Here is a 57,069-nt window from a genome sequence, read left to right on the forward strand (position 1 = left end):
TAGGTCACCTCGCCGCCGGTCGGCTCGATCAGCCCGGCGATGATGCGCAGCAGCGTCGACTTGCCCGAGCCGGAACGGCCGAGCAGGCCGACGATCTCGCCTTCGCGCAGCGACAGGTTTGCATCGTCGAGCACGAGCAGCTCGCCCTGCGTCTTGTTGAAGCCGCGACAGACGTGATCGACGCGCAGGATTTCCTCACCGAGGCGCGGCGGCTGGTTCGTCTGGACGGGGGCGTTTACAGCATTCGGATTGTGCATCGCGTTTCGCTCTCAATCGGTCTCAGTCGAGCCGCAGCTTCGCTTCGGCGAAGGCATACAGCGGACGCCACAGCAGGCGGTTGAACAGGGTAACGAACAGGGACATCACGGCGATGCCCAGGATGATCTTCGGAAAGTCGCCGGCGGCGGTGGTCTGCGCGATATAGGCACCGAGGCCGTGCGCCTCGATCCTGGTATTGCCCCACTGCACGGCTTCCGACACGATGCTCGCGTTCCACGCGCCGCCCGATGCGGTGATCGCGCCGGTCACGTAGTACGGGAAGATGCCGGGCAGGATCGCCTGCCGCCACCACTGCCAGCCGCGGATGCGGAAGTTCGTCGCCGCTTCGCGATAGTCGTTCGGGTAGGACGTCGCACCGGCGATCACGTTGAACAGGATATACCACTGCGTGCCGAGCACGATCAGCGGCGACAGCCAGATATCGGCGTTCAGGTGGAAGCGCGCGATCACGATCACGAACACCGGGAACAGCAGGTTCGCCGGGAACGCGGCGAGGAACTGCGCGAGCGGCTGCAGCTTCTCGGCGAGCCGCGGACGCAGCCCGATCCACACGCCGATCGGCACCCAGATGACCGATGCGATCGCGATCAGCACGACCACGCGCAGCAGCGTGATGAGCCCGAGCATGACCACATGGCCGACCTCGGCCATCGTTACGCCGGTCGACACGAAGCTGATGACGCGCCACACGATATAGGCCGTGCCGAGCAGCACGAGCGCGGCCCATGCGATGTCGACCGTGCGCGACGCCTTCTTCTCGACTTTCGGCAGCGTGAAGCGCATCGCGCCCGACAGCGGCAGGCGCAGCGGAATCCGCGCGGCCTTCGCGAAGAACCAGCCGGCCGGCACGAGCAGTTGATGAATCAGGCGCGTGCGGCGGACGAGGTCGAGCAGCCAGGATTGCGGCGCGTCGCCCGACGCGGTGTTCTCCATCCGGAACTTGTCGGCCCACGCGATCAGCGGGCGGAACAGGAACTGGTCGTACGCGAGGATCACGACGGTCATCGTGAGGATCACCCAGCCGATCGCGCCGAAGTTCTTGTCGGAGATCGCCTGCGCGAGATACGCGCCGATGCCCGGCAGCGTGATGGTCTGGTTGCCGACGGTGATTGCCTCCGACGCGACGACGAAGAACCAGCCGCCCGACATCGACATCATCATGTTCCAGATCAGGCCGGGCATCGAGAACGGCACTTCGAGCTTCCAGAAGCGCTGCCAGGACGTCAGGTGGAAGCCTCGCGACACTTCGTCGAGGTCGCGCGGCACCGTGCGCAGCGACTGGTAGAAGCTGAACGTCATGTTCCACGCTTGGCTCGTGAAGATCGCGAAGATCGCCGCGAGCTCGGCGCCGAGCACGCGGCTCGGGAACAGCGCGAGGAAGAACGTGACGGTGAACGAGATGAAGCCGAGCACCGGCACCGACTGCAGGATGTCGAGGATCGGGATCAGCACCATGCCGGCACGACGGCTCTTGGCCGCGAGCGTGCCGTAGACGAGCGTGAACGCGAGCGACGCGACCATCGCGGCGAGCATCCGCAGCGTGGTGCGCAGCGCGTATTCGGGCAGGTTCGACGGGTCGAGCGAGATCTTCTGCGTCTGCAGGGTGCCGATCGGCGCCATCGTTTCGTGGAAACCGACGACCGCCATCGCGATCAGGCAGATGATCAGCGGAAACGCGATGAAATCCCACCGGTTCGGCAGAACACGCCATGCGGACGCGTTGGCGGTCCGGTTCGGATTGAAGAATCCGACGTTCATCAGGCGCCCTCCCCGGTAAGGCCGAACGAAGCCGGCAGTCGATGTTGATTCATGGCAAAGCGCACGGGTGCGGTAATTCGATTGACTGACGATCGCGCGCGAGCGCGGTGCGCCGTGCGTGCACGCGCTGCCGCGCGCCGGACGTGCCGGCCCGCGACGGCACGACACTACACCAACCTGTATTTCAGGTACAACCGTCCGGGAACGGCGCAGGCGGTGCACGGATCGTGCCTGGCGCGCGGGCGAATGACGGGTGCGCGGTACAAGCAGCCCGGCCGCACTCCTTCGGCCGGCACGCAGGCCCGAATTATGCCGTGATCCGGCCCGGCCGGGAACCCGCCCGCCGCACGCACGCGCAAACCATGTCGGGCGTCATCAGCCCGATACGACTAAGCGGGTATGATCGGGGCTGGCCCCTGGGGTCGGTTGCGGCCGTACCGATGGCAACGCTTGCGCGTTCCCGGTGTCCGCAGGCCCTGGGGATCGATCGACGAGCGGGAGGAAAGGGAATGGCAGGAAACTTGGTGATCGTCTGCCGCGATCAGGATGCCGACGCGTTCTACGAATTGATGCAGGAATACGGGTCGTTCCAGACGCGGCTGTCGTCGACGGCATGGTACCTCAACATGAACGTCGTGCCTGAATCGCTGCAGGAAGAAATCCTGGAGCGCCTCGGCCGGTATACGACCGTCTACATCTTCGAGGCCACCAGCGTGACCTACAACACCATCGACAGCAACGCGGCCGAGACGCTCGGCACGCTGTTCGGCGAATGATGCCACGCGGCGCCAGCCCGGCCGGGCCGGCGCCGCAGCCGCTCATGCGGCCTGTGCATGGGATTCGTCCTTCGGCACGGCCTCGAACGGGAACGTCATCGCGACACGCAGGCCGCCTTCGGGGCGGTTGCCGATGTCGCACGCCCCGCCCAGCCTGAGTACGAGCCGCTCGACGATCGCGAGCCCGAGCCCGCTGTGGCCGTTCCCGCCGCGTGCGGGATCGAGCCGCACGAACGGCCGTGTCGCCGCCGCGAGATCGCGCGGGGCGATCCCGCCGCCGCTGTCGCTGACCGACAGCACATAGCCGGCCGGCGTGCGTGCCGTCTCGACGAGCACGGGCGGCGCACCGTACGCATGCGCGTTGTCCAGCAGGTTCGACAGGATCCGGTCGAGCGTCGCCGTCGGCAGGCGGAAGCCCGGATCGGCGTCGAGCCGGGTCTGAACCGTCGGCGCGTTCGGCGCGACCGCGCGATAGCTGCGTGCGATCCGCTCGCACGCCTGATCGACCGGCACCGGCTCGCTGCGATCGGACCCGCCGTGGGCAAACACCAGAAACTGGTCGACGATGTGCGACATCGAATCGACGTCGCGCACGACACCGTCGCGCAGCCGGACGTCGTCCATCATTTCCGCCCGCAGCCGCATCCGCGCAAGCGGCGTGCGCAGGTCGTGCGCCACGCCCGCCAGCATCACCGCACGGTCGCTCTCGGCCTGCGACACCTGTTCCACCATCTGGTTGAAGCCGTGCGTGAGCTGGCGCAGCTCGCGCGGGCCGCGCTCGCGCAACGGCGGCACCGGCTGGCCGCGGCCGAAGCGCGCGACCGCGCGCGCAAGCGAACGCAACGGCTGCTGCAGCTGCCAGGCCGCGAACAGCGCGGCAATCACGCCGGCCGAGAAGATCGTGCCGAGCCACAGCAGCATCCGGTCGAGCGAGCGCGGCGGCCGCAGCGGCTGCACCGGCACCACGATCCAGTTGCGGTCGGTCGGCTCCTTCACCCACAGCACCGGCGGATGGCCGGGCGCGCCGAGCTCGACGCGCGTGCCGGGCGGCATCCGCTCGCTCACGTCGTCGCGGAACCGCCTGAGCGCCGCCGGCAGGTTCGACGGATCGCCGTTCGGCACGTCGGCGCTGTCCGGCGCCACGAGCCGCACACGCGACGGCAACGGCTGGTCGGGCGTGCGCTCGACGTGCTGGCGCACCGCGTCGACCAGGAACGCGGCCTCTTCGACCGCGTAGCGCGTCTGCATCTGGCTGCGCTCGAGCCGCATCGCGAAAAACCACGCGAAGTGCGACAGGAGCAGGACACCCACGACGAGCAGCGCCAGCCGCCCGAACAGTGAATCAATGGGTTTGCGCATGGGCCTCGCCGTCGGGCACGAACACGTAGCCGCGCCCGCGCACCGTCTGGATGAAGCGCGGCGTCGACGGATCCGTTTCGAGAATGCGGCGCAGGCGCCACACCTGGACGTCGATGCCGCGGTCGGTGCCGTCGTACTCGGGCCCGTGCAGCAGCTCGAGCAGCCGCTCGCGCGTGAGCGTGCGCAGCGCATGGTTCACGAAGATCTTCAGCAGCGCGAATTCGCTGCTCGACAGCGTGGCCGGCTTGCCGTCGACCGACAGCGTACGCGCCTGGAAGTCGAGCACGAAGCGGCCGAATCCGAACGGCTCGCGCTGCTCGGGCGCCGCCGCCGACGGCGTCGCTCGGCGGCGGCGCAGCACGGCCTGCACGCGCGCGAGCAGCTCGCGCGGGTTGAACGGCTTGCCGAGGTAATCGTCCGCGCCGAGCTCGAGCCCGACGATGCGGTCGACGTCGTCCGCCCGCGCGGTCAGCATGATCACGGGGATGTCGTCGCCGGCCGCGCGCAACTGGCGCAGCGCGGTCAGGCCGTCGACGCCCGGCATCATCAGGTCCAGCACGATCAGGTCGGGCCGCTCGCGCTCGAGGCGTTTCTCGAGCGTCGCCGCGTCGTGCAGCACGGACACTTCCATCCCCTGGCGCACGAGATAGTCGCGCAGCAGGTCTCGGAGTTCTTGGTCGTCGTCGACGATGAGGATCTGGGTAGTCATGGCTCGAAGTTTACCGCGCGAGGGCGGAGTCGAAGAACGAAACAAAGGGACAAAAGGGTTACTGCGGGTTACCGCGCAAGGGAACTGTAATGCGCGGTAACCCGGCCACCGCGCCACGTAACATCGGCCGGGGCCTGCCTCGCTAACCTGCGTCTTACCGGATGCGGTACACGGCTTTCCCGGCACCGCATCGCCGGACCCTTTGGATACAAGGAGTTTCTGAAATGTATAAGAAGACTTCCCGCGTGGCCATCGCGGCCGCCACCGTGCTCGCTCTCGCATTCGGCACCGCGCACGCCGCGCAACCCGGCGACATGCCGCCTCCGGGCGGCCCCGGCGCCCACCAGATGCACGGCGGGCACGACGGCGGCCCGTTCGGCGTGATCATGAAACTGCATGACCAGCTGAAGCTCAACGCATCGCAGGAACAGCAGTGGCAGGCCGCCGTCAACACGATGAAGCAGAACCATGACGCGATGCGCAAGAGCCACGAGCAGATGCGCGAGCAGTTCAAGGCGCAGCAGAACCAGCCGATCCTCGATCTCAGCGCGATGCACGCCGCGCGCCAGCAGGCCGAGCAGCAGAACGCGCAACTGCGCGAGCAGACGTCCGCCGCGTGGCTCGCGTTCTACAACGGCCTGAACGACCAGCAGAAGACCACGGTCAGCACGGCGCTCAAGCAGCAGTTCGCGAAGATGGAACAGCGCCACGAGAAGATGAAGGAGCGCTGGCAGCAGCATCGCGCGGCCAAGGCCGCGTCGGCACCGGCGCAGTAAGCCGGCGGGGCCGCTCCGCGGAGCGGCATCCTCGAAGGGGACGCGGGCACCGCCCTGCGTCCCCTTTTGCGTTTCAGGCGACGTCGAACAGCAGCACCTCGGCCGCCCGGCCGCGTGCGAACGCCACCGCGTCCACGCCGCCGATCCGCGCGCCGTCACCCGCGGCCAGCGCGCGGCCGTTCACCGCGACGTCACCGCGCACCACGTGCACATAGGCGCGGCGCCCGGCCGGCAGGTCGAACGCCGCCGCCTCGTCGCCGTCGATCAGTCCCGCAAAGATGCGTGCGTCCGCGCCCAACGGCAGCGCGCCGCCGCCGCCGTCCGGCGCCGCGACGAGCCGCAGCCGCCCGCGCTTCTCGCCGTCGGCAAAGCGCGTCTGCGCGTAGCCGGGCCGGCCGCCCGCCCCGGCCGGCGCGAGCCAGATCCGCAGCAGGCGCAGCGGCTGGTCGCACGACGCGTTGGCTTCGCTGAGCATGACGCCGGTGCCGGCGCTCAAGCGCTGCACGCCGCCCGCACGCACGATTGCCCCGTTGCCGAGGCTGTCGCGGTGCGCGAGCGCGCCGTCGAGCACGTAGGTGACGATTTCCGCATCCCGGTACGGCCGCATCCCGTAGCCGCGGGTCGGCGCGATGCATTCCTCGTTCAGTTCGCGCAACGCGCCGAAGACCGGCGGCCCGCTCCGGGCGGACGCGCAAGGAAAGCTGTGAAGGAATTCGTGCCAGCCATGGCTGCGCTGGTCGCGATCGGCGGCGCGGCGGATCTGGAACATGGGACGGACACTCCGTGAGAGGCGCTGTTCTGGTATGCCGTCACTGTATGAGTGTGCCAATCGCGCCACAATCCACCGCTCGCGCACTGCATCGTTGCATCTGCGGATGCAATTGACCCAATGCCCGCTGCGAATGCGACGATTATCGCAACAGCCGGATCAATGCCTCGAAGAATCGATCGGTCGGCCCGGATTGCCGGTTTCCGGGTATCGCGTTCGGGTAAAATACCGCCCTTTTGGCGTTCGCCGTTCCGGCGGCCGCCATCGCCAGAGCGCCGATCGGCGAATTTTGGCCGTCTAGAATACGCCGCGGCGCCCGGTCCGACCGGCCGCGAGCGCCCCCGGAAAGTCAGCAACAGAAGGATCGAAATGAAGAAGGCCGCCCTGTGCGCCGCCCTCGCCCTCGTGGCGGGCAGCGCCTTCGCGAAGGAGTGGAAGACCGTGCGGATCGGCGTCGACGCCAGCTACCCGCCGTTCGAGTCGACCGCGCCGAGCGGCGAGATCGTCGGGTTCGACGTCGATCTCACCAAGGAAATCTGCAAGCGGATCAACGTGAAATGCGTGTGGGTGGCGCAGGATCTCGACGGGATCATCCCGGCGCTGAAGGCGAAGAAGTACGACGTCATCGTGTCGTCGCTGACCGTCACGGACAAGCGCCGCGAACAGATCGACTTCTCCGACAAGGTATACGACGCGCCGGCGCGGATGATCGCGAAGGCCGGTTCGCCGCTGCTGCCGACGATCGCCTCGCTGAAGGGCAAGCGCGTGGGCGTCGAGCAGGGCTCGACGCAGGAAACCTACGCGAAGGCGTACTGGGAGCCGCAGGGCGTGACGATCATTCCTTACCAGAACCAGGACCAGGTCTATGCCGATCTCGGCTCGGGCCGCCTCGACGCGACGCTGCAGGACGAGCTGCAAGCCGACTACGGCTTCCTGCGCACGCCGCGCGGCAAGGGCTTCGCGTTCGCCGGGCCGGAAGTGAAGGATCCGAAAACGATCGGCGACGGCACCGCGATCGGCCTGCGCAAGGAAGATACGGACCTGAAGCTCAAGATCAACAAGGCGCTGGCCGACATGCACAAGGACGGCACGTACGACCGGCTGTCGCACAAGTATTTCGCGTTCAGCGTCTATTCGGCTTCGGCCCGCTGAGCGTCGAAAAGAAGAGGCAACGGATGCGGGGGCGGCCCCGTGTCCGGGCAGTACAGGCAGTCGACCACGCGCCGCCCGCCCCCTCGCCCGCCGCTCGCGCGACGGGCTGGCCCGGCACCGATGCCGGGGCGGACGGTCATGATACGCACGGGGCGTTCCGCGCAGCTTGGCGGGCGCGTCTTTCGCGGCGCACCGCGTGCGCCCTACGGGACCCCACTAGGGACCACACCAGGGACCACATATGTTTCTACAAGGTTACGGCCCGCTGATCCTCGCTGGCACCTGGCAAACCGTCAAACTGGCGGTGCTTTCGCTTGCGCTGTCGTTCCTGCTGGGGCTGCTCGGCGCGGGCGCGAAGCTGTCGCGCAACCGCTTCACGAACGGCGTCGGCACTGTCTACACCACGCTGATCCGCGGCGTGCCCGACCTCGTGCTGATGCTGCTGCTGTTCTACAGCCTGCAGATCTGGCTGAACATGGCGACCGACGCGCTCGGCTGGGACCAGATCGACATCGACCCGTTCCTCGCCGGCGTGCTCGTGCTCGGTTTCATCTACGGCGCGTACTTCACCGAGACCTTCCGCGGTGCGTTCCTGTCGGTGCCGCGCGGCCAGCTCGAGGCCGGCAGCGCGTACGGGATGACCAGTTGGCAGGTGTTCACGCGGATCATGTTCCCGCAGATGATGCGCTTCGCGCTGCCGGGCATCGGCAACAACTGGCAGGTGCTCGTGAAGTCGACCGCGCTCGTGTCGATCATCGGCCTGGCCGATGTCGTGAAGGCGTCGCAGGACGCCGGCAAGGGCACGCTGCGGTTCTTCTTCTTCACGCTGATCGCGGGTGCCGTCTACCTCGCGATCACGACGATCTCGAACTTCGTGCTGATGTGGCTCGAAAAGCGCTACTCGACCGGCGTCCGCAAGGCTGACCTATGATCGACCTCATCCAAGAATACTGGCGCAACTACCTCTACACCGACGGCTACCGCATCACCGGCGTCGCGATCACGCTGTGGCTGCTGGTCGTGTCGATCGGCCTCGGCTTCTGCCTGTCGGTGCCGCTCGCGGTCGCGCGCGTGTCGAAGAAGAAGTGGCTGGCGGGCGCCGTGTGGCTCTACACGTACGTGTTCCGCGGCACGCCGCTCTACGTGCAGCTGCTGCTCTGCTACACGGGCCTCTACAGCCTGCAGGCCGTGCGCGGCACGCCGATGCTCGACGCGTTCTTCCGCGACGGGATGCACTGCACGCTGCTCGCGTTCACGCTGAACACCTGCGCGTATACCACCGAGATCTTCGCGGGCGCGATCAAGGCGACGTCGTACGGCGAGATCGAAGCCGCGCGTGCCTACGGGATGTCCACGTTCACGATGTATCGCCGCGTGATCCTGCCGTCGGCACTGCGCCGCGCGCTGCCGCTGTACAGCAACGAAGTGATCCTGATGCTGCACGCGACCACCGTCGCCTTCACCGCGACCGTGCCGGACATCCTGAAGATCGCCCGCGACGTGAACTCGGCGACCTACATGTCGTTCCATGCGTTCGGCATCGCCGCCCTGCTCTACCTCGTGATCTCGTTCACGCTCGTGTGGCTGTTCCGCCAGGCCGAGCGTCGCTGGCTCGCGTATCTGCGCCCGCAAGGCAAGTAAGTTTTCGCAGGACTATTGATGAATTCCCAGACTCAGAAGCTTTTCGTCGACGATCTGCACAAGCGATACGGCGACAACGAAGTGCTCAAGGGCGTGTCGCTGAAGGCGAACTCGGGCGACGTGATCAGCGTGATCGGCTCGTCCGGCTCCGGCAAGAGCACGATGCTCCGCTGCATCAACTTCCTCGAGCAGCCGAATGCGGGCCGCATCTTCGTCGACGGCGAGGAAGTGCGCACCGCGCTCGACAAGACGGGCGCGCTGCGCGCGGCCGATACGAAGCAACTGCAGCGCGTGCGCACCAAGCTGTCGATGGTGTTCCAGCACTTCAATCTCTGGTCGCACATGAACGTGATCGAGAACGTGATGGAAGCGCCCGTGAACGTGCTCGGCATCCCGAAGAAGGAAGCCGAGGAACGTGCGCGCGCTTATCTCGAGAAAGTCGGCCTCGCGCCGCGCGTCGAGAAGCAGTATCCGTCGCACCTGTCGGGCGGCCAGCAGCAGCGTGTCGCGATTGCGCGCGCGCTGGCGATGCATCCGGACGTGATGCTGTTCGACGAACCGACGTCGGCCCTCGACCCGGAACTGGTGGGTGAAGTGCTGAAGGTGATGCAGAAGCTCGCCGAGGAAGGCCGCACGATGATCGTCGTCACGCACGAGATGGGCTTCGCGCGCAACGTGTCGAACCACGTGATGTTCCTGCACCAGGGCCGCGTCGAGGAAGAAGGCGTGCCGTCCGAGGTGTTTGCCAACCCGAAGAGCGAACGCCTGCGCGGGTTCCTGTCCGGCAGCCTCAAGTAACGCGCACGAAACGTACGACGTTCGAACGGGCGCCTCGCGGTGCCCGTTTTGCGTTTACGTGGCATTTACGTGGCGTTCATGCGGCGCTCACCGGCGCGCTGTCGGCAAACGCGCGCAGTTCGTCGCCCGCGAGCCGGTAACGCACCCATTCGCTCTGCGGCGCCGCGCCGACGCTCTCGTAGAAGCGGATCGCCGGCTCGTTCCAGTCGAGCACGCTCCACTCGAAACGCCCGCAGCCCGACTCGACCGCGATCCGCGCGAGCGCCTTCAGCAGCCGCAGCCCGGCGCCCGCGCCGCGAAAACGCGGCGACACGTACAGGTCTTCGAGATACAGCCCCTGCCGGGCGAGCCACGTCGAATACGAGAAGAAATACACGGCGAAGCCGGCCGGCTCGCCGTCGACCTCGCAGATCAGCGCGCGCGCCGGCGATCCGTCGCCGAACAGGCTGCGCTCGAGCGACGCGGGCGTCGCGACCACTTCGTGCTCCGCCTTCTCGTAGACGGCCAGTTCGGTAATGAAACGCAGGATCTGCGGCACGTCGGCGACGGTGGCGGAACGAATGTCGATTTGCACGGGATGAGCCCTCCTCCGGCCCGGACTTGAATCGGAAAGCGGCGCCGCGCAGCCGCGCTGGCGCCAATCAGATCGTCATGCTACGTTCACGCAGCGCCTGCAGGAAGTGCAGGTTTTTCATCCTGACCTGAACATGATGCATCCCGATCTGCGCCGTCTCGACCTGAACCTGCTGCTCGTGTTCGACGCGCTGTACCGCCACCGGTCCGTCGCCGCGGCCGCGCATGAGCTCGCATTGAGCCCGTCCGCGCTGAGCCACGCGCTCGCGCGGCTGCGCGACGCGATCGGCGATGCCCTGTTCGTGCGCCTCGGCAACGAAATGCAGCCGACCGTGCGCGCCGACGACATCGCCACCTGGGCCGGCGACGCGCTCGACGCGATGTCGAAGGGGCTTGCCCGCGCGCGCCGCTTCGATCCCGCGCAAAGCGACCGCACGTTCGTGTTCGCGGCGACCGACTACACGGCATTCGCGGTGCTGCCGGCGTTTCTCGCGCGCATCCAGCATGTCGCGCCGCGGTTGCGGATCCGCGTCGTGCATTCCGACCGGAAGATTTCCGTCGACGAACTCGCGGCCGGCCGCATCGATTTCGCGCTCGGCTACCACGAGGAATCGGCGGCCGACGCGCCGGGCATTGAGGACTTCGACTGGTTCTCCGACGACTACGTCGTCATCGCGAGCGCCGCGCATCCGGACGTCCGCCGGCGGCTCACGCTCGACCAGTACCTGGCGGCACGCCACGTGGTCGTCACGCCGTGGAACGAGTCGCGCGGCGTCGTCGACCACGTGCTCGACCGGCTCGGCCTCGCACGGCAAGTCGCCGTGCAGTTGCCGACCGTGCTGGCCGCGCCGTTCGTGATTGCGGAATCCGCGCTGCTGATGACCGTGCCGAACCGCGCCGCGCAGGCGCTGCGGCACGCGGCGCCGATCCGCATCTTTCCGGCGCCGTTCGAGATCCCGCGCTACACCGTGAAGGTCTACTCGCACGCGAAGCACGCGCGCACCGATGCGCATCGCTGGATTCGCACGCAGTTGCTCGAAGCGAGGCCGGAGCCTGCCTGACCGGAGCGCGCCGGCGCACCGCGTCGCGCGTTGCCGTGCCAGCGCGACAGGCACGGGCCGGCGACGTCCGGTGCCCGCCCATTCATTACGAAATACTTACCAATTCCTCTTGTATGGCGCTTACGCCCGCGCCCCCTGCAACGTCAATAGTGGCAATCCTTGATCCATGTTTGCGAAAGTCGTGTCTCCCTTGTGGGACAAGGGTTTTCCGTTAATTGCAAACCCTTGGCGCACCTGTTGCCTACCGTGTTGCATGGCAATTTGGCGACAGGTGTTAGTCAAACAACGATTTCCATCGCCACAAAATTGTATTTTTGCTAAATTAGTAACCAAAGTAGCAAAACGAAGTTCGTGAAATGTAGTTTAGCTTCACGACACTACAAGGAGACCCCGCAGGCCGACCCGGCTGCGCGGGACCGCTCAACGGTTTTCCGTCCGCTTGCCCGCGTGCTGCGCTTACCGGCCCTGCACGAGGTCTCCCTGGTTATCCCGCTTTTGCCCGGCGCTCGCGCTCCGGGCATCTCGTGCAGTCTGGGTTGACTTTTTGACAGGGTATGGAGGAGATGATGAAGAAAGCTTTGGTCGCGGCCGCGCTGATGGCTGCTGGGGTGGTGACGGCGCACGCGCAGAGCAGCGTCACGCTGTATGGTCGCCTGGATGCCGGCCTCGAGTACCTGAACGGCCTGCAAAACGGCCACCAGGTGCGCGCGGAAAGCGGCGACTGGGGCACCAGCCTGTGGGGCTTGAAGGGCACCGAAGACATCGGCGGCGGCAACAAGATCCTGTTCCACCTCGAAGGTGCGTTCAACACGATGACGGGCGGCTTCAGCGGCTCGATCTGGGATCGTTATGCGACGGTCGGTATCTCGAACGACCGCTACGGTACGCTGCTGCTGGGTCGTGAACTCGCGATCGCCAACGGCGTGTGGGACTTCGACCCGTTCGGCCAGTCGGCCTGGTCGACGGCCTCGCTGGTGCGCGGCCGCAACTGGAACAAGACCAGCAACAACGTGTCGTACCAGTCGCCGCAGTTCTACGGCCTCGACTTCTACGGCCAGTTCTCGTTCTCCAACTCGACCAGCTTCAACGGCAACACGACGGCCGGCCAACCGGGCCGTGCAGCCGGCGCACAGGTCACCTATACGAATTCGCTGTTCCAGTTGCGCGGCATCTACGACGAAACGCGCGACAGCAACGGCCGCTTCTCGGACGTGTTCAACTACTCGCGTGAATACTTCGCGGGCGTGAACGTGTTCCTCGGCCAGTTCAAGGTTCAGGCCGCTTACCAGGCCTCGCGCGCGGACGGCAGCGGCGGCCCGGCAGTGAACGCCGGCGTGACGGGCACCCAGCAGGTCTGGGGCGGCGTGACGTGGCAGGCAACGCCGGCAGCGGCGCTGATCGCGGCCGTGTATCACGTGAACGCGAACCACGGCGGCGGCAACGCGAACATCTACACCGTCGGCGGCTCGTACAACATCTCGAAGCGCACGCTGTTCGACCTGCAGGTCGCGACGGTGCGCAACAGCAAGAACGCCAACTTCGGCCTGAACGCGAACGGCGCCGGTACGGCCGTGTCGACGGGCAACCCGAATCCGGGCGGCAGCCAGACCGGCGTCTACGCCGGCATCCAGCACCTGTTCTGATCAGGCGCCGTCAAAGAACGATTCGGCAACACTTTCCACGCTGCTGCGAGAGGCGCGTATCGGTGCGGTACCCAACCGGGTATCGCACCGTTTTTTATTGGCGGGGCCTGAAACGGCCCGCTGACGAATACGGCGCTCAGACGGCCGCTTCGTTCTCTTCGCCGGTGCGGATGCGGATCACGCGCTCGACATCCGACACGAAGATCTTGCCGTCGCCGATCTTGCCGGTGCGCGCCGCGCCGATCACCGCGTCGATCACCTGGTCGACCTGCGCTTCCGCGACGACGACCTCGATCTTCATCTTCGGCAGGAAGTCGACGACGTATTCCGCACCGCGATACAGCTCGGTATGCCCCTTCTGACGGCCGAAGCCCTTCACTTCCGTCACGGTCAGGCCCGTGAGACCCACTTCGGCGAGCGCTTCGCGGACTTCGTCCAGCTTGAACGGCTTGATGATGGCAGTGATGCGTTTCATGGTGGTTGTCCCCCAATGCTCGTTTGGATGAAAAATCGCGACCCCGATTGTAAGCCTGCGAGCCGCATGCGGCCCAGCACGGCTCAGTCGAGGCGTTCGGTAAAACGTGACGTGATCGGGTAGCGCCAGTCGCGCCCGAATGCGCGATGCGTGACGCGAATGCCGATCGGCGCCTGGCGGCGCTTGTATTCGTTGATCTTGATGAGCCGCGTCACGCGTTCGACGTCCGCCTGCGCATAACCGGCCGCGACGATCTCGGCGAGCGGCCGATCCTCTTCCATGTACATCCGCATGATCGCGTCGAGTACGTCGTACGGCGGCAGGCTGTCCTGGTCGGTCTGGTTCTCGCGCAGCTCGGCCGACGGCGCACGCGTGAGGATCCGCTCGGGGATCACGTCGCGCAGGGCATAGTCGGCCGTTTCGTTGCGATAGCGGCAGAGCCGGTACACGAGCGTCTTCGCGATGTCCTTGATCACCGCGAAGCCGCCGGCCATGTCGCCGTACAGCGTGCAGTAGCCGACCGCCATCTCGCTCTTGTTGCCGGTCGTCAGCACGATCGAGCCGAACTTGTTCGACAGCGCCATCAGCAGCGTGCCGCGGATGCGCGCCTGGATGTTCTCTTCCGTCGCGTCTTCCGCGCGGCCCGCGAACTCGCCCGCGAGCGATGCGCGGAATGCGTCGAACATCGGCGCGATCGCGATCTCGTCGTAGCGCACGCCGACGCGCCGCGCCATGTCCGCCGCGTCGGTGGTCGAGATGTCGGCCGTGAAGCGCGACGGCATCATCACCGCGCGCACGCGCCCGGGCCCGAGCGCATCGCATGCGACCGCGAGCACCAGCGCCGAATCGACACCGCCCGACAGCCCGATCAGCACGCCCGGAAAGCCGTTTTTGCCGATGTAGTCGCGCACGCCGGTCACGAGCGCGCGGTACACCTGCGCGTCGGTCGACAGCTCGGGCGCGATCGCGCCGGGCAGCGGCCGCGCGCCGTCGAATTCGACGATCGCGTGCCCTTCGTCGAACTGCGGCATCCTCGCGACGAGCGCGCCCTGCGCGTCGAGCACGAACGAGCCGCCGTCGAATACGAGTTCGTCCTGGCCGCCGACGAGGTTCACGTACACCATCGGCAGCCCGGTTTCGCGAATCCGCGCGCGCAGGATGTCGACGCGCACCGCTTCCTTGTTCATGTGGTAAGGCGAGCCGTTCGGGATCAGCAGCACCTGCGCGCCGGCCGCCTTCGCGATCTGCGCGGCCGATGCATGCCACGCATCCTCGCAGATGATCACGCCGTACTTCACGCCGTTCAGCTCGAACACGAGCGGCTCGGCGTCCGTCGCGAAGTAGCGCTTCTCGTCGAACACCTCGGTGTTGGGCAGGTCCTGCTTGCGGTAGGTGCCGACGATCTCGCCGCCGACGATCAGCGATACCGCGTTGTAGGTATCGGTGGGCGGCACGCCGCGCTCGATCGGGCGGTTTGCATTACCATCGACGGCTGGCGCATGCGGATCGCCGCCCGGCGCGCCGCGCAACGGATGGCCGACCAGCACCGCGAGCCCGTCGAACGCCTTCAAGGCGCCGGCGAGCGCGTCGAGCGCGGCCGCCGCCGCCGCGTAGAACGCCGGCCGCAGCAGCAGGTCTTCCGGCGGATAGCCGGACAGCGCAAGTTCGGGTGCGATCATCAGCTGCGCACCATCGTTGTGCGCGGCGCGTGCGGCCGCGACGATCCGCGCGACGTTGCCGGCGAAATCGCCAACGGTGACGTTGATCTGGGCGAGAGCGAGTCGGGTCTTCATGGCGGGATTGGCGCAGCCCGGCGGCGCGCCCTGAACGGCTGACGAAATCGTCCCGGTGCGGGCCACGCAGGCCCTCGCATCCGGCGACACAGAACGGTACGGATTCACGCTTGAAACACGAACGCATCGATTATCGCACGGGCATCCTGTCGTCCCCCGCGGAGGTGCCGGCCGACGAATGGAACGCGCTGCTCGCCCGCGACGCGCAGCCGACGCCCTTCCTGCGCCACGAATTCCTCGACGCGCTGCACGTCGCGCGCTGCGCGGTCGACGACACCGGCTGGTCACCGCATTTCGTCACGCTGACCGACGAGCGCACCGGCCGCCTCGCGGCCGCCGCGCCCGTCTACGCGAAGCAGCATTCGTACGGCGAATACGTGTTCGACTGGGCCTGGGCCGACGCGTACCAGCGCAACGACCTGCCCTACTACCCGAAGCTGCTGTGCGCGGTGCCGTTCACGCCCGTGCAGGGCACGCGCCTGCTCGCGGCCGACGACGATGCGCGCCGCCGCCTCGCGGCCACGCTGCTCGCATTCGCCGAGCAGAGCGACGTGTCGTCGCTGCACGTGCTGTTCCCGACCGGCGACGAAGCGGCGCTCCTCGAATCGATGGGCATGATGCTGCGCGAAGGCGTGCAGTTCCACTGGGTCAACGACGGCTACCGCCACTTCGACGATTTCCTCGGCACGCTCGAGCAGAAGAAGCGCAAGAACATCCGCGCGGAGCGGCGCAAGGTGCACGAGGCGGGCGTAACGTTCCGGCGGCTGACCGGCGACCGGATCACCGACGCCGACTGGCGCTTCTTCTCGCGCTGCTACCGGCAGACCTATCGCGAACACTATTCGAGCCCGTACCTGAACCTCGACTTCTTCCGCACGATCGGTGCGACGATGCCCGAGAACCTGCTGCTCGTGATCGCGGAAGCCGGCGGCCAGCCGATCGCGAGCGCACTCGCCGTCTACCGGCGCGGCGAGAACGGCGGCGGCACGCTGTACGGCCGCTACTGGGGAGCGGTCGAGCACGTGCCGTGCCTGCATTTCGAAACGGCCTACTATCAGCTGCTCGACTTCTGCATCGAGGCCGGGCTCGACACGTTCGAAGGCGGCGCGCAGGGCGAACACAAGCTCGCGCGCGGCTTCCTGCCGACCGTCACGCACTCCGCGCACTGGCTCGCGCACCCGGCATTCTCCGACGCCGTCGCGCGCTTTCTCGAACGCGAGACCGAGCATATCCACGCGTACGTCGACGAATTGCGCGAACACGATCCGTTCCGGCGCGGCGCCGGGTAACGACTGCGCGCCGGAACGTGCCGGTACGTGCCGGCATGCGGCGAGACCACGACCGGCCTCGCCGCATGCCGCGTGGCTGCCCGGCTCAGTGCGCAGCGAGCGTCACCGTCGTCGACTGCGCCTGCGGGTCACGCGACGAAGCCGCCGCCGACAGCCCGTAGCTGCCCGCGGCGATCCGCCACGCATGCGCATTCGCATCCCACACCGCGAAGCGCTGCGCCGGCACCGCAACGCTGACGGTACGCGCCTCGCCCGGCTGCAGCACGACCTTGGTCCAGCCGACGAGGCGCTTCGGCGGTTCGCCGAGCGACGCGGGCAGTGCCGCGTAGATCTGCACCGTCTGCGCACCGGCCCGCGCGCCGGTGTTCGTCACCGTCACGCCGACCGTCACGTTGCCTGCCGCATCGGCCCGCGCGGACATCGCCGACAACGCATACGTCGTGTACGACAGCCCGTAGCCGAACGGGAACAGCGGCTCGATCGCCTTCGCGTCGAACCAGCGATAGCCGTACGCGAGCCCTTCCGCGTAGACGGTCTGCGTGCGCGACGGATCGATCTCCGGCTGCGGCAGGTCGGCCTCCTGCTTCGGGAACGTCAGCGGCAGCCGGCCCGACGGGTTCGCATCGCCGAACAGCAGATCGGCGATCGCCTGGCCGCCCTGCGCGCCGGGATACCACGCTTCGAGCACGCCATGCACGTTCGCGAGCCACGGCATCAGCACGGGGCTGCCGTTCTCGAGCACGACGATCACGCGCTTCGCCTTCGCCGCGACCGCCGCGATCAGCGCGTTCTGGTCGTATTGCTGGTTGTACGGATCGGCCTTCGCATCGGGCAGCGACAGGCTCGCGAGGTCGAGCCCTTCCGTCTGCCACTGCGTCGCGAACACGATCGCGACATCGGCCTGCGCGGCCGCGCTCGCCGCGGCATTCGCGTCGGTTCCGTCGAGGTAGCTGACCGCCGCGTTCGGCGCCTTCGCGCGGATCGCCGCGAGCGGCGCGGACTTGTACCACGTCGCACAGCCGCCGAACAGCGTGTCGGCGGGTTGCTGGCAGGTCGTCACCGCATTGCCGTCGATCGCCGGCACCGCGCCCGAGCCGCCGCCCGACAGCACGCCCGCGTCCGCATGCCCGCCGATCACGACGACCGACTTCAGCGCGCCGGCCGCCAGCGGCAGCACGGGCTGCGCATCGCCGGACGCGGCCGCGTTCTTCAGCAGCACCGCGGATTGCCGCGCGATCGCGAGCGCATCGGCGTTGCCGGCCGCTTCGTCGATCGCGCCGCCCGGCTTCGGCGGTGCGTCCATCACGCCGATGCGGATCAGCGTGCGCAGCTTGCGCTGCACCATGTCGTTCAGCCGCGCGGCCGACACGCTGCCGGCCTGCAGCGCCGCACGCAGCTTCGTGTTGAAGAACGAGCCGAGCGGCGCGTTGTTGTCGTCCGCCGCGCCCGGTTCCTCCTCGTCGAGCCCCGCCTGCACGGCCGCGACCGTCGAATGCGTCGCGCCCCAGTCGGACTGCACGACGCCCTTGAAGCCCCATTCGTTCTTCAGCACCGTGGTCAGCAGATACGGGTTCTCGCACGCGTACACGCCGTTCAGCTTGTTGTACGAGCACATCACGTTGCCCGGCTGGCCGTCCTTCACGCCGATCTCGAACGCGAGCAGTTCGGCCTCGCGCATGGTCCGCTCGTCGACGACCGAATCGATCGTCATCCGGTTGGTTTCCTGGTCGTTGAACGCGAAATGCTTGATCGTCGCGATCACCTTCTGCGCCTGCGTCGCCTGGGTGCGCGCGGCGCTCAGCGTGCCCGCCAGCACCGGATCCTCGCCCATGTATTCGAACGTGCGGCCGTTGCGCGGCTCGCGCGCGAGGTTCACGCCGCCGCCGAGCCCTTCCGCGAACCCGAGCGCACGCAGTTCGAGCGCGATACGCGTGCCGTAGGTGCCGGCGAGCGCCGGGTCCCACGTCGCCGCGAGCGCGACCGGCGCCGGCAGCGCGGTCACGCGCGCGTTCTTCACGTTCACGCCGCCCGCCGAATCGGCGCTGCTGACGGCCGGAATGCCGAGCCGCGGCACGCCCGGGATGTAGCTCGCGCCATTGAGTGCGTCGGCCGGGAACGGGCCGCCCAGGTCGAGCGCCGGCAGGCCCGTGCCGTGCACGAGCTGCAGTTTCTCGTCGGTCGTCAGCTGCGCGACGAGCGCGGCCGCGCGCTGGTCGGCCGCGGCATCGGGGTCGGCCGGTGCGGCCGGACCCGCGTGGATGTCGTCGCCGCCGCACGACGCGAGCAGCACCGTGAGCGCGCACGCGGACGCAATCGTCGAACACCGGAACAGCGAAGTTTTCATTGATCCTCCTGAATCGTTCTGTTGTACTTGTCGCCACACTCCAGCGTCCGAGTCTAAAAATTGACCGGTCACCATGCTTGACCGGCAGGAGCATGCGTTGACCTCTCGCAGCGGGGACAAACCCGAACGGCATGACGAAGGGGGACAGACATGGAGTTGCAACAGAAATCGGTATCCGTGCGGATCTACCGCTGGCTGTGCGAAGACGCGCGCGCGAACGGCATCGATCTCGCACCGCTTTACGACACGCTCGGCATCGGTCCGGCCGAGCTTGCCGACGACACGCGCCGCATCGCGGGCGACCGGCACGTCGCCGCGATGCGGCTCACGAGCGCATGGCCGCTGTCGTGGCATTGCCCGCCGCCGCAGGTCGTGCCGTGGCTCGCGCCGTTCCCGGAACTCGCGGGCGTCACGTGCAACGCGGCGACACTGCGCGACGCGCTGCACGGCTACCTGCACTATCGCGAGCTGATCGGCAACGTCGACTGGGTCTTCGCGCACGAGAACGGCGACGCGATCGCGCTCGAATACGTGAACGAAGGCGACGGCCGGCACGCGGGCAGCGCGTTCGCGAACCTCGCGATCCTCGCCGCGCTCGCGCGCCTGTACGATCCGCACGTGTGCGTCGACGACGCCGCCTTCGCCGGCCGCGCATTCGCACCCGCCGCCGCGCTGCGCGACATGCTCGGTGCACCGATGTCGTTCGATGCCGCGCACAACCGCATCGTGCTGCGCTCCGCGCACTTCGACACGCCGTTCGAACGCTACAACGCGCCGCTCGCCGGCATTCAGCGTCACGCGGCCGACGCCGCGCGCGAGCGTGTACGCGTGCGCTCGACGTTCGGCTCGTCGGTCGAGCAATGCGTGCGCGACTGGCTGCGTACCGCCGACGAAGCCGATGTACCGACCGACACGCTGATGCAGCACGTGTGCACGCGCTTCGCGATGTCGCGCTGGACGCTGCGCCGGCGGCTGCATCGCGAGGCGGTCGGCTTTCATGCGCTCGTCGCGCAGGCGCGGCTCGGCGAGGCGCGCGACCTGCTGCTGAATACGCAACTGCCGATCGGCGAGATCGGCGTGCGCGTCGGCTTCCGTTCGACGAGCGCGTTCACGCGCTTCTTCACGCGCGAACTCGGCGCGGCGCCGAGCCGTTTTCGCGACGGGCACGGCGATCGATGGCGTTGACGCGCGCCTTTTCTGAGACACTGGCGGCTTCGCATCCCGCCGCCCTGCCATGTCCTGGTTTCTGTACCTGATCGAATGCGCCGACGACAGCGTCTACACGGGCATCACGACCGATGTCGCCGCGCGCTTCGACGAGCACGCGTCCGGCAAGGGCGCGCGCTATACGCGCTCGCGCAAGCCGCGCGCGGTGCTCGCGTCGTTCCCGCTGCCCGACCGGTCGATCGCATCGCGTGCCGAGTACTGGGTGAAGCGGCTCACGGCCGCGCAGAAACGCGAACTGGCGGCCGGGATCCGGACGCTCGAGTCGGTGTTGCCGGCCGGGATGTCGATCGACGGGAACGTCGATGCGGCCGGGTTGAAGGCAGGGTTGAAGGCCGGTAAGCGCGGGCGGAAGAAGGCGAAGGCGCAGTCTGTCGACATCGCGACGCAGGCCGCTGAAACGGACAAGCCCGTCAAGAAAGCCGCGAAGGCCGGGAATGACGGGAAAGCGTCCGTGCCCGCAAAAACCGTGAAGCGCGGACAGGCCGCGCAGGCGCCCAAGAAGACCAAGGCCACGCCTGCCACGAAGCGTGCGAAGACCGACGACGCGGCCGAAGTGAAAAAGGGCTCGTCTCGCGGCAAATCGGCCACGAAGGCCGCACCGAAGCGGAAAGCGCCGGCAGCCGGCGGCAAGTCCGTCGCCAAACCACGCACCGACGTTGCTGCCGCGCCGGCGCGCAGCCGTGCATCGGCAACAAAAACCACCACCGACACGGTCGAAACCCCGGCGAATCCCGTCACCGCCACCCGCCGCGCCACGCGCGCGAATCGTGCGAGAAGCGCATCGAACGCGACCGCCCTGCCTGCGCCGGCCCCCGCGCGCCCCCGAAAGAAGGCCACCCCGGGCGCCGGCCCGCGCACAAAACAAAACCGCGCGGCCTCCTGACGAGACACGCGCGGTTTGCGTTCCGAACGAACCGGCCGCGAGGCCGGCCAGCCGGCTTACTTCTTGTAGTTCGCTGCGCCGTCGGCGATTTCCTTGTGCGCGGCTTCGATGCCGGCCCAGCCTTCGACCTTCACCCACTTGCCCTTCTCGAGCGCCTTGTATTGCTCGAAGAAGTGCTTGATCTGGTCCTTCAGGTACTCGGGCACGTCGTCGATCGACTTCAGGTTGGCCGTCATCGGGCAGACCTTGTCGTGCGGCACCGCGACCAGCTTCGCGTCGACGCCCGACTCGTCGGTCATCTGCAGCATGCCGAGCACGCGCGAACGCACGATCGAGCCGGCCAGCAGCGGGAACGGCGTGATCACCAGCACGTCGACCGGATCGCCGTCGCCCGACAGCGTCTGCGGGATGTAGCCGTAGTTCACCGGATAGCGCATGCCCGTGCCGATGAAACGGTCGACGACGAGGAGGCCCAGTTCCTTGTCCGCCTCGTACTTCACCGGGTCGCTTTGCGCGGGAATCTCGATGATCACGTTGAAATCTTGCGGCAGGTCCTTGCCGGCCGGAACATGGTTGAAGCTCATGAGCACTCTCTGTAGGTCGATGGGAATTCGGGACAGGGCGCCGCGGCCGATGCATCGCCGCAGGCGTCCCCCAACGGAATGCGCCATTATAGCCAATCGACCGGTGGCGTCCGGATGACGATCGGCGCGATAATCGTTCCCGATGTCCGGCCGTCGAACCACCGGCCGCGTTGCATGGAATCGGCGTCGGCGCCGGAGCACCGTCGGCGGTCGACGCGAAGACAGGAGCACGCATGGAAGAGGCGAAGCACTTCATCGCAGGCGAATGGACGTTGCCTGCGCAACTGGAAACCATCGCGGTCGTCGATCCGTCCGACGGCCAGCCGTTCGCAGCCATTGCCCGCGGCACGGCGCCCGACATCGAGCGTGCGGTCGCCGCGGCCCGCGACGCGTTCGCGGGCCCATGGGGCGCCAAAAGCGCCGCCGAGCGCGGCCGCGTGCTGATGCGGCTGTCGGCGCGCGTGGCCGATTCCCTCGAGGAACTCGCCACGATCGAGGCACGCGACACCGGCAAGCCGCTCAAGCAGGCACGCGCGGATGCCGCCGCGCTCGCGCGCTACTTCGAGTTCTACGCAGGCGCGGCCGACAAGCTGCACGGCGAAACCCTTCCCTATCAAGCCGGCTACACCGTGCTGACGGTGCGCGAGCCACACGGCGTCACGGGCCACATCGTGCCGTGGAACTACCCGATGCAGATTTTCGGGCGCAGCGTCGGCGCCGCGCTCGCGGCCGGCAACGCATGCGTTGTCAAGCCGGCCGAGGATGCGTGCCTATCGTTGCTGCGCGTCGCCGAGCTGGCCGCCGAGGCCGGGCTGCCGGCCGGCGCGCTCAACATCGTCACCGGCTACGGCCATGAGGCCGGCGCCGCGCTCGCGCGCCATCCCGGCATCGACCACATCTCGTTCACGGGCTCCCCGGCCACCGGCAAGCTGGTCACGCAGATGGCGGCCGAGAACCACGTACCCGTCACGCTCGAACTCGGCGGCAAGTCGCCGCAGATCGTGTTCGCCGATGCCGACCTCGAGGCGGCGCTGCCCGTGCTCGTATCGGCGATCGTGCAGAACGGCGGGCAGACCTGCTCGGCCGGCAGCCGCGTGCTGATCGAGCGCGCGGTGTACGAGCCGCTCGTCGAGCGGCTCGCCACCGCGTTCAACGGGCTGCGCGTCGGCCCGAGCCGTGCCGACCTCGACTGCGGCCCGCTGATCAACGCGAAGCAGCAGCAGCGCGTGTGGGATTTCCTGTCCGACGCGCAGCACGACGGCATTCCGATGGCCGCTCATGGGCAGGTCGTCGCCGAGGCACCCGAAAGCGGCTTCTACCAGGCACCCGCGCTGTTGCGCGACGTGCCGCCGTCGCACCGGCTCGCGCAGGAGGAAGTGTTCGGCCCCGTGCTCGCCGCGATGCGTTTCGTCGACGAAGACGAAGCCGTCGCGCTCGCGAACGGCACGCCGTACGGCCTCGTCGCGGGCATCTGGACGCGCGACGGCGCACGCCAGATGCGTGTCGCGCGGCGCCTGCGGGCCGGCCAGGTATTCATCAACAACTATGGCGCGGGCGGCGGCGTCGAGCTGCCGTTCGGCGGTGTCGGCCATTCGGGGCATGGCCGCGAGAAAGGCTTCGAGGCACTGTACGGCTTCACCGCGCTGAAAACGATCGCGATCCGGCACGGCTGAACACGCGACAAGCAGGACGCGGCATGCGGCCGGCAGCGCGCGGCCGCATGCCGAAGCACGACGACACTAAATCCAGCACAGGAGACACACCATGCGGTTGAGTGGCAAGACGGCCATCGTCACGGGCGGCGGCTCGGGGTTCGGCGAAGGCATCGCGAAGACATATGCGCGCGAAGGCGCGAACGTCGTCGTCAACGACCTGAACGGCGCGGCGGCCGAGCGTGTCGCGAGCGAGATCGCGCTCGCGGGCGGCAAGGCAATCGCGGTGGCCGGCGACGTGTCGCGGCAGGACGACTGGCACGCGCTGCTGCAGGCGACGCTCGACGATTTCCACGCGGTGCAGATCGTCGTGAACAACGCGGGCACCACGCACCGCAACAAGCCCGTGCTCGACGTGTCGGAAGCCGAATTCGACCGCGTGTACGCGGTCAACATGAAAAGCCTGTTCTGGTGCGTGCAGACCTTCGTTCCGTACTTCCGCGAGCGGGGCGGCGGCGTGTTCGTGAACGTCGCGTCGACGGCCGGCGTGCGGCCGCGGCCGGGCCTCGTCTGGTACAACAGCACGAAGGGCGCGATGATCACCGCGAGCAAGTCGCTCGCGGCCGAACTCGGCGCCGACCGCATCCGCGTGAACTGCATCAACCCCGTGCTCGGCGAAACCGCGTTGATGACGGAATTCATGGGCTGCGAGGATACCCCTGAGAACCGCAGCCGCTTCCTCGCGACGATCCCGCTCGGCCGCTTCTCGACGCCGCAGGACATCGCGAACGCGGCGCTGTACCTGGCATCCGACGAGGCCGAGTTCATCACGGGCGTCTGTCTCGAAGTCGACGGCGGGCGCTGCATCTAGCCGTATCCCCCTTGCCGCAGCGTGCCGCGGCCGGCAACCGCCGCGGCACACGCGCATGGCTTCGCACGACTCCGGACGAGGCACCGATACGCCTTCTCCGGCCAATTACAAGGACAGGAGACAACATGGCAACATCGACGCAATCGCTGCCGGGCTCGTCCGGCGCATTCGAGGAAGCAACCTATCGCAAGGTGTCGTGGCGGCTCGTGCCGCTCCTGCTGCTGTGCTACGTGGTCGCGTATCTCGACCGCGTGAACGTCGGCTTCGCGAAGCTGCAGATGGCGAGCGACCTGAATCTCAGCGACACCGTCTACGGGCTCGGCGCCGGGATCTTCTTCTTCGGCTATTTCCTCTTCGAAGTGCCGAGCAACATCATCCTGCACAAGGTCGGCGCGCGCGTGTGGATCGCCCGCATCATGGCAACGTGGGGCGTGATCTCGATCCTGACGATGTTCGTCACGACGCCCGCGATGTTCTACGTGATGCGCTTCCTGCTCGGCGTCGCCGAGGCAGGCTTCTTCCCCGGCGTGATCCTCTACCTCACCTACTGGTATCCCGCGCACCGGCGCGGCCGGATGACGACGTTCTTCATGACGGCGGTCGCGTTGTCCGGCGTGATCGGCGGGCCGATCTCGGGCTTCATCCTGAAAGCGTTCGACGGCGTGAGCGGCTGGCACGGCTGGCAATGGCTGTTCCTGCTCGAAGGCATCCCGTCGGTGCTCGCCGGCGTGCTCGTGTTCTTCTCGCTCGACGAGCGGATCTCGAAGGCGAAGTGGCTGACCGACGAGGAAAAGGCGCTGCTCACCCGCAACGTCGACGCGGAGGAAGCGACCAAGGAAGACCTGCCGCTCGGCACCGTGATGTCGAGCCCGCGCGTGTGGCTGATGGCGCTGATCTATTTCTCGTTCGTTATGGGGCTCTACGGCGTCGGCTTCTGGCTGCCGACGATCATCAAGGCCACCGGCGTGACCGACACGTTCATGATCGGCCTGCTGTCGGCGATTCCGTATGCAGCCGCAGTGGTCGCGATGATCCTGATCGCGCGCAGCGCGGACCGGCACCGCGAACGCCGCTGGCACGTCGCGATTCCGGCCGCGATCGGCGCGCTCGGGCTCGTGCTGTCGGTGGTCTGGGCGCACCAGACCGCGCTCGCGATGCTCGGCCTCACGCTCGCGACGATCGGCATCCTGACCACGCTGCCGCTGTTCTGGAGCCTGCCGACCGCGTTCCTCGGCGGCACGGCGGCCGCGGCCGGCATCGCGATGATCAACTCGATCGGCAACCTCGCCGGCTTCCTGAGCCCGTATCTGATGGGCTGGCTCAAGCAGGCGACGGGCGCCAACGATTCGGGCATGTACATGCTCGCCGGGTTCCTCGTGCTCGGCGGGCTGCTCGCGCTGTCGGTGCCGAAGCGGCTGGTCGACAAATGACGCGTGGCGCATCGGCGCCCCCCTGCCGGCGGACGATCCGCCCCGGAAACGCCCCGCTGGTCGGAACCGCTCCGGCCAGCGGGGCGTTTCTGCTTCCACATGCGTGCCGACCGGACGATGCCGGCTCGGCATCCCGCCAGTGCTGATGCCATGGCTTCCACAATACTCCCTATTGATCCTTATTTCATGGAATAATATGGAACATATTGAGCATCACGAGCCGATCATGTTCCATACCGTCGACGAGTCCGCCGCCCGCCTGCGCCTCCACCCGAAGACCGTCCTGCGCTTCATCCGCGAGGGCAAGCTGCGTGCGACGCGGGTCGGCCGCGCCTACCGCATCCTCGACACCGACCTCGCCACGTTCGCGCAAACCGAGCCGCCCGCGCCCGTGCCGCGTGCGGTGCGCGTCACCAGCATCGTCGACATTCCGGACGCGTCGCAGTCGCTGCACCAGTACCTGTCGCGATCGCTGCATGCGATGGCGTCCGGCCGCACGTCGTACGTCGACCCCGTGCGGATCGACGTCACGTTCGATCCCGCCGCGAGCCAGGTCAAGATCATCGTCGCCGCGACGCCGGCCGACACGGCCGTGCTGATGTCGTCGCTCGAGGCGCTGCTGCAGCAAAGCGGGACATGAGCGCGATCTTCAGGTCGCCGCGCCATGCACGCGCCATTCGCGCGGCTTACGACGCCGCGCTGTCGCACTGGCCGGCCGGGCATCGGCGCGTCACGGTGCAGACGCGCCATGGCGCGACGCACGTGATCGCCTGCGGCCCCGAGCACGCGCCGCCGGTCGTGCTGATCCACGGCGCGCAGACGACGGCGGCGAGCTGGCAGCATTACGCGGCGCAATGGTCGACACACTTCCGGCTCCATGCGATCGACGTGATCGGCGAAGCAGGACCGAGCGCGCCGTCGCGACTGCCGCTTGAGGGCGACGCGCATGCGCAGTGGCTCGACGACGTGCTGGACGGCCTGCAGGTGTCACGTGCCGCGTTCGTCGGCATCTCGCTCGGGGCGCGAACGGCGCTCGACTTCACGTTGCGGCGGCCGGCACGCGTGACGCGGCTCGCGCTGCTCTGCCCGTCCGGCATCGGCCGGCAGAAGCGGTTTCTATGGTGGGCGCTGCCGCTGTTGCTGCTCGGCGATGCCGGGCGCGCATGCGTGCGACGGCGCGTGCTCGGCCGCCTGCCGCCCGCGTCGACGGCGGCCGAGCGTGACACGCTCGCGCTGATGCACGCCGTCGACCGCGGGTTTCGCCCGCGCATCGAACCGATTCCGGTGTTCGCCGACAACGTGCTGCGCACGCTGTCGGTGCCCACGCTGGCGATCGTCGGCGGCCGCGACGTGATGCTCGACTCGCGCGACACGCGTGAGCGCCTGACGCGTCTCGTGCCGCACGCGCAGATCCTGTTTCTTCCCGAGCAGCCCCACTTCATCCGCGGGCAACGCGACACCGTACTCGCGTTTCTCGCGTCGACGGAAACCATCGACATGCCCCACCGAATCGTTCAGGCAGCCGGCCGCCGCGTACTGGTCCGTGATCCCTCCGCCGCCGTCGTGCAGCGGGAAAGCGATGCGCTCGACCTCGTCGCCCTCGCGCACGAGCACGAAGCCGACTGGATCGCGGTGCCCGCGGACGCGCTGCACGACGACTTCTACCGGCTCGAAAGCGGCCTCGCGGGCGCCGTCCTGCAGAAACTCGTCAACTACGGCGTCAGGCTCGGCGTAGTCGGCGACATCGAGCGCTGGCTCACCCGCAGCGAAGCGTTCCGCGCACTCGTGCGCGAATCGAATCGCGGGCAATCGGTGTGGTTCGTCGCCAGCGAGGACGACCTGCTGCGCAAGCTCGGCGCATGACGTGTCGTCCGGGCCCGCCCTGGACGAAAAAAAGCCCCGAAGGCCTTCCGGCATTCGGGGCTTTCTTGCGCGGGTTGCGCGGGCCGCCTGCGGCAGGCAGCCACGCCGCCCGCGTCAGACCACGGTGATCGCGAGCGCGCTTTCGCGGTAGTGCTTCGCGGCCTTGTCGGTTTCGCCGAGATGCTCGAACAGGCGCGCGAGCGCACGATGCGCACGCACCTTCAGCGCCTCGTTGTCGGCGAGCTTCAGCGCCGATTCGAGGAACGACTGCGCCTTGCCCCACAGCTGCTGCTGCTGGCACAGGCGGCCGAGCGCGAACAGCAGGTCGGCATCCTCCGGGTGATCCTTCTTCCACCCTTCGGCCTTCTGGATCAGCGGCAGCGCATCGGCGCCGGCCGTATCCGGGTAACGGCGCAGCAGGCGCGCATCCCAGTTGTGGGCAAGCGCGTCCTCGACGATGCGACGTGCTTCGTTGCGGCGCTCGAGCGGAACGAGAAGATCGGCCGCGAGATCGGCGAGACGCGGCGACTGGCGCTCGACCGGCGACAGCGACTGCCACACCTCGAGCAGCGCGTCCGGGTCGTGCCGGCGTTCGCGCAGCAGGTTTTCCGCAGCCTGCTGGCGCAGCCGCACGGCTGCGGCCGGATGCAGCGCCTCGCGCTTCTCGAGCGCCTTCGCGAGCTTCAGCACCTCGGCCCAGTTCTTCAGCTGCTGCTGCGCGCGCAGCGCAACCTGCTGCGCATGGATACGCTTGCCGCCCGCCTGCAGGTCGGCCAGCGCGGCGAGCGCGCCGTCGGCATCGCGCGCGTCCGCGCGCATGTCGGCCGCGGCGAGCAGCCGTGCGTCCTGCCACTCGGGTGCGTCGACCTTCGACAGCCAGTCGTCGCGACGCGTGTACTCGTGCATCCGGTGCGCGGCAGTCGCCGCGACGAGACTCGCCGCGCCCTGGTTCGCGTCGACCGACAGCGCTTCACGCGCGGCCTTCTCCGCGCGCGAGAAGCGGCCCGCGTACAGATTCGCGATCGCGTCGCGCAGCGATGCCTGCGCCTTCTCGTTGCGCGAACGCGCGCGATACGCGGCGACCCGCTGCGGCATACGCCAGATGTTGCGCACGATGCGCAGCAGCGCATACACGACGATGAACAGCACGACGATGGCGATCACGAACAGGTTCAGCGACACGTCGATCCGGTACGGCGGATAGACGAGCAGCACCTGCCCCGCGTCGAAACGGCCGACGGTGGCGAGCGCAGCGGCGATCGCGAACAGGACCGCGAGCCAGACGATTCCTCGAAGCGTCATCGTTACCCCCGGCTCTTGAACTGCTGAACGGCGTTCAGGCTCGTGTTCAGGTTCGGCACCGCGACCGTCAGCGATGCGCCGTCAACCTGCTTGAGCAGATCCTCGACGGTCTGCGTGTCCTTCGATGCCTGGTCGAAATACTTCCCGAGCGACGCCTGCGCGGCGTGCAAGTCGGCCTTCATCGCGCCGTCGTTGCGCGCGAGCAGCGACAGGCGCGCGGTCAGCAGGCGCAGCTTCACGTTCTCGCGCACGAAGTAGCCCTGGTCGGGCGACGCGAGCATCGCGTCCGCGTTGTCGATCCGGCGCACCTGCACGAGCCCCTTCAGCTGCTGGCCGAGGCCGGCCGAGAAGTCGTGCCACCACACCTTCCAGCGCGGCTCGCCGGCCACGGCCGACGATGCGGCCACGGCCGGCGCGGCCTTCGGCGCTTCGTGCGGGACGATCGCCTCGCCGGACAGCGGCAGCGCGTCGATCTTCGCGATCGCGTCGTCGAGCTTGATCGCGAGGCCCGTGAGGTCGGCCGCCGGTGCGGCCTTCAGCTTCTCGATGTCCAGCGCGAGCGCCTTGCGCACCGTGACGGCCTGCGCGCTCTGCGAGGTGGCGAGGCGCGCGTCGGCATTCTGCAGCGCGATCAGCGCGAGCTGCGTGTTGCCGGTCAGCTGAAGCTGCTGGCTCGCGCTCGACAGCATCTGGTCGACTTCCTCGAGCATCCACGCATCGCGGTTGCGCGACAGGTCCTGGTATTGCTGCTGCAGCGCCTGCTGCGCGCTCTGCGCGTCGGCGAGCTTGCCGTCGAGCTGCGCGAGCTGCGTGTCGACCTGGTGCGTACTCGCCAGCGCCTGCTCGGTCTTCATCCGCGTTTCGGCCGTCTGCGCGTCGAGCGCCTTCTGGCGCGCGACGAACGTGCCGTCGAGCCGGTCGATCTTGCGGTTCAGCGCGTAGCCGCCGACGCCCGCCGCGCAGCCGAGCACGACGACGACGAACCACAGCACCGCGCTGCCGCCGCGGCGCGCGGGTGGTTCGGACGCCATATAGGCGGGACGGGACGGCGGTGCGGATGCAGCGGCCGGCTGGGAAGCGACGCTTTTGGAATCGTTGGTATCTGTCATGCGTTTAGTCACCGGTGCGGCTGTCGCCGGTTGGACGGCCTCGTCGGCCATCGTTCGAAACGCGCGGACGATGCGCTCATCGCCCGCGCCGGTCAGCGTAATCCTATCAAAACCCAATGCGCGCGCGGTCTGCTCGATTCGCGGATGCGGCGTGACGAGCGGCACATGCTTCAGCGCGGCGATCTCGGCATCGTTCAGATGCGTCCGCGCGAGTTCGTGCAGGTTGCGCACGCCTTCCGAGCTCGTGACGAGCCACGCATGCGGTTCGCCGTCGAGCAGCGCATGCACGCGCTCCCACGCGCCGACGCGCGGCTCGGGCACGACGCGCCGGTACGCGGCGACGAGCGTGACGTCCGCGCCGGCCTCGCGCAGCCGGTCGGCGAGCCATTCGCGCCCGCCGTCGCCGCGTACGATCAGCACGCGCTTGCCCGCCAGCGCGGGCGCGCCGCCGAATTCGGCCTCGATGCACGCGAACAGGCTTTCCGAATCGTAATGGGGTACGCCGCCGTCGGCCGGCGCCTGCGGCGCGATCACGCGATGCGCGGGCGCCGCGATGCCGTGACGCTCGAGCGCCGCGACGCTGCCGGGCCCGACCACGCCGACCGGCAGCGCGTTCGGCCAGATCGCGCCGTACTGCGCGAGCGCGCGGTCGATCGCGTTCGGCGACACGAAAATCACCAGCGCGTAATCGGCGAGCGCCGCGAACGCGGCGTCGAGCGGCGCCGGATCGTCGACGGGCGCAATATCGATCAACGGGAATTCGAGCACGTCGCAACCGGCCTCGGCCAGTTGCGACGCGAGCGCGCCGGACTGGCCGTCCGGGCGCGTCAGGACAGCGGTGAACGCGCGCGCGCCGCCCGCCATCAGGCGTCGCCCTTGCCGGCGGCCTGCGAGCCCGCGAGCAGCGCCTGGACGATCTCGAGCGCGCCTTGCGCCTCGAGTTCGTCGGACACGGCGCGGCCGAGCGCGAGCGCATCAGCGACGCTCATGACGGCCCCGCACTCCTCGGCAGTCAGCACGCGCTTGCCGTCGGTCGTCGACACGCGGCCCGTCAGGTACAGCTCGCCCGCGCGCCACACCGCATGCGCGGCGAGCGGCACCTCGCAGCTGCCGCCGAGCGCGCGCGACACCATCCGCTCGGCCTCGACCGCGAGCGCGGTCTGCGGGTCGTGCAGCGGTGCGAGCCACGCGGCGACGTCGTCGCGGTGCGACGCGATCTCGATGCCGAGCGCGCCCTGGCCCGCGGCGGGCGGGCTCGCGTCGACGTCGAGCAGCGCGCGGATCCGCGCTTCGAGGCCGAGGCGCTTCAGGCCGGCGGCCGCCAGGATGATCGCCGCGTAATCGCCGCGATCGAGCTTCGCCAGGCGCGTGTCGAGGTTGCCGCGCAGCGGCAGCACGTCCAGGTGCGGGTAGCGCGAGCGCAGCATCGCCTCGCGGCGCAGGCTCGACGTGCCGACCACGGCGCCGGCCGGCAGCGCGTCGAGCGACGCGTAGTCGTTCGACACGAACGCATCGCGCGGGTCCTCGCGCTCCATGATCGCGGCAAGCGAGAAGCCTTCCGGCAGCGCCATCGGCACGTCCTTCAGCGAATGCACGGCGAGATCGGCGCGGCCGTCGGCCAGCGCGGCCTCCAGTTCCTTCACGAACAGGCCCTTGCCGCCGACCTTCGACAGCGTGCGATCGAGAATCTGGTCGCCGCGCGTCGTCATTCCGAGGATTTTCACGTCACAAGCTGGATATAATTTGCGCAGCGCATCACGCACATGTTCGGCTTGCCACATCGCCAGGCGGCTCTCGCGCGAAGCAATCGTCAACGTCGCGGGCGGCTGTGCCTGTTGCGGCCCGGCCGCAGGAGTCTCGGAATTCATTGCTGGAACATCGAAGGACGGGATTGAAGATCGAACAATGGTAGCACGCACGCCCCCGCCCGCCCGGGCCCGGAGCCTGCGTCCGGCCTGCCGCCGGGCGGGTCGCGGCGCCGATGTGCGGATGTGCCGCACGTAGCTGGTTGCTTGACCGCAGTTTCGCAGTTTCCGCAGTTCCTTTTGACTCGAGCTTTCCCAAGGAAACCCATCGTGAAGTCTTCCGGATCGGCGCGTACGGCGCGCCGCAATGCTGCCCTGTCCTCCTCCGACGCCTCGACGGACACCGTCGCCACCGCCGCGAACGGCCGTGCGAAAACGGCAACGAAACCGAAAGACCCGATACGTCAGACAAAACGCACGGCGAAAGCCGCCGGCCCGGCCGCCCGCACGGCCGGTGCGACGAAGGCCGGCACCCGCACGCGCGACGACAAGGACGGCCCGCTGTTCGACGACATCCGCTTTCTCGGCCGCCTGCTCGGCGACGTCGTGCGCGAGCAGGAAGGCGACACCGTGTTCGACGTCGTCGAGACGATCCGCCAGACGGCCGTCAAGTTCCGCCGCGAGGACGACAGCGAAGCTGCGCAGACGCTCGAGAAGAAGCTGCGCAAGCTGACGCCGGAGCAGACGGTGAGCGTCGTGCGCGCGTTCAGCTATTTCTCGCACCTCGCGAACATCGCGGAAGATCGCCACCACAACCGCCGCCGCCGCATCCACGCGCTGGCCGGCTCCGCGTCGCAGCCCGGCACCGTCGCGTACGCACTCGAGCAGCTGAAAACGACCGGCAACGCGTCGAAGCGACTGCTGCAGCGCTTCTTCGACGATGCGCTGATCGTGCCGGTGCTGACCGCGCACCCGACCGAAGTGCAGCGCAAGAGCATCCTCGACGCGCAGCACGACATCGCGCGCCTGCTCGCCGAGCGCGACCAGGAGCTGACCAGCCGCGAGCGCCAGTACAACGAATCGATGCTGCGCGCACGCGTCACCACGCTGTGGCAGACCCGCATGCTGCGCGACGCGCGCCTGACGGTCGGCGACGAAATCGAGAACGCGCTGTCGTACTACCGCGCGACGTTCCTCGACGAACTGCCCGCGCTGTACGGCGACATCGAGGCCGCGCTCGCCGAGCACGGCCTGTCCGCGCGCGTCCCCGCGTTCTTCCAGATGGGCAGCTGGATCGGCGGCGACCGCGACGGCAACCCGAACGTGACCGCGTCGACGCTCGACGAAGCGATCAACCGCCAGGCCGCGGTGATCCTCGAGCACTATCTGGAACAGGTGCACAAGCTCGGCGCCGAACTGTCCGTGTCGAACCTGCTCGTCGGCGCGAACGACGCCGTGAAGGCGCTCGCGGCCGCGTCGCCCGACCAGTCGCCGCACCGCGTCGACGAGCCGTATCGTCGCGCGCTGATCGGCATCTACACGCGGCTCGCCGCAAGCGCGCGCGTGCGTCTCGGCGAAGGCACGGTGCCCGTGCGCAGCGCGGGCCGCGGCGCGCCGCCCGTGCGCGCGATCCCGTATGCGGATTCCGAAGCGTTCGTCGCCGACCTGAAGGTGCTGACCGCATCGCTCGACGAACACCACGGCACGTCGCTCGCCGCGCCGCGCCTCGCGCCGCTCGTGCGCGCGGCCGAAGTGTTCGGCTTCCATCTCGCGAGCATCGACCTGCGCCAGAGCTCCGACATCCACGAAGCCGTGGTCGCCGAGCTGTTCGCGCGCGCGGGCGTCGAGGCCGACTACGCAGCGCTCGCCGAGGAAGACAAGCTGCGCGTGCTGCTCGCCGCGCTCGCCGATCCGCGTCCGCTGCGCTCGCCGTACCTCGAATACTCCGCGCTCGCCCAGAGCGAACTCGGCGTGTTCGAGAAGGCGCGCGACGTGCGCGCCCAATTCGGCCCGCGCGCGGTGCGCAACTACATCATTTCGCATACGGAAACCGTCAGCGACCTCGTCGAGGTGCTGCTGCTCCAGAAGGAAACGGGCCTGCTCGAAGGCGCGCTCGGCGTGCCCGGCGGCAACGCCCGCAACAGCCTGATGGTGATCCCGCTGTTCGAGACGATTCCCGACCTGCGCGACGCCGCGCGCATCATGCGCGAATACTTCGCGCTGCCGGGCATCGACGCGCTGATCGCGCACCAGGGCGCCGAGCAGGAAGTGATGCTCGGCTATTCGGACAGCAACAAGGACGGCGGCTTCCTCACGTCGAACTGGGAGCTGTATCGCGCGGAACTCGCGCTCGTCGACCTGTTCCGCGACCGCAAGATCACGCTGCGGCTGTTCCACGGCCGCGGCGGCACGGTCGGCCGCGGCGGCGGCCCGACCTACCAGGCGATCCTGTCGCAGCCGCCGGGCACCGTGAACGGCCAGATCCGCCTGACCGAACAGGGCGAGGTGATCGCGAGCAAGTTCGCGAACCCGGAGATCGGCCGCCGGAACCTCGAGACGGTCGTCGCCGCGACGCTCGAGGCGACGCTCCTGCCGCAGAACAACGCGCCCGCGCAGCTGCCGGCGTTCGAGGCCGCGATGCAGACGCTGTCCGATTCGGCGATGGCCGCGTACCGCGCGCTCGTCTACGAAACCCCTGGCTTCACCGACTATTTCTTCTCGTCGACGCCGATCACCGAGATCGCCGAGCTGAACATCGGCAGCCGCCCGGCCTCGCGCAAGCTGCAGGATCCGAAGCAGCGCAAGATCGAGGACCTGCGCGCGATTCCGTGGGGCTTCTCGTGGGGCCAGTGCCGGCTGCTGCTGACGGGCTGGTACGGCTTCGGCAGCGCGGTGAGCGCGTATCTCGACGGCGCGCAGGATGAAGCCGAGCGCACGAAGCGCGTCGCGCTGCTGAAGAAGATGAACAAGACCTGGCCGTTCTTCTCGAACCTGATGTCGAACATGGACATGGTGCTGGCGAAGACCGACCTCGCGGTCGCGTCGCGCTACGCGCAACTGGTCGCCGACCGCAAGCTGCGCAAGCACGTGTTCGAGCGGATCGTCGCGGAATGGGAGCGCACGTCGCAGGCGCTGGCGGAAATCACTGGGCACGAAGGCCGCCTCGCGACCAACCCGCTGCTCGCGCGTTCGATCAAGAACCGCTTCCCGTATCTCGATCCGCTGAACCACCTGCAGGTCGAGCTGATCAAGCGCCACCGCGCGGGCGACACGAACGCGCGGCTGCGCCGCGGGATTCACCTGACGATCAACGGGATCGCGGCCGGCCTGCGCAACACGGGCTGATCCGCATGCGGCGCGGCGCGATGCCGCGCCGGCCGGCGACGTGAAAGCCGCGATACCCACCGTATGCACGGTGGCGTATCGCGGCTTTTTTCATGCTCGCGGGCGTCGACGAAACCGTGCCGGCGCACCGCACGCTCAGTGCGCGTCGATCAGCAGCGCGTCGTGCTCGAACGATCCGTCGGGCTGCACCGCGTAATAGCCGCGCACCTCGTCGGGCGCATGCGCCCACAGCGCACGAATGCCGGTCACGCTGTCGGCCGGCGTGCGAATGCGCGCGACCCACGTATCGAAATCGATCGGCAGCCGCCAGCGGCTGTGCACGTGCGCGTCGAAGCCGGCATCGCGGAACATCGCGAGCCATTCGTCCGCGCGGTAGTCGCGCACGTGCGACGCGTCGCGCAGCACTTCCGCGGCCTGCAGGTATGTATCGAGGAGCGGATGGTCGTTGCCGGCGATGTCGATCATCAGCACGCGGCCGCCCGGCTTCAGCACGCGGCGCACTTCGGCGAGCGCCGCGCGCATGTCGTGCCAGTGGTGCGCGCTCATCCGGCTCACGACCCAGTCGAACGTCGCCGTCTCGAACGGCAGTTTCTCGGCCGGGCCCTGCTGCGTACGGATGTTCGCGAGCCCGCGCTCGCGCGCCGCGGCGTCGACCGTCGCGAGCATCTGCGCGGCGAGATCGTAGGCAACCACGTCGCGCACGTGCGGCGCGACCGCGAAGCTCGCGTGGCCGGCACCGCAGCCGAGATCGAGCACCGCGGCATCGGGCGTCGCACGCACCGCGTCGGCGAGCGTCTGCAGGTCGGCGCCCGTCGCGTGGACCGTGCTCGTCAGGTAGGCGGCGGCCGTCGTGCCGAATGCGTCGGCGACCTGGTCGTGGTGTTTCATCGTTCTCTCCTTTCTTTTGCGCAATCGGCCGGCGTGGATGCGTCAGTGCGCTTTCCGGCCCCATGCAACACGTTTTGTGGGACGCCCGCTCCCCTGGCAGCGCGCGAGCCGCTACAATAGGCCCGCGCTTGTACCAGTACAAGTTAAGCAGTTATTCTGGTATTCGATACACCCGTCTGATCGTTGCCGCATCCCCGCTTCCACTTCGCCGTTTCCGCATGAACCAGCCGTCCTCCGTCCCCGTCCCGCCGCTCGATGCCACGCCCGCCCGTGCGCTCGGCGAATTCATCCGCGCCCACCGCGAGCGGCTGTCGCCGCAGGCCGTCGGCCTGCCGCCCGGCCCGCGCCGCCGCACGCCGGGGCTGCGGCGCGAGGAAGTCGCGCAGCTCTGCGGCGTCAGCCCCACCTGGTACACGTGGATCGAACAGGGCCGCCCCGTGTCCGCGTCGGCCGACGCACTCGCGCGGATCGCCGTCGCGCTGCAACTGTCGAAGGCCGAGCGCGCGTACCTGTTCGAGCTGGCCGCGCAGCGCGACCCGGCCGAGCCCGACGTCGCGGGCGGCGACCTGCCGCCGACGCTCGCCGCGACCGTCGCGGCCATCGCGACGCCCGCCTACGTGCTCGACCGGCAATGGAACGCACTCGCGTGGAACGCACCGGCCGCCGCGCTCTTTTCCGGCTGGCTCGACGGCGAGCACGACCGCAACCTGCTGCGCTTCACGTTCATGTCGCCGGCCGCGCGCACGCTGATCGTCGACTGGGAAACCCGCGCGCGGCGCCTCGCGGCCGAATTCCGCGCCGATTCGATCCGGCACCTGACCGACGCGCCCACGCGTGCGCTGATCGACGCACTGACCGCCGGCAGCGACGCCTTCGCGCAGTACTGGGCATCGCAGGACGTGTTCGAACGCGAAGGCGGCCTGCGCGAATTCGACCATCCGGCCGACGGTCGCCTCGTGTATCAGCAGATCACGCTGAAGCCCGCGCACCGCGAAGACCTGAAGCTGGTCGTGCTCGTGCGCGACTGAACGGGCCGGCCCGCGCGGGCCACGGCCGGCGGGCCGCCGCGAACGGCTGCGCGCCGCGGCGGGCAGGCCCGCGAATGTTAGAATCGCGGGATTCCCTCGGCGGCGCACGCCGCCCAACATCCCCTTCGAAGAATCGCCATGACGTCCCAACTGCACAAAAAGGGCGAGGCCTGGTCGGCCCGCTTCTCGGAACCGATGTCGGAGCTGGTCAAGCGCTACACGTCGTCGGTGTTTTTCGACAAGCGCCTCGCGCTCGTCGACATCGCCGGCTCGCTCGCGCACGCGAACATGCTCGCCGCGCAGAAGATCATCAGCGCCGACGACCTGGCCGCGATCGAACGCGGAATGGCGCAGATCAAGGGTGAAATCGAGCGCGGCGAATTCGAATGGCAGCTCGACCTGGAAGACGTCCACCTGAACATCGAGGCGCGCCTGACCGCGCTGATCGGCGATGCCGGCAAGCGCCTGCACACGGGCCGCTCGCGCAACGACCAGGTCGCCACCGACATCCGCCTGTGGCTGCGCGGCGAGATCGACCGCATCGGCGGCCTGCTGAACGACCTGCGCGGCGCGCTGCTCGACCTCGCGGAACAGAACGCCGACACGATCATGCCGGGCTTCACGCACCTGCAGGTCGCGCAACCCGTCACGTTCGGCCACCACCTGCTCGCGTACGTCGAGATGTTCTCGCGCGACGCCGAGCGCATGCGCGACTGCCGCACCCGCGTGAACCGCCTGCCGCTCGGCGCGGCCGCGCTCGCCGGCACGAGCTACCCGATCGACCGTCACGCCGTGGCGAAGACGCTCGGCTTCGACGGCATCTGCGCGAACTCGCTCGACGCGGTGTCGGATCGCGACTTCGCAATCGAATTCACGGCGGCTTCCGCGCTCGTGATGACGCACGTGTCGCGCTTCTCCGAAGAACTCGTGCTGTGGATGAGCCCGCGCGTCGGCTTCATCGACATCGCCGACCGCTTCTGCACCGGCAGCTCGATCATGCCGCAGAAGAAGAACCCGGACGTGCCCGAGCTCGCGCGCGGCAAGACGGGCCGCGTGAACGGCCACCTGATGGCGCTGCTGACGCTGATGAAAGGCCAGCCGCTCGCGTACAACAAGGACAACCAGGAAGACAAGGAACCGCTGTTCGACACGGTCGACACCGTCGCCGACACGCTGCGGATCTTCGCCGAGATGGTGGCCGGCATCACCGTGAAGCCGGACGCGATGCGCGCGGCCGCCCTGCAGGGCTTCTCGACCGCCACCGACCTCGCCGACTACCTGGTGAAGCGCGGCCTGCCGTTCCGCGATGCGCACGAAGCCGTCGCGCACGCCGTGAAGATCTGCGACGACCGTGGCATCGACCTGGCCGACCTGACGCTCGACGAGATGAAGCAGGAACTGCCGAACGTCGCGCACCTGATCGGCGAAGACGTGTTCGGCTACCTGACGCTCGAAGGTTCGGTCGCCAGCCGCAATCACCCGGGCGGCACCGCGCCCGACCAGGTGCGTGCGGCGGTCAAGGCAGCCCGCGCCGCGCTCGGCCGGTAAGCCCGCTGTTCCGGACGGACGCCATCGGCGTCCGTTTTTCATTCGGGCGGCCGTCGCGCCGCCCATTGCCTTCCCCGCTTCCCGAATGCCGCCGATGACCTTTTCCGCCGCGCTCTTCGACATGGACGGCCTGCTCGTCGATTCCGAGCGGACCATCATGAACACGTGGATCGACGTGTCGAATGCGCACGGCGTCACGCTGACCACCGCCGACTACCTGCAGATCGTCGGTCGCTCGTTCGCCGAAGGCCAGGTGATCCTGGCGCGGCTGATCGGCAACCCCGACACGTTCGACGCGGTGCGCACCCGCGTGCGCGAGCAGCTCGCGGCGCCCGAACCGCATCCGAAGTTTCCGCTGAAGCCCGGCGCGTTCGCGCTGCTCGACGCGCTCGCGCAAGCCGGCATTCCGTGCGCGGTCGCGTCGTCGTCCGCGAGCGAGGTGATCCGCGCGCGGCTCGACGCGGTCGGCGTGCTGCCGTTCTTCCGCGCGATCGCGGGCGGCGACGAAGTCGCGCGCGGCAAGCCCGACCCGGCCGTCTACCGGCTCGCGGCCGAACGCCTCGGCGTGCCGGCACACGCATGCGTCGCGTTCGAGGACAGCGATTTCGGTGCGCAGTCGGCCGCCGGCGCGGGCGCATCGGTCGTCACGGTGCCCGACCTGAAGGCGCCGACGCCCGAGATCGTCGCGCTGAGCCTGCACGTGCTCGCCTCGCTCGACGATGCGCTCGCGCTCGTGCCGTCGTGGTTCGGCGGGCACGTTACGCGACGGCCCGCTTAGATCGCGTGCCACCCGATGCAAAACGGGCACCCGAAGGTGCCCGTTTTGCCCTATCGCCGAACAACCGGCATCGCGGTTGCGCTTACTTGTTGCCCGCCGTCTCCGACAGCCGTTTCATCGTCGCGATGCGCGCGCCGATCAGGTCGACGCGGCCGTCCTCGCCGACGAGCGGCGCCGTCGCATCGCGGAACCCGACCCACGCGCGCTGCGCGCGTACGAGCGTCGCGGCCGAATGCGCAGGCATCTTGCGGCGCAGCTTCTGGTAATAGCGGTTCAGGTCGAACAGCGCGTGCTCGCACGCGGCGTCCTGTTCGCACGGGCGCACGCGGCGCACGGCCGGATCGCGCGGCGCGTTCGCCGGCTTGCCGTTCGGCCGGGCCCCACCCTGGGCCGCGCTCGTGCCGCCCTGCGCGCCGCTCGTGGCCGCCACCGGCACGGCGGCGGGCGGCGGTGCATAGCGATCGGCCGCGCCGCGCAGCGCCAGCGCGCGATCGCGCACGGGCTGCAGCTGCAGGTCGGCACTCGACATCGCGTACGACGTGCCGCGCGTGGTGTCGTACACGGCCTTCAGCAGATGCACTTCATCCTTGCGCCACGTGAGCCAGCGGCGCTGGCTGTCCTGCCAGCCGCGCTTCGCGTCGGCCGGCGCATCCTTCAACAGGCGCTGGTACGCGCCGTCCATCACGGCCTGCCACTGCTGCTGCGCTTCGCCCATGCACTGGATCTGGCCGGCCGGCGAAGACCGGTCGCGCCGCGCGAGGCATTGCCGCATCGCGACGTCGATCGGGTCGGCCGCCGCGACTTCCGCGTGCGCGACACCCATGCCCGCCAGCCCCGACGCGCCTGCCGCCCAGACGACGAGCGCGGCCACCGCCGCACGCATCGCCTGGATTCGTCCGTGCGTCGCCATCAGTCGCGCACGCAGTCGACGAAGTACTCGACGCGGCCGTTCACCTCTTCCGCGACGAGGCCGTGGATGTCGGTGTGGAAGCCCGGGAAGCGCTCGTTGAAGTCGCGCGCGAACCGCAGGTAGTTCACGATCGTCTTGTTGAAGCGCTCGCCCGGAATCAGCAGCGGAATGCCCGGCGGGTACGGCGTGAGCAGGATGCTCGTCACGCGGCCTTCGAGCTCGTCGAGCGGCACGCGGTCGATCTTGCGGTGCGCGAGCTTCGCGAACGCGTCCGACGGCTTCATCGCCGGTTCCATGTCCGACAGGTACATCTCGGTCGTCAGGCGGGCGATGTCGTTCGCGCGGTACACGTCGTGGATCTGCGTGCACAGGTCGCGCAGGCCGACACGCTCGTAGCGCGGATGCTGCGCGACGAATTCCGGCAGCACGCGCCACAGCGGCTGGTTGTTGTCGTAGTCGTCCTTGAACTGCTGCAGCTCGGTCACCATCGAGTTCCAGCGGCCCTTCGTGATGCCGATCGTGAACATGATGAAGAACGAGTACAGGCCGGTCTTCTCGACGATGATCCCGTGCTCGGCCAGGTACTTCGTGACGATCGCGGCGGGGATGCCCGTCTCGCCGAACTCGCCGTCGACGTCGAGCCCCGGCGTGATGATCGTCGCCTTGATCGGGTCGAGCATGTTGAAGCCTTCCGCCAGCGGGCCGAAGCCGTGCCAGTGGTCGTTCGGCTTCAGCATCCAGTCGTCGCGCGAGCCGATGCCTTCTGCCGACAGCTCGTCCGGGCCCCACACGCTGAAGAACCAGTCGTCGCCGTATTCGGCGTCGACCTTGCGCATCGCGCGGCGGAAATCGATCGCCTCGGCGATCGATTCCTCGACGAGCGCGGTGCCGCCCGGCGGCTCCATCATCGCGGCCGCGACGTCGCACGACGCGATGATCGCGTACTGCGGGCTCGTCGACGTGTGCATCAGGTACGCCTCGTTGAAGCGGTGCTTGTCGAACGTGCGGTTCTCCGAATCCTGCACGACGATCTGCGATGCCTGCGAGATGCCCGCGAGCAGCTTGTGCGTCGAGTGCGTCGCGAACACGAGCGCGCCCGTGCGCGGACGGCCGTCGCCGATCGCGTGCATGTCGCGGTAGAAGTCGTGGAACGTCGCGTGCGGCAGCCACGCTTCGTCGAAGTGCAGCGTGTCGAGCAGGTCGCCGAGCAGGTCCTTGATCATCTCGACGTTGTAGACGACGCCGTCGTACGTGCTCTGCGTGATCGTCAGGATGCGCGGCTTCATGTCCGGGTTCTGGCGCAACGCCTCGCGCGCGAACGGGTTCGCCTCGATCTTCTTGCGGATGTTCTCCGGCTTGAACTCGTCGCGCGGGATCGGCCCGATGATGCCGAAGTGGTTGCGCGTCGGCGTGAGGAACACCGGAATCGCGCCCGTCATCGTGATCGCGTGCAGGATCGACTTGTGGCAGTTGCGGTCGACCAGCACGATGTCGCCGGGCGCGACCGTCGCGTGCCAGACGATCTTGTTCGACGTCGACGTGCCGTTGGTCACGAAGAACAGGTGGTCCGCGCTGAAGATGCGCGCCGCATTGCGCTCGGACGCGGCGACCGGGCCCGTGTGGTCGAGCAGTTGGCCGAGTTCGTCCACCGCGTTGCAGACGTCGGCGCGCAGCATGTTCTCGCCGAAGAACTGATGGAACATCTGGCCGAGCGGGTTCTTCAGGAACGCGACGCCGCCCGAGTGGCCCGGGCAGTGCCACGAGTACGAGCCTTCGTCCGCGTACTTCACCAGTTCCTTGAAGAACGGCGGCGCGAGCGAGTCGAGATAGACCTTCGCCTCGCGGATGATGTGGCGCGCGACGAACTCCGGCGTGTCCTCGAACATGTGGATGAAGCCGTGCAGCTCGCGCAGGATGTCGTTCGGCAGGTGGCGCGACGTGCGCGTCTCGCCGTACAGGAAGATCGGGATGTCCGCGTTGCGGCGGCGCACTTCGGTGACGAACGCGCGCAGCTCGATGATCGCGGTCGCGAGTTCGGGCAGTTCGCCGTCCGGGCCGGTTTCGCCGAGCATGAGTTCGTCGTCGTCGATCGACAGGATGAAGCACGACGCGCGGCTCGACTGCTGCGCGAACGACGTCAGATCGCCGTAGCTCGTGAGGCCGAGGACTTCGACGCCCTCCTTCTCGATCGCTTCGGCCAACGCCCGGATGCCGGAGCCCGAGATGTTCTCGGAGCGGAAATCTTCGTCGATGATGACGACGGGGAAACGAAACTTCATGGGCGATTCTCCAAAAAGAACGACCGCGGCGCGTCACGCGCAGCGGTCACCCGGAAACTGGTGAGACGTTATACAACCAGATCAGGTTTTCGGCAGCGTGACACCGCGCTGCCCCTGATACTTGCCGCCGCGATCCGCGTACGACACGTCGCACACTTCGTCGCTTTCGAAGAAGAGCACCTGCGCGACGCCTTCGTTCGCGTAGATCTTCGCGGGCAACGGCGTGGTGTTCGAGAATTCCAGCGTGACGTAGCCTTCCCACTCGGGTTCGAACGGCGTCACGTTGACGATGATCCCGCAGCGCGCATAGGTCGACTTGCCGAGGCAGACGGTGAGCACGGTGCGCGGGATGCGGAAATATTCGACGGTGCGGGCCAGCGCGAACGAGTTCGGCGGGATGATGCACACGTCGCCCTTGAAATCGACAAACGAACCCTCGTCGAAGTTCTTCGGATCGACGATCGTCGAGTTGATGTTCGTGAAGATCTTGAATTCGTCCGCGCAGCGGATGTCATAGCCGTAGCTCGACGTGCCGTAGCTGACGATCCGGCGGCCGTCCTCGGACGCGCGAACCTGATCGGGCACGAACGGCTCGATCATCTTGTGCTCTTCGGCCATGCGCCGAATCCATTTGTCGGACTTGATGCTCATATCGGGGCGCCTGGAAACGCTGCGTGACGGTCAGGGAGGGCCGCTCGCGCGAGACGGCGGCCGGGAAAGGCGGACATTTTACGCGATCATCGGCGCACGCACGCGGCAGCCGTCAACGGATCACGCCGCAGGCGAGCGCGGGCCCCGCGCCATGCTGCGGAAACGCGGGATCGCTCGAGTCGCGGTGCACCAGCGCCGCGCGGTTCATCGCCGAGCGCACGCCATCGAGGGCCAGATCGGGCGCGACGATGAAGCCGGCCGCGACGCCGTTCGCGTCCGCATGGATGTTGCCGAGATCGCCGGCGACGCGGGCGCCCGCGCGCAACCGGTCGGCGGCCGGCGCGAACACCTGGCCGGCGCTCGAGCCGTCGCCCGCGTTGCAGTCGCCGCGTTCGTGCACCTGTAGCGCGTGATCGCTGTTGGGCGGAAGGCCGGCCAGGTTGTACGTGACCTGAACGCCGTCCGGACGCTCGACGAACGTCACCGCGCCGCGCGCCTGCGAGCCGACCGTCGGCTGCAGTTGTGCGTCGGCCCGTTTTTCGTGCGACGAGGAAAAGGAGGTGCAGCCGGCCAGCAGGCCCAGCGCGGCGGCGGCCAGCAGCGCGTACCGCACGCGGCCGGCACGTACGCCGTGATGTCGTTGTTTCATTCGATCCTCATGCCGGCTGGCGGCCGTTTGACACGACGGCCGCGCCGGGCGGGTAAAGGGACCCGGGAAAAGTCGCCATGATACCGCGCCTCGCGGCGCCGTAAACAGCGTGAGGCCCCGCCCCGCAAGGGTTTTACGTATTTTGAACAACGATCGACGGAAACTTCGACGTCATGTCGCGCGATCGCTCGGCAATCGCCAGTGCGACGCCGCGCGCGATGTCGCGGTAACGACGGGCCAGCGCGCCTTCGGGATCGGCCGCGACCGTCGGCGTGCCGCTGTCGGCCCGCTCGCGGATCGCGATGTCGAGCGGCAGGCTGCCGAGCACGTTCACGTCGTAATCCTTCGCCATCCGCTCGGCCCCGCCGGCGCCGAAGATGTGTTCTTCGTGGCCGCAGTTCGAACAGATGTGGATGCTCATGTTCTCGACGATGCCGAGGATCGGAATCCCGACCTTCTCGAACATCTTCAGGCCCTTCTTCGCGTCGAGCAGCGCGATGTCCTGCGGCGTCGTGACGATCACCGCGCCCGTGACCGGCACGCGCTGCGCGAGCGTGAGCTGGATGTCGCCCGTGCCGGGCGGCATGTCGACGATCAGGTAGTCGAGCTCGCGCCAGTTGGTCTGGCGCAGCAACTGCTCGAGCGCGGAGGTCGCCATCGGGCCGCGCCACACCATCGGGTTGTCTTCCTCGATCAGGAAGCCGATCGAGTTCGCCTGCAGCCCGTGGCCGACGAGCGGGTTCATCGACTGGTTGTCGGGCGACTCGGGCCGCTGGCCGTGGATGCCGAGCATCGTCGGCAGTGACGGGCCGTAGATGTCGGCGTCGAGGATGCCGACCGACGCGCCTTCGGCGGCGAGCGCGAGCGCGAGGTTGACGGCCGTCGTGCTCTTGCCGACGCCGCCCTTGCCCGATGCGACCGCCACGACGTTCTTCACGTTCGGCAGCAGTTTCACGCCACGCTGCACCGTGTGCGCGACGATCTCCTGCGACACGGCGACGCGCGCGTCGCGCACGCCGGGCACGGCCTGGAGCGCCGCGGTGACGCGTGCGCGCACGTCGTCGTGCTGGCTGCGCGCGGGATAACCGAGCACCACGTCGAGCGCCACGACGTCGCCGTCGATCGCGACGTTGCGCACGCCCTTGTTCGCCGCATACGGACGGCCGGTATTGGGGTCGACGACAGCCGCCAAAGCGGCGTCGACTTGTGCCCGGTCAATGCTCATCGAAACTCCGTGAAAACGTTTTTCTCGCGCGCAAACGTCAAAAAATATCAAATTACGCTGCGAAAATCGGGAAAAGTGAAAGAATCTGTTGCACGCCATTGCGCGAACGCGCGACCCGGCGCACTCTTCGCCTGCGGCATGCTATGGGGCCAAATCGGCCACCAACCGCCTATATTGTAGAGGCTGACGCGTCGCACTGCCCGAACAGCCACGCTGACGGACAGGGCATGCGGCCACCTCGGCGGCTGCCGCTGGCGCAGGCCTGCCCTCCTTTTTCGGGCGGCCCGCGCGTGGAGCCGTAACTGTTGTTGTCGTCGTTGTCGACTCGTTCAACCAAGAGAGGAATCCAAGATGAACATGAAAATCGCGACCCGTCTGTCCGTCTTCGCATTGGCCGGCGCACTGCTGGCAGGCTGCGCCACGCAGCAAGGCAACAATACGGCCGTCGGTACCGGCACGGGTGCGGCACTGGGCGCAGGCATCGGCGCGCTGGCGGGCGGCGGCAAGGGCGCGGCGATCGGCGCGGGCGTCGGCGCACTGGTCGGCGGCGTGACGGGTTACAACTGGCAGGCGATCAAGAACAAGCTCGCGCCGTCGGCAGCCAAGACGGGTACGCAGGTGACCGAGCAGCCGGACGGCTCGCTGAAGCTGAACGTGCCGAGCTCGGTGACGTTCGCGACGAACCAGTACGCGATCACGCCGGCCTTCACGCCGCTGCTGAACGACCTGGCGACGACGCTGAACCAGAACCCGCAAGTGACGGCATCGATCGTCGGCTACACGGACAGCACGGGTTCGCAGCAGCTGAACCAGACGCTGTCGCAGAACCGTGCGCAGAGCGTCGTCAACGCGCTCGTGCAGCGCGGCGTCGCCGGCGGCCGCCTGTCGGCACAGGGCATGGGCCCGTCGAACCCGATCGCGGACAACGCGACGGAAGCCGGCCGCGCACAGAACCGCCGCGTCGAAATCTACCTGCGCGCAGCACAGGCGCAGTAAGCGCACGACGAGGGGAAGGCGCGGGCCCGCCGCCCGCGCAGCCCCGCCGGACAAGACTTCCGGCGGAGCCGGTAACAAATCGAAAAAATTTTCGAACTTCTGTCGCAGGCCGTGGTCAGTATTTACGGTACGCGGCTGGTGTTGCCGGCGCGTCACCATTCTCCTCTTGTCGTTGTTGCTCCGGGGCCGTATCCGCCCCGGTTTTTTTTGCCCGCAGAATTCGTGCTGCGCCGCAGCATGTCACCGCCGGGCACGCCGCTTGCGCGGCCCCGTCCGTTCCGGCGCCCGGTCAGCGGCGCCCTGCCCGCGTCGCCGGCGCGCGCCCCTGCTAGAATCGCAGTTTCCCGTCGTTTTCCGCCGTTCCTCTACAGACCCTATGTCCGCATCCGACCTCACTTCCGTGCAGGCTGCGGCGCCGCAAGGTGACCGCCAGATCCTCGTTACGTCCGCACTGCCCTATGCCAACGGGCAGATCCACATCGGCCACCTGGTCGAGTACATCCAGACCGACATCTGGGTGCGGACGCTGCGAATGCATGGCCATGAGGTCTACTACATCGGCGCCGACGACACGCACGGCACGCCGATCATGCTGCGCGCGGAGAAGGAAGGCCTGACCCCGAAGCAGCTGATCGACCGCGTGTGGACCGAGCACAAGCGCGACTTCGACAGCTTCGGCGTGTCGTTCGACAATTTCTACTCGACCGATTCGGACGAGAACCGCGTGCTGAGCGAGAAGATCTACGTCGCGCTGCAGGAAGCCGGTTTCATCGCCGAGCGCGAGATCGAGCAGGCGTACGATCCCGTCAAGGAAATGTTCCTGCCCGACCGCTTCATCAAGGGCGAGTGCCCGAAGTGCCACGCGAAGGACCAGTACGGCGACAACTGCGAAGTGTGCGGCTCGACCTACCTGCCGACCGAACTGCTGAACCCGTATTCGGTCGTGTCGGGCGCGACGCCGGTGCGCAAGACGTCGAAGCACTACTTCTTCCGCCTGTCCGATCCGCGCTGCGAAACGTTCCTGCGCGAATGGGTGAGCGGCCTCGCGCAGCCCGAAGCGACCAACAAGATGCGCGAATGGCTCGGCGACGCCGGCGAGGCCAAGCTCGCCGACTGGGACATCTCGCGTGACGCGCCGTACTTCGGCTTCGAGATCCCGGGCGCGCCCGGCAAGTATTTCTACGTGTGGCTCGACGCGCCCGTCGGCTACTACGCGAGCTTCAAGAACCTGTGCGACCGCAACGGCGTCGACTTCGACGCGTGGATCCGCCCGGGCTCGACCACCGAGCAGTATCACTTCATCGGCAAGGACATCCTGTACTTCCACACGCTGTTCTGGCCCGCGATGCTCGAGTTCTCGGGCCACCGCACGCCGACCAACGTGTTCGCGCACGGCTTCCTGACGGTCGACGGCGCGAAGATGTCGAAGTCGCGCGGCACGTTCATCACCGCGCAGAGCTACATCGACACGGGCCTGAACCCCGAATGGCTGCGCTACTACTTCGCCGCGAAGCTGAACGCGACGATGGAAGACATCGACCTGAACCTCGACGATTTCCAGGCGCGCGTGAACAGCGATCTCGTCGGCAAGTACGTGAACATCGCGAGCCGCGCGGCAGGCTTCCTGATCAAGCGCTTCGACGGCCGCGTGCAGGACAGCGCGATGAACCATCCGCTCGTCGTGAAGCTGCGCGATGCGATTCCCGGGATCGCCGCGCACTACGAAGCACGCGAGTACGGCCGCGCGCTGCGCCACACGATGGAGCTCGCGGACGAAGTGAACGCGTACGTCGACGGCGCCAAACCGTGGGATCTCGCGAAGGATCCGGCCAACGCGGTCGCGCTGCACGAAACCTGCAGCGTGAGCCTCGAGTCCTTCCGCCTGCTGTCGCTCGCGCTGAAGCCGGTGATGCCGCGCGTGGCCGAGGCCGTCGAGTCGTTCTTCGGGATCGCGCCGCTCGCATGGGCCGATGCCGCGAAGCCGCTGTCGTCGGAACAGCCGATCAAGGCGTACCAGCACCTGATGACGCGCGTCGACCCGAAGCAGATCGAGGCATTGCTCGCCGCGAACCGCGATTCGCTGCAGGCCGAGGCCACCGGCGCGGCCGCCGCGAGCGCGAACGCCGCCAAGGAGGCGAAGAACGCCAAGGCGAACGCGAAGCCGGCCGCCGTGAACGGCGCCGACGATGCCCCCATCTCGATCGACGATTTCGCGAAGATCGACCTGCGCATCGCGAAGATCGTCGCGTGCCAGGCCGTCGAGGGTTCGGACAAGCTGCTGCAGCTCACGCTCGACGTCGGCGAGGAAAAGACCCGCAACGTGTTCTCGGGCATCAAGTCCGCGTACCAGCCCGAGCAGCTCGTGGGCAAGCTGACCGTGATGGTCGCGAACCTCGCGCCGCGCAAGATGAAGTTCGGCCTGTCCGAAGGGATGGTGCTCGCCGCGTCGGCCACCGACGAGAAGGCGGAACCGGGCCTCTACATCCTCGAGCCGCACAGCGGCGCGAAGCCCGGCATGCGCGTGAAGTAAGCCGAACGCGCTGCCGCTGGCGCCAAACAAAGCCCCGCACGATTCGTTTCGTGCGGGGCTTTTTCATTCATGGCTGCTCGGCACGCCGCGCCCGCGCCGCATCGCTGCCGAACCACCGGTCGAAACGCCGCGTGTAGTTCAGGTCGACGCCCTGGAACGTGCCGCCGTACGCGGACACGGACCAGAAGCGCGTCAGGTTGATCGTCGCCTTGAACGCGTTGCTCGCCGACTGCAGCCCCTGCTCGAAGCCGAGCACGAACCGCTCGTTGATCGCCTTCGACACCAGCACGACCTGCGGGTCGGTCAGGCCTACCTCGCTGCGGCCAACCGAGACCTCGTCGAGACCGAAGGTCTGCGCGACGCGCTTGCCGGTCACACTGCCGAGCAGCCCGAGCGCCGCCGTCATCGTGCCCTGCTGGCCGACGTTGTTGCCCTGGTCGGTGCCGTGCCCGAACAGCAGCCACGACAGCTTTTCGTTGTCCGTGACGTTCGGTTCCGACACCAGCTTGACCGTCAGCGACTGGATCGTGCCCGTGACCTGCACGCCGGCCTCGACTTCCTGGTTGCGCCGCATCGCGAGGATGTTGACGCCCGGGTTCGACACGGGGCCGTTGAACGTGAAGAAGCCGTTCTCGATCGCGAGCTTGCGGCCGAACGACGTGTACGTCGATCCTTCGGTCACGCGCACGTTGCCGACCGCGCGCAGCGGCACGCCCGGCGCGCTCATCACGGTGATCGTGCCGCGCAGCCCGAGATCCGCGCCGTGCCCCTTGAAGCGGAAGTTGTTGCCGAGGCCGATGTCGATGTTCGCGCGCGGCGCGAGCGACGGCGCCGGTTTGTCCGCGGCCGGCTTCGGCTTGGCGACGGCGGTGCCGGTCGGCGTCTCGCCGCGCACCGTGCCGTCGGGTTGCACGATCACCACGTCGTCCGACAGGTGCGGCGCCGATTCCTCGGGCAGGTCGAACAGCGCGCGATCGACGACGAACTTGCCGTCGATCGACAGCGCGCCGCGCGGCCCGTCGTTCGCGACCGTCGCCTTGCCCGACAGCGACAGCTTCCGGTCCGGCGCCGCGAACAGCTCGAGCTTGTCCGCGACGATGCTCGCGGTCAGGTCGGGCGCCTCGCCGTCGAGACGCACGCGGCCAAGTGCGCGCAGCGTGCCGTCGCCGCCGTGGAACTCGACCTGCTGGAATTCGACGAGGTTTTCCGACAGCTTGATGCGCACGATGCCGTCCTTCAGCTGCACGCCCTGGTCGACGAGCGTCGCGGACAGGTCGTCGCCCGTCAGCATCCCCGACAGGTTCGGCTTCGCCGGCGTGCCCGCGACGGTCAGCTTCAGCGCCGCGCGCCCGCCGAGCAGGTAGCTCGGCCCGAACAGGTTGCCGGTCGTCTTCAGCGCCGGGACGTCGACGTCGATACGGCCCGACAGCGGGCCGTCGTCGACCACGCCGAACATGCCGTCGCGCAGCGCGAACGGCACGGTGACGTTCGCGTCGAGCGTGCCGATCCGGTTCGCCTTCGCGAGCGCCGTCACGTTGAGCCGGTTGCCGGGCGTGAAGTTCGCGCGCGCGGACAGGTCGGTCAGCCCCAGCGACGCGATGCCGCGCCCGCTCTCGATCGTCACGTCGCCGCCGCGCCGCTTCACCTGCACATGGCCGGTCGAGTTCGCGCCGAGCGAGAAATCCCAGTCGGCGTCGAGCACGACGTCGGTTCGCACCGGCGGCCGCTGGCCCGTCAGCTCCTGGCGGACCTCGAGGAAACGCGCGACCGACACGCCGCTCACGGAGCCCGCCGAGCGCATCTGGCCGTGATCGAACACGAACGACTTCAGGTCGATCGCCGCGCCCTCGAGCGTGAGCCGCGTCGCGCCGAGCGTCACGCGGCCGGCACCGGCCGATACGGTCAGTGGCGCCTGCAGCGCGACGGCCGGCGTGCCGCGGTTCGCGAGCCGCGTCACGGTACCGTCCCAGCGCATCCCGTCGCGGCTCTCGACCACGCCGCCGTTCGCCGCGAGCGTCAAGTCGATCACGCGGCCGCCGGCCGTCCCGAGCGCCGACGCGTCGAGCGTGTGCTTCGCGCGCGTGCCGTCGAGGTTCGCGCGCAGCGATTTCAGATTCAGCGAACCGAGCGCGAGGTCGGTCGCGTCGGCCGTGAACACGAGGGCGCCGTGCGCGCCGTCGCGGATGTCCGCGCGGCCCTGCGCGGCACCGATCCGGTTCGAGCCGACGACGACGTGCTCGGCCTTGTAGATGGCCGTCACGTTCGGATGCGCGAAGCTGCCGGTCAGGTCGCCCTGCGCCTGCACGAGTCCTTCCACGCCGAAGCCGAGCCGGTCGAGCTGCGGCGCGTCGACGACGAAGCGCAGCCGGTCGCCGGGCGCCCCGAAGCTGCCACGCAGGTCGACATGATTACCGGCAATCGACAGGTTCGCGTTGCTCGGCAGGATCCGCGAGCCGGCGAGCTGCACGACGCCGGCGCCGGTCAGCGGCACGCCGTCGTACAGGCTGTCGCCGAGCTTGAAGGTCGCCTTCGTCGACACCTGCGGCGCGAATGCGCCCGACGCCGTCAGCGTGCCCGACACGCGCGTCTCGCCGCGCCTGGGCGGCGCCTTCACAACCTTGACAGGCGCCTTGCCGCTGCCGGCCTTCGGCGCGCTCTGCGCGGCGAGCAGCAGCGGATCGAATCCGGTCAGCGTCGCCTTCGCGTCGTAGCTCGAATGCGCATCGTGGCGGAACACGCCCGTCAGGTCGATGCGGCCCTTGCCCGCCGTCACGCGCGCGTCGGTCAGCACGGTCTGCTGCGGCGTCAGCGCAACCTTCGCGCGTGCGCCGAGCGCGAGCTTCGGATCGTTCAGGTTGAAGTCGACGGTCGTCACGCCGCCCGCGAGCGTCACGCCGAGCGGGCCGCCCAAGCGCATCGGCCGCAGCTCGGCGACGAAGGCGTTCAGGTCGAGGTTCGCGACCTTCAGGTCGAAGCGGCCCTTGCCGCCCGTCAGCGTGCCGTTGCCCGTCACGCTGCCGTCGCGGATCAGCTTCAGCGCGAGCGCGTCGATCCGCTGCGCGTGCGCGTCGAGATGCACGTTCGCGTGCGCGTCGATCACCGGCAACAGGTGGTCGCCGAGCGTGCCGGGCTTCGCGTTGACGATCGACACCGGGCCCGTCACCGCGAACCCCTTTGCGGGCGCCGAGCCGGCCGGCGCGGTCACGGGTGCGAGTTCCGCGCGCACCGCGAGATCGGCGGCCGGCGCGCCGGGCGCGAGCGCCTGCGGGTTCACGTGATCGAACGCGAGCGACGCGCGCGTGAGCGGCACCGCGCCGAACGGCGCGGCCTCGACGTGCGCGCGCCCGTTCAGCTTCATCCCGCTCGCGTCGACTTCCGCGACGAGCGCCTCGAGCGAGCCCGACACGCGAGCGCGCGCATCGACCGGCTCGTCGGACAGCTTGCCTGAGTAAGTGGCCTCCCCCGTCAGCGCGAACGGCTTCACGCCGTCGAGTTTCGCGCGCGCGGTCAGCGCACCGTACGGCGTATCGACGCCGTCGAGCACGAGTTCATGGTGACGACCGTCGCTGCGGCCGTTCAGCGCGAGATGGTCGAACTGCGTCGTCGAGCCGCCGTCGTGGATCGCGAGGTGATCGACGCGCAGGTCGTCGATCCGCAACTGCAGCGGCAGGCTCAGGTCCTGCGGCGTCGTACTCGGCGTCGACGGCCCCGGCGGGATCCGCACGTCGATCGTGCCGGCCCGAAGATACGCGATGGACAGACGCCACGGCGCGCGGGTCAATGCCCAGCGGCCGTCGAGCCGGTCGATGCGGATTTCGGTACCGGTGCCGTCGGGGCTCGTCCAGGCGAACCCGCGCAACCGCACGCCGGTCGCGAGCGAGCCGCCGTCGAGCGTGCCCGCGAGCCGCGTGCCGAGCACGCGCTCCGCCACCTGCCACGCGAGCCGCGTGCCGTGCTCGGTCGTCACCGCGGCCAGCACGAGCCCGACGGCCAGCACGACGAGCAGCACGACCGTCGCGAGCGTCCATGCGACGAACCGCCCGATGCGCGCGACGGGCCCGCGGCGCGGCGCGCGCGGCGGCGCGTCGGGCGCGCCGCCGGGCGTGTCCGGATCGCCAGGCGGCGGCGTGTCGTTCGTATCGTTCGGGTCCTTCGTCATGCGGTTCGTCGATGAAGCGGTACGTTCAGAAAGCGATGCCGAGCGTCAGGTACGGGCGCACGCTATGGTTGCGCAACCCGTACGCGACGTCGACGTTGATCGGGCCGACGGGGCTGCGCCAGCGCGCGCCGACGCCGACGCCCGGGTAGAACACGCGTTCGCCCCACGCATCGGTGGCCGTGCCGATGTCGAAGAACGTCGCGGCGCCCCAGTCGCGGTTGAACCAGTGCTGGTATTCGGCGGTGCCCGTCATCAGGTACTTGGTCGGCAGGACGGAACCGTCGACGCTGTTGCCGATGCTCTGGTAACCGTAGCCGCGCACCGAATTCGAGCCGCCCGCGCGGAACAGCAGCGATGCCGGCACGCCGGTCGAGCTGCCGCTCGTGAACACGCCGCCGAGCTCCGCGCGGAACACGAACAGGTCGCGCTTGCCGACCGGCAGGTACTGCTGGCCGCGCGCGTAGCCGCGGATGAAGGTCTGGTCGGTCAGCACGCCCTTGACCGCGAAGCCGGCCTCCGCGTGGATCAGGTTGCCCGAACGCGGGAACAGCGGATCGTCGACGTTGCGGCGCGTCCATGCCCATTGCGGCACGAGCGCGCGGCTCGTGGTCGGCCCCGCGCTGTTCTGGTCGAGCCGGTCCTGGTAGTACATCAGCGAATACGAATAGTCGATGAACTGGCCCGTGCGCGTGCGCTGCACGCCGACCCGCGCGCTGTAGATGCGCGTATCCGACACGTTGGTGTTCGTGTACGACGCGAGCACGCTGTTGGTCCACCCCTTCTCGCCCGGCGGCATCGACAGCTGGACCTGCCCGTATTGCTGGATCTGGTCGAGCCGGCCCGACACGGTCAGCGGCCACGCGGCGCCGAACGTGTCGAGATACGTGTAGGAGCCCTGCACATGCGGCCCGGTGTCGGTCGCGAAGCCGACGCCGCCGCGGATGTTGTTGTACGGGAACTCGCTGACCTTCACGTGCACGGGCGTGCGCTCGGGCTTCGCCGTATCGTCGCCGACGTCGATCGCGACGCTCGCGTAGTACGGCGTGTTCTGCAACTGCCGCTGCAATTCGGTGATCCGCTGCACGTCGTAGATCTCGCCTTCCGACAGCGGATTGACGTTCGTGACGATCTTCTCCGGATAGCGCCGCACACCGTCGACGTCGACCTTGCCGATCGTGAACGTCGGACCGCTGTCGAACGTGACCGCGAGCGTCGCGCGTTGCGTGCGCGGGTCGATGCGCGCCTCCGACGACGCGATCTTCGCGCCGAGATAACGACGCGACTGCAGTTGCCTGAGCGCCGCGCCCTTCGCGCCGTCCCAGTCGGACTGCGTGAACGGGTCGCCCGGCTTCAGCGAAAACGCGAAACGGGTCGCGGCTTCCTGCTTCGGGTCCTCGGTGTCGACGGGCCCCTTGAAGGTCAGGTCGACGCTCGACACGAGGGTCTGCTTGCCCGGATCGACCGCGATGCGCACGTCGCGCTTGCCGTCGCGCGTGCGCACGTCGGTGCGCACGACCGGCGAGAAATACCCGGCCGTCGCGGTCAGGTCGCGCACCTGCTGCGGCGTGGCCGTCACGAGGAAGTCGAACTGGTCGTCGCTGATGTCGTCGCGCTTCGCGAAGCGCGCGATGTCGAGGTGCGTCTTGAGCAGCTTGCGAACCGAGCGCGGCGCGTCGATGTCGACGTCGTACTTCGCGTGGGCCGGCAGCGCGAAGCACGCGGCCAGGCAACCCGCGAGGGTCGCCCGTGCGGCACGGGCCGCGGCGCCGGCGCGATTGCGTTCCACGCGCGGGCCCGCGTCATGTGCCGGATGTGCTTGCTGGTTCGACTGCCCCGCCAAATATGACCTCGCCCTCGGTTGTCACGGTTTTGTGGAAAACCCTGTATTTGACCACAGCGTGCCGGCGCCAAAGCTTAATGTTTGTAAACCGCCGCGCGAGCGCGCGTGGCCGCGGCGTCATGCCCGGCGGTGCGCTTGCGGCCACCGGCTGCGCGCCAACCCGCGGATTCGACGCGCGATTGCCGCCGGCCGTTCCCGCGATGCGGTAAAATCCCGCCATCGTGAATCCGGCGCATCGTGCGCCGCCCGAAACGGAAAATCCAGCCATGCCGTACCAGTCCGATGTCACGCAGTTCCTGAACCAGCTCAAGCAACAGAAGCCGACGCTCGAGGAAGAGCAGCGCAAGGGCCGTTCCCTGCTGTGGGACAAGCAGCCGATCGACCTCGAAGAGCGCGCCGAGCAGCAGGAATCGCGCGTGAAGCAAACGTCGTACGTCTACTACCAGAACTTCTGACGACGTGAGCGCCGCCGACGAGGCCAGCGCCGCCCGCCAGGACGACGCGATCGCTGCGCCCGCGGGCGCCGATTCGACGCCCGACACGGTCGACGGTGTCGCGGCATTCGCTCGCCTGTACGGCGAGCCGCTGTTCAAGCTGCCGCAGGATCTCTACATCCCGCCCGATGCGCTCGAGGTGTTCCTCGAGACCTTCGAAGGCCCGCTCGACCTGCTGCTCTACCTGATCCGCAAGCAGAACTTCAACGTGCTCGACATCCCGATGGCGCAGGTCACCGCGCAATATCTGGGCTACGTCGACCAGATCCGCACGTCGAACCTCGAGCTCGCGGCCGAGTACCTGCTGATGGCCGCGATGCTGATCGAGATCAAGTCGCGGATGCTGCTGCCGGTCAAGAAGGCCGACACCGGCGAGGAAGCCGAGGATCCGCGCGCCGAACTCGTGCGCCGCCTGCTCGAATACGAGCAGATGAAGCTCGCCGCGCAGCGGCTCGACCAGTTGCCGCAGCTCGGCCGCGACTTCCTGCGCGCCGAGGTCTACATCGAGCAGAGCGTCACGCCGCGCTTCCCCGACGTGAATTCGGACGACCTGCGCGCCGCATGGGCCGACGTGCTCAAGCGCGCGAAGCTCGTCCAGCACCACAAGATCTCCCGCGAGGAGTTGTCGGTGCGGGAGCACATGAGCCTGATCCTGCGCCGGCTGCAGAACGCGCGCTTCATGGAATTCGCCGAGCTGTTCGACACGTCGCGCGGCGTGCCGGTCGTCGTCGTGAATTTCATCGCGATGCTCGAACTCGCGCGCGAATCGCTCCTCGAGATCACGCAGGCCGAGCCGTTCGCGCCGATCTACGTGCGTCTCGCGTACCTGCCCGCGTAACCGGCCTGGCGCCCGCGTCCGCCCTTCCCACCCCCCGATTCATTCCGGCACACATGCCGCCTCGCCGCAGCCCGACGCGACTGCGCGGGCCGTTGCCGGCACGCCCGGTTAAAAAGTGAACGACCGTACTTTTTTCGATGCGTTTGGCGGCCAAATCCTCTACAATCCGCCGACGCCCGATGCGCCGCCCGCGCGCCGGCGTTCTCCGCTTCGACCCCGACGCCGCTGCTGCGGCGCCAACGCGCGCATGCGCGAGGAAACCGCTACCCGATCATGAAAGTCATCAGCTCGATCCAGGAACTGCGCGACCAGTTGCGTGGACAGAACCGCACGGCGTTCGTGCCGACGATGGGCAACCTGCACGAAGGGCACCTGTCGCTGATGCGCCTCGCGCGCCAGCACGGCGACCCGGTCGTGGCGAGCATCTTCGTCAACCGGTTGCAATTCGGCCCGAACGAGGATTTCGACAAGTATCCGCGCACGCTCCAGGACGATATCGAGAAGCTGCAGCAGGAAAACGTCTACGTGCTGTTCGCGCCGACCGAGCGCGACATGTACCCGGAACCGCAGGAATACCGCGTGCTGCCGCCGGACGACCTCGGCGGCATTCTCGAGGGTGAATTCCGGCCCGGCTTCTTCGCCGGCGTGTGCACGGTCGTCACGAAGCTGATGTCCTGCGTGCAGCCGCGCGTCGCCGTGTTCGGCAAGAAGGATTACCAGCAGCTGATGATCGTGCGCCGGATGTGCCAGCAACTCGCGCTGCCGGTCGAGATCATCGCGGCCGAAACCGTGCGCGACGAGGACGGCCTCGCGCTGTCGTCGCGCAACCGCTACCTGACGACCGACGAGCGCAAGGAAGCGCCCGAACTCGCGAAAACGCTGCAGCGCGTGCGCGACAGCGTGCTCGGCGGCGAACGCGACCTCGGCAAGCTCGAGCATCACGCGCGCACGCACCTGGCCGAGCGCGGCTGGGCGCCCGACTACATCGCGATCCGCCGCCGCGCGAACCTGATCGCACCGAGCGCCGCCGAACTCGAAGCCGGCGAGCCG

General features: G+C 68.3%; 46 protein-coding genes (1 of these 46 only partly in view). 25 read left to right on the forward strand and 21 right to left on the reverse strand.

All coding sequences use genetic code 11. The features are described 5' to 3' along the window. Both ACTJLD_RS36320 and ACTJLD_RS36325 read right to left on the reverse strand, forming a co-directional pair. On the reverse strand, positions 1-257 hold a 257-nt coding region (locus ACTJLD_RS36320), incomplete at its 3' end, for an ATP-binding cassette domain-containing protein (RefSeq protein WP_440661159.1). A gap of 22 nt (positions 258-279) precedes the next feature. Next, on the reverse strand, positions 280-2,037 hold the full coding sequence (locus ACTJLD_RS36325; protein ID WP_059686637.1) for an ABC transporter permease: 1,758 nt from the start codon (positions 2,035-2,037) through the stop codon (positions 280-282). Positions 2,038-2,546: 509 nt separating this feature from the next. Between ACTJLD_RS36325 and ACTJLD_RS36330 the strand changes: the two genes are divergently transcribed. Continuing rightward, the gene (locus tag ACTJLD_RS36330) at positions 2,547-2,813 is read left to right on the forward strand and encodes a double-stranded DNA-specific endonuclease (protein WP_027786765.1); all 267 of its coding nucleotides are present in this window, start codon (positions 2,547-2,549) and stop codon (positions 2,811-2,813) included. Between the two features lie 42 nt (positions 2,814-2,855). On the opposite strand, the gene ACTJLD_RS36335 is transcribed toward ACTJLD_RS36330, so the two are convergent. Together ACTJLD_RS36335 and ACTJLD_RS36340 are read right to left on the reverse strand one after the other, a co-directional pair. Next, positions 2,856-4,172, reverse strand: coding sequence for an ATP-binding protein (locus tag ACTJLD_RS36335; RefSeq protein ID WP_440661161.1), 1,317 nt, complete (start codon positions 4,170-4,172; stop codon positions 2,856-2,858). Beyond that, positions 4,156-4,881: a response regulator gene (locus ACTJLD_RS36340; protein WP_021158495.1), complete on the reverse strand. Its 726-nt coding sequence runs from the start codon at positions 4,879-4,881 to the stop codon at positions 4,156-4,158. Before ACTJLD_RS36340 ends, ACTJLD_RS36335 begins: the two co-directional genes overlap by 17 nt. 224 nt (positions 4,882-5,105) lie before the next feature. Here ACTJLD_RS36340 and ACTJLD_RS36345 point away from each other — a divergent pair, with 224 nt between their 5' ends. Next, the gene (locus tag ACTJLD_RS36345) at positions 5,106-5,657 is read left to right on the forward strand and encodes a periplasmic heavy metal sensor (protein WP_027786763.1); all 552 of its coding nucleotides are present in this window, start codon (positions 5,106-5,108) and stop codon (positions 5,655-5,657) included. 73 nt (positions 5,658-5,730) lie between these two features. On the opposite strand, the gene ACTJLD_RS36350 is transcribed toward ACTJLD_RS36345, so the two are convergent. Next, a complete protein-coding gene (locus tag ACTJLD_RS36350) occupies positions 5,731-6,426 on the reverse strand; it encodes a pirin family protein (protein ID WP_060083252.1) in 696 nt (231 codons plus the stop codon). 369 nt (positions 6,427-6,795) lie between these two features. On the opposite strand from ACTJLD_RS36350, the gene ACTJLD_RS36355 reads away from it, so the two are divergent. From ACTJLD_RS36355 to ACTJLD_RS36370, 4 genes are all read left to right on the forward strand, one after another. Continuing rightward, complete coding sequence (locus ACTJLD_RS36355; protein ID WP_021158492.1) at positions 6,796-7,578, forward strand: ABC transporter substrate-binding protein; 783 nt, start codon at positions 6,796-6,798, stop codon at positions 7,576-7,578. A gap of 241 nt (positions 7,579-7,819) precedes the next feature. Then, the gene (locus ACTJLD_RS36360; protein WP_027786761.1) at positions 7,820-8,509 is read left to right on the forward strand and encodes an ABC transporter permease; all 690 of its coding nucleotides are present in this window, start codon (positions 7,820-7,822) and stop codon (positions 8,507-8,509) included. Continuing rightward, positions 8,506-9,219, forward strand: coding sequence for an ABC transporter permease (locus ACTJLD_RS36365; protein ID WP_440661163.1), 714 nt, complete (start codon positions 8,506-8,508; stop codon positions 9,217-9,219). The genes ACTJLD_RS36360 and ACTJLD_RS36365 overlap by 4 nt, the downstream gene beginning before the upstream one ends. An 18-nt stretch (positions 9,220-9,237) precedes the next feature. Further along, positions 9,238-10,017 carry an ABC transporter ATP-binding protein gene (locus tag ACTJLD_RS36370; RefSeq protein WP_027786759.1) on the forward strand — a complete coding sequence of 260 codons (780 nt, stop codon included), beginning with the start codon at positions 9,238-9,240 and terminating at the stop codon, positions 10,015-10,017. Between the two features lie 76 nt (positions 10,018-10,093). Here ACTJLD_RS36370 and ACTJLD_RS36375 read toward each other — a convergent pair whose 3' ends face one another. Continuing rightward, entirely contained in the window at positions 10,094-10,591 is a 498-nt protein-coding gene (locus ACTJLD_RS36375) for a GNAT family N-acetyltransferase (RefSeq protein ID WP_021158490.1), read from the reverse strand. Positions 10,592-10,724: 133 nt separating this feature from the next. On the opposite strand from ACTJLD_RS36375, the gene ACTJLD_RS36380 reads away from it, so the two are divergent. Together ACTJLD_RS36380 and ACTJLD_RS36385 are read left to right on the forward strand one after the other, a co-directional pair. Continuing rightward, positions 10,725-11,651, forward strand: a complete 927-nt coding sequence (locus tag ACTJLD_RS36380) for a LysR family transcriptional regulator (RefSeq protein ID WP_060372192.1) — start codon at positions 10,725-10,727, stop codon at positions 11,649-11,651. 563 nt (positions 11,652-12,214) lie between these two features. Continuing rightward, positions 12,215-13,294 carry a porin gene (locus ACTJLD_RS36385; protein ID WP_034195856.1) on the forward strand — a complete coding sequence of 360 codons (1,080 nt, stop codon included), beginning with the start codon at positions 12,215-12,217 and terminating at the stop codon, positions 13,292-13,294. Positions 13,295-13,430: 136 nt separating this feature from the next. Here the strand turns inward: ACTJLD_RS36385 and ACTJLD_RS36390 are convergent, their stop codons facing one another. Together ACTJLD_RS36390 and ACTJLD_RS36395 are read right to left on the reverse strand one after the other, a co-directional pair. Then, complete coding sequence (locus ACTJLD_RS36390) at positions 13,431-13,769, reverse strand: P-II family nitrogen regulator (protein WP_006398637.1); 339 nt, start codon at positions 13,767-13,769, stop codon at positions 13,431-13,433. 83 nt (positions 13,770-13,852) lie between these two features. After that, positions 13,853-15,562, reverse strand: a complete 1,710-nt coding sequence (locus ACTJLD_RS36395) for an NAD+ synthase (RefSeq protein ID WP_060359483.1) — start codon at positions 15,560-15,562, stop codon at positions 13,853-13,855. Between the two features lie 110 nt (positions 15,563-15,672). Here ACTJLD_RS36395 and ACTJLD_RS36400 point away from each other — a divergent pair, with 110 nt between their 5' ends. Beyond that, on the forward strand, positions 15,673-16,851 hold the full coding sequence (locus tag ACTJLD_RS36400; RefSeq protein ID WP_440661166.1) for a GNAT family N-acetyltransferase: 1,179 nt from the start codon (positions 15,673-15,675) through the stop codon (positions 16,849-16,851). An 85-nt stretch (positions 16,852-16,936) separates the two neighbouring features. Here ACTJLD_RS36400 and ACTJLD_RS36405 read toward each other — a convergent pair whose 3' ends face one another. Further along, entirely contained in the window at positions 16,937-19,195 is a 2,259-nt protein-coding gene (locus ACTJLD_RS36405; protein WP_440661167.1) for a glycoside hydrolase family 3 C-terminal domain-containing protein, read from the reverse strand. Between the two features lie 150 nt (positions 19,196-19,345). Here ACTJLD_RS36405 and ACTJLD_RS36410 point away from each other — a divergent pair, with 150 nt between their 5' ends. Together ACTJLD_RS36410 and ACTJLD_RS36415 are read left to right on the forward strand one after the other, a co-directional pair. After that, complete coding sequence (locus ACTJLD_RS36410; protein ID WP_124534854.1) at positions 19,346-20,380, forward strand: helix-turn-helix transcriptional regulator; 1,035 nt, start codon at positions 19,346-19,348, stop codon at positions 20,378-20,380. Positions 20,381-20,429: 49 nt separating this feature from the next. Continuing rightward, positions 20,430-21,305: a GIY-YIG nuclease family protein gene (locus ACTJLD_RS36415; RefSeq protein ID WP_440661168.1), complete on the forward strand. Its 876-nt coding sequence runs from the start codon at positions 20,430-20,432 to the stop codon at positions 21,303-21,305. Positions 21,306-21,361: 56 nt separating this feature from the next. Here the strand turns inward: ACTJLD_RS36415 and ppa are convergent, their stop codons facing one another. After that, positions 21,362-21,889, reverse strand: coding sequence for an inorganic diphosphatase (gene ppa / locus ACTJLD_RS36420; RefSeq protein WP_027786751.1), 528 nt, complete (start codon positions 21,887-21,889; stop codon positions 21,362-21,364). Between the two features lie 233 nt (positions 21,890-22,122). Between ppa and ACTJLD_RS36425 the strand changes: the two genes are divergently transcribed. The 5 genes from ACTJLD_RS36425 (at position 22,123) to ACTJLD_RS36445 (ending at position 27,705) form a co-directional block, all read left to right on the forward strand. Further along, positions 22,123-23,562 (forward strand): aldehyde dehydrogenase family protein, encoded by a 1,440-nt coding sequence (locus tag ACTJLD_RS36425; RefSeq protein ID WP_059697675.1) that lies wholly within the window; start codon positions 22,123-22,125, stop codon positions 23,560-23,562. A 91-nt stretch (positions 23,563-23,653) separates the two neighbouring features. Further along, positions 23,654-24,412: an SDR family oxidoreductase gene (locus ACTJLD_RS36430; protein WP_027786749.1), complete on the forward strand. Its 759-nt coding sequence runs from the start codon at positions 23,654-23,656 to the stop codon at positions 24,410-24,412. A 125-nt stretch (positions 24,413-24,537) separates the two neighbouring features. Then, complete coding sequence (locus ACTJLD_RS36435) at positions 24,538-25,842, forward strand: MFS transporter (RefSeq protein WP_027786748.1); 1,305 nt, start codon at positions 24,538-24,540, stop codon at positions 25,840-25,842. Between the two features lie 226 nt (positions 25,843-26,068). Further along, a complete protein-coding gene (locus ACTJLD_RS36440; protein ID WP_334010685.1) occupies positions 26,069-26,482 on the forward strand; it encodes a helix-turn-helix domain-containing protein in 414 nt (137 codons plus the stop codon). Beyond that, positions 26,479-27,705: an alpha/beta fold hydrolase gene (locus tag ACTJLD_RS36445; protein ID WP_440661170.1), complete on the forward strand. Its 1,227-nt coding sequence runs from the start codon at positions 26,479-26,481 to the stop codon at positions 27,703-27,705. Before ACTJLD_RS36440 ends, ACTJLD_RS36445 begins: the two co-directional genes overlap by 4 nt. Before the next feature lie 114 nt (positions 27,706-27,819). Here ACTJLD_RS36445 and ACTJLD_RS36450 read toward each other — a convergent pair whose 3' ends face one another. The 3 genes from ACTJLD_RS36450 to hemC are packed head-to-tail and all read right to left on the reverse strand — an operon-like array spanning position 27,820 to position 31,984. Next, positions 27,820-29,007 (reverse strand): heme biosynthesis protein HemY, encoded by a 1,188-nt coding sequence (locus ACTJLD_RS36450; protein WP_011352869.1) that lies wholly within the window; start codon positions 29,005-29,007, stop codon positions 27,820-27,822. Between the two features lie 2 nt (positions 29,008-29,009). After that, the gene (gene hemDX, locus ACTJLD_RS36455) at positions 29,010-30,980 is read right to left on the reverse strand and encodes a fused uroporphyrinogen-III synthase HemD/membrane protein HemX (RefSeq protein WP_059697683.1); all 1,971 of its coding nucleotides are present in this window, start codon (positions 30,978-30,980) and stop codon (positions 29,010-29,012) included. Further along, on the reverse strand, positions 30,980-31,984 hold the full coding sequence (gene hemC / locus ACTJLD_RS36460) for a hydroxymethylbilane synthase (RefSeq protein WP_027786743.1): 1,005 nt from the start codon (positions 31,982-31,984) through the stop codon (positions 30,980-30,982). Before hemC ends, hemDX begins: the two co-directional genes overlap by 1 nt. Positions 31,985-32,191: 207 nt before the next feature. On the opposite strand from hemC, the gene ppc reads away from it, so the two are divergent. Beyond that, positions 32,192-35,206, forward strand: a complete 3,015-nt coding sequence (ppc, locus tag ACTJLD_RS36465) for a phosphoenolpyruvate carboxylase (protein ID WP_124839279.1) — start codon at positions 32,192-32,194, stop codon at positions 35,204-35,206. A gap of 135 nt (positions 35,207-35,341) precedes the next feature. Here the strand turns inward: ppc and ACTJLD_RS36470 are convergent, their stop codons facing one another. Continuing rightward, entirely contained in the window at positions 35,342-36,094 is a 753-nt protein-coding gene (locus tag ACTJLD_RS36470; protein WP_027786741.1) for a class I SAM-dependent methyltransferase, read from the reverse strand. Between the two features lie 218 nt (positions 36,095-36,312). Between ACTJLD_RS36470 and ACTJLD_RS36475 the strand changes: the two genes are divergently transcribed. The 3 genes from ACTJLD_RS36475 to ACTJLD_RS36485 all read left to right on the forward strand — a co-directional run bounded on the left by ACTJLD_RS36475 (position 36,313) and on the right by ACTJLD_RS36485 (position 39,448). Beyond that, positions 36,313-37,122: a helix-turn-helix transcriptional regulator gene (locus ACTJLD_RS36475; RefSeq protein ID WP_059486192.1), complete on the forward strand. Its 810-nt coding sequence runs from the start codon at positions 36,313-36,315 to the stop codon at positions 37,120-37,122. Between the two features lie 138 nt (positions 37,123-37,260). Next, complete coding sequence (gene argH, locus ACTJLD_RS36480; RefSeq protein ID WP_027786739.1) at positions 37,261-38,670, forward strand: argininosuccinate lyase; 1,410 nt, start codon at positions 37,261-37,263, stop codon at positions 38,668-38,670. Positions 38,671-38,764: 94 nt separating this feature from the next. Continuing rightward, positions 38,765-39,448, forward strand: a complete 684-nt coding sequence (locus ACTJLD_RS36485) for an HAD family hydrolase (RefSeq protein WP_060174830.1) — start codon at positions 38,765-38,767, stop codon at positions 39,446-39,448. Positions 39,449-39,530: 82 nt separating this feature from the next. Here ACTJLD_RS36485 and ACTJLD_RS36490 read toward each other — a convergent pair whose 3' ends face one another. From ACTJLD_RS36490 to apbC, 5 genes are all read right to left on the reverse strand, one after another. Then, positions 39,531-40,358, reverse strand: coding sequence for a lysozyme inhibitor LprI family protein (locus tag ACTJLD_RS36490; protein WP_027786737.1), 828 nt, complete (start codon positions 40,356-40,358; stop codon positions 39,531-39,533). Further along, positions 40,358-42,637 carry an arginine/lysine/ornithine decarboxylase gene (locus ACTJLD_RS36495; protein WP_059697693.1) on the reverse strand — a complete coding sequence of 760 codons (2,280 nt, stop codon included), beginning with the start codon at positions 42,635-42,637 and terminating at the stop codon, positions 40,358-40,360. Before ACTJLD_RS36495 ends, ACTJLD_RS36490 begins: the two co-directional genes overlap by 1 nt. Positions 42,638-42,718: 81 nt before the next feature. After that, positions 42,719-43,288 (reverse strand): dCTP deaminase, encoded by a 570-nt coding sequence (gene dcd / locus ACTJLD_RS36500; protein ID WP_006398615.1) that lies wholly within the window; start codon positions 43,286-43,288, stop codon positions 42,719-42,721. A gap of 112 nt (positions 43,289-43,400) precedes the next feature. Next, entirely contained in the window at positions 43,401-43,937 is a 537-nt protein-coding gene (gene sodC, locus ACTJLD_RS36505) for a superoxide dismutase [Cu-Zn] (protein WP_027786736.1), read from the reverse strand. A 133-nt stretch (positions 43,938-44,070) separates the two neighbouring features. Further along, positions 44,071-45,162 (reverse strand): iron-sulfur cluster carrier protein ApbC, encoded by a 1,092-nt coding sequence (gene apbC / locus ACTJLD_RS36510; protein WP_440661172.1) that lies wholly within the window; start codon positions 45,160-45,162, stop codon positions 44,071-44,073. A 351-nt stretch (positions 45,163-45,513) separates the two neighbouring features. Here apbC and ACTJLD_RS36515 point away from each other — a divergent pair, with 351 nt between their 5' ends. Together ACTJLD_RS36515 and metG are read left to right on the forward strand one after the other, a co-directional pair. Next, a complete protein-coding gene (locus ACTJLD_RS36515) occupies positions 45,514-46,158 on the forward strand; it encodes an OmpA family protein (protein ID WP_021163796.1) in 645 nt (214 codons plus the stop codon). Between the two features lie 376 nt (positions 46,159-46,534). Next, positions 46,535-48,688 (forward strand): methionine--tRNA ligase, encoded by a 2,154-nt coding sequence (metG, locus tag ACTJLD_RS36520; protein WP_059686614.1) that lies wholly within the window; start codon positions 46,535-46,537, stop codon positions 48,686-48,688. Between the two features lie 67 nt (positions 48,689-48,755). Here the strand turns inward: metG and ACTJLD_RS36525 are convergent, their stop codons facing one another. Beyond that, positions 48,756-52,847 carry a translocation/assembly module TamB domain-containing protein gene (locus tag ACTJLD_RS36525; protein ID WP_440661174.1) on the reverse strand — a complete coding sequence of 1,364 codons (4,092 nt, stop codon included), beginning with the start codon at positions 52,845-52,847 and terminating at the stop codon, positions 48,756-48,758. A gap of 25 nt (positions 52,848-52,872) precedes the next feature. Beyond that, positions 52,873-54,687: an autotransporter assembly complex protein TamA gene (locus ACTJLD_RS36530; RefSeq protein WP_321846187.1), complete on the reverse strand. Its 1,815-nt coding sequence runs from the start codon at positions 54,685-54,687 to the stop codon at positions 52,873-52,875. A gap of 266 nt (positions 54,688-54,953) precedes the next feature. Between ACTJLD_RS36530 and ACTJLD_RS36535 the strand changes: the two genes are divergently transcribed. The 3 genes from ACTJLD_RS36535 to panC form a co-directional block, all read left to right on the forward strand. Continuing rightward, positions 54,954-55,142, forward strand: coding sequence for a DUF3460 family protein (locus ACTJLD_RS36535; protein ID WP_006478107.1), 189 nt, complete (start codon positions 54,954-54,956; stop codon positions 55,140-55,142). Between the two features lie 4 nt (positions 55,143-55,146). Beyond that, on the forward strand, positions 55,147-56,019 hold the full coding sequence (locus ACTJLD_RS36540; protein WP_021164248.1) for a segregation and condensation protein A: 873 nt from the start codon (positions 55,147-55,149) through the stop codon (positions 56,017-56,019). Positions 56,020-56,292: 273 nt separating this feature from the next. Beyond that, positions 56,293-57,069, forward strand: the 5' portion of a protein-coding gene (gene panC, locus ACTJLD_RS36545; protein ID WP_027786732.1) for a pantoate--beta-alanine ligase. Its footprint extends 63 nt past the window's final position; 777 of the gene's 840 nt are visible here — the first part of the coding sequence; it begins with the start codon at positions 56,293-56,295; its stop codon lies beyond the right edge, outside the window.

The organism is Burkholderia sp. 22088, from assembly GCF_052045915.1.
Classification (GTDB): Bacteria; Pseudomonadota; Gammaproteobacteria; order Burkholderiales; family Burkholderiaceae; genus Burkholderia; species Burkholderia cepacia.

What these genes read in the sequence shown, in the direction of transcription:
- argH (WP_027786739.1), top strand. Translation starts at nt 37,261, where the DNA reads ATGACGTCCCAACTGCACAAAAAGGGCGAGGCCTGGTCGGCCCGCTTC.
- ACTJLD_RS36440 (WP_334010685.1), top strand. Translation starts at nt 26,069, where the DNA reads ATGTTCCATACCGTCGACGAGTCCGCCGCCCGCCTGCGCCTCCACCCG.
- ACTJLD_RS36535 (WP_006478107.1), top strand. Translation starts at nt 54,954, where the DNA reads ATGCCGTACCAGTCCGATGTCACGCAGTTCCTGAACCAGCTCAAGCAA.
- ACTJLD_RS36390 (WP_006398637.1), bottom strand. Translation starts at nt 13,769, where the DNA reads ATGAAACGCATCACTGCCATCATCAAGCCGTTCAAGCTGGACGAAGTC.
- apbC (WP_440661172.1), bottom strand. Translation starts at nt 45,162, where the DNA reads ATGAGCATTGACCGGGCACAAGTCGACGCCGCTTTGGCGGCTGTCGTC.
- ACTJLD_RS36325 (WP_059686637.1), bottom strand. Translation starts at nt 2,037, where the DNA reads ATGAACGTCGGATTCTTCAATCCGAACCGGACCGCCAACGCGTCCGCA.
- ACTJLD_RS36435 (WP_027786748.1), top strand. Translation starts at nt 24,538, where the DNA reads ATGGCAACATCGACGCAATCGCTGCCGGGCTCGTCCGGCGCATTCGAG.
- ACTJLD_RS36425 (WP_059697675.1), top strand. Translation starts at nt 22,123, where the DNA reads ATGGAAGAGGCGAAGCACTTCATCGCAGGCGAATGGACGTTGCCTGCG.
- dcd (WP_006398615.1), bottom strand. Translation starts at nt 43,288, where the DNA reads ATGAGCATCAAGTCCGACAAATGGATTCGGCGCATGGCCGAAGAGCAC.
- hemC (WP_027786743.1), bottom strand. Translation starts at nt 31,984, where the DNA reads ATGAATTCCGAGACTCCTGCGGCCGGGCCGCAACAGGCACAGCCGCCC.
- ACTJLD_RS36410 (WP_124534854.1), top strand. Translation starts at nt 19,346, where the DNA reads ATGGAGTTGCAACAGAAATCGGTATCCGTGCGGATCTACCGCTGGCTG.
- ACTJLD_RS36445 (WP_440661170.1), top strand. Translation starts at nt 26,479, where the DNA reads ATGAGCGCGATCTTCAGGTCGCCGCGCCATGCACGCGCCATTCGCGCG.
- ACTJLD_RS36335 (WP_440661161.1), bottom strand. Translation starts at nt 4,172, where the DNA reads ATGCGCAAACCCATTGATTCACTGTTCGGGCGGCTGGCGCTGCTCGTC.
- ACTJLD_RS36470 (WP_027786741.1), bottom strand. Translation starts at nt 36,094, where the DNA reads ATGAAACACCACGACCAGGTCGCCGACGCATTCGGCACGACGGCCGCC.
- ACTJLD_RS36485 (WP_060174830.1), top strand. Translation starts at nt 38,765, where the DNA reads ATGACCTTTTCCGCCGCGCTCTTCGACATGGACGGCCTGCTCGTCGAT.
- ACTJLD_RS36330 (WP_027786765.1), top strand. Translation starts at nt 2,547, where the DNA reads ATGGCAGGAAACTTGGTGATCGTCTGCCGCGATCAGGATGCCGACGCG.
- ACTJLD_RS36355 (WP_021158492.1), top strand. Translation starts at nt 6,796, where the DNA reads ATGAAGAAGGCCGCCCTGTGCGCCGCCCTCGCCCTCGTGGCGGGCAGC.
- ACTJLD_RS36340 (WP_021158495.1), bottom strand. Translation starts at nt 4,881, where the DNA reads ATGACTACCCAGATCCTCATCGTCGACGACGACCAAGAACTCCGAGAC.
- ACTJLD_RS36490 (WP_027786737.1), bottom strand. Translation starts at nt 40,358, where the DNA reads ATGGCGACGCACGGACGAATCCAGGCGATGCGTGCGGCGGTGGCCGCG.
- hemDX (WP_059697683.1), bottom strand. Translation starts at nt 30,980, where the DNA reads ATGGCGGGCGGCGCGCGCGCGTTCACCGCTGTCCTGACGCGCCCGGAC.
- ACTJLD_RS36515 (WP_021163796.1), top strand. Translation starts at nt 45,514, where the DNA reads ATGAACATGAAAATCGCGACCCGTCTGTCCGTCTTCGCATTGGCCGGC.
- ACTJLD_RS36415 (WP_440661168.1), top strand. Translation starts at nt 20,430, where the DNA reads ATGTCCTGGTTTCTGTACCTGATCGAATGCGCCGACGACAGCGTCTAC.
- ppa (WP_027786751.1), bottom strand. Translation starts at nt 21,889, where the DNA reads ATGAGCTTCAACCATGTTCCGGCCGGCAAGGACCTGCCGCAAGATTTC.
- ACTJLD_RS36405 (WP_440661167.1), bottom strand. Translation starts at nt 19,195, where the DNA reads ATGAAAACTTCGCTGTTCCGGTGTTCGACGATTGCGTCCGCGTGCGCG.
- ACTJLD_RS36525 (WP_440661174.1), bottom strand. Translation starts at nt 52,847, where the DNA reads ATGACGAAGGACCCGAACGATACGAACGACACGCCGCCGCCTGGCGAT.
- ACTJLD_RS36345 (WP_027786763.1), top strand. Translation starts at nt 5,106, where the DNA reads ATGTATAAGAAGACTTCCCGCGTGGCCATCGCGGCCGCCACCGTGCTC.
- ACTJLD_RS36365 (WP_440661163.1), top strand. Translation starts at nt 8,506, where the DNA reads ATGATCGACCTCATCCAAGAATACTGGCGCAACTACCTCTACACCGAC.
- ACTJLD_RS36395 (WP_060359483.1), bottom strand. Translation starts at nt 15,562, where the DNA reads ATGAAGACCCGACTCGCTCTCGCCCAGATCAACGTCACCGTTGGCGAT.
- ACTJLD_RS36495 (WP_059697693.1), bottom strand. Translation starts at nt 42,637, where the DNA reads ATGAAGTTTCGTTTCCCCGTCGTCATCATCGACGAAGATTTCCGCTCC.
- ACTJLD_RS36475 (WP_059486192.1), top strand. Translation starts at nt 36,313, where the DNA reads ATGAACCAGCCGTCCTCCGTCCCCGTCCCGCCGCTCGATGCCACGCCC.
- ACTJLD_RS36380 (WP_060372192.1), top strand. Translation starts at nt 10,725, where the DNA reads ATGATGCATCCCGATCTGCGCCGTCTCGACCTGAACCTGCTGCTCGTG.
- ACTJLD_RS36450 (WP_011352869.1), bottom strand. Translation starts at nt 29,007, where the DNA reads ATGACGCTTCGAGGAATCGTCTGGCTCGCGGTCCTGTTCGCGATCGCC.
- ACTJLD_RS36385 (WP_034195856.1), top strand. Translation starts at nt 12,215, where the DNA reads ATGATGAAGAAAGCTTTGGTCGCGGCCGCGCTGATGGCTGCTGGGGTG.
- ACTJLD_RS36350 (WP_060083252.1), bottom strand. Translation starts at nt 6,426, where the DNA reads ATGTTCCAGATCCGCCGCGCCGCCGATCGCGACCAGCGCAGCCATGGC.
- ACTJLD_RS36360 (WP_027786761.1), top strand. Translation starts at nt 7,820, where the DNA reads ATGTTTCTACAAGGTTACGGCCCGCTGATCCTCGCTGGCACCTGGCAA.
- sodC (WP_027786736.1), bottom strand. Translation starts at nt 43,937, where the DNA reads ATGAAACAACGACATCACGGCGTACGTGCCGGCCGCGTGCGGTACGCG.
- metG (WP_059686614.1), top strand. Translation starts at nt 46,535, where the DNA reads ATGTCCGCATCCGACCTCACTTCCGTGCAGGCTGCGGCGCCGCAAGGT.
- ACTJLD_RS36430 (WP_027786749.1), top strand. Translation starts at nt 23,654, where the DNA reads ATGCGGTTGAGTGGCAAGACGGCCATCGTCACGGGCGGCGGCTCGGGG.
- ACTJLD_RS36370 (WP_027786759.1), top strand. Translation starts at nt 9,238, where the DNA reads ATGAATTCCCAGACTCAGAAGCTTTTCGTCGACGATCTGCACAAGCGA.